General features: G+C 53.5%; 58 protein-coding genes and 1 pseudogene (2 of these 59 only partly in view). 36 read left to right on the top strand and 23 right to left on the bottom strand.

Features of this window, described 5'->3' with window-relative positions; all coding sequences use genetic code 11:
* A protein-coding gene (locus HV352_RS04690) for an MFS transporter (RefSeq protein WP_103284164.1) crosses the window boundary here: on the bottom strand, positions 1–1052 show its 5' portion. It extends 247 nt beyond the left edge of the window; 1052 of the gene's 1299 nt are visible here — the first part of the coding sequence; it begins with the start codon at positions 1050–1052; its stop codon lies off the left edge, out of view.
* 318 nt (positions 1053–1370) lie between these two features.
* Between HV352_RS04690 and HV352_RS04695 the strand changes: the two genes are divergently transcribed.
* From HV352_RS04695 to HV352_RS04715, 5 genes and pseudogenes are all read left to right on the top strand, one after another.
* On the top strand, positions 1371–2156 hold the full coding sequence (locus tag HV352_RS04695) for an SDR family oxidoreductase (protein WP_016154226.1): 786 nt from the start codon (positions 1371–1373) through the stop codon (positions 2154–2156).
* A gap of 59 nt (positions 2157–2215) precedes the next feature.
* Positions 2216–3670, top strand: a complete 1455-nt coding sequence (locus HV352_RS04700) for an FAD-binding oxidoreductase (RefSeq protein ID WP_103847978.1) — start codon at positions 2216–2218, stop codon at positions 3668–3670.
* A 45-nt stretch (positions 3671–3715) separates the two neighbouring features.
* Positions 3716–5074: pseudogene (locus tag HV352_RS04705) on the top strand (MFS transporter); the annotation flags it as partial.
* Positions 5052–5834, top strand: coding sequence for an electron transfer flavoprotein subunit beta/FixA family protein (locus HV352_RS04710; protein WP_181635234.1), 783 nt, complete (start codon positions 5052–5054; stop codon positions 5832–5834). The pseudogene HV352_RS04705 and the gene HV352_RS04710, both read left to right, overlap by 23 nt.
* Positions 5831–6685, top strand: a complete 855-nt coding sequence (locus HV352_RS04715) for an electron transfer flavoprotein subunit alpha/FixB family protein (RefSeq protein ID WP_181635235.1) — start codon at positions 5831–5833, stop codon at positions 6683–6685. The genes HV352_RS04710 and HV352_RS04715 overlap by 4 nt, the downstream gene beginning before the upstream one ends.
* Positions 6686–6735: 50 nt before the next feature.
* Here the strand turns inward: HV352_RS04715 and HV352_RS04720 are convergent, their stop codons facing one another.
* From HV352_RS04720 to queD, 4 genes are all read right to left on the bottom strand, one after another.
* Positions 6736–7311, bottom strand: coding sequence for a glycerol-3-phosphate responsive antiterminator (locus tag HV352_RS04720; RefSeq protein ID WP_049268515.1), 576 nt, complete (start codon positions 7309–7311; stop codon positions 6736–6738).
* 16 nt (positions 7312–7327) lie between these two features.
* Positions 7328–7588 (bottom strand): ferredoxin family protein, encoded by a 261-nt coding sequence (locus HV352_RS04725; protein WP_131379969.1) that lies wholly within the window; start codon positions 7586–7588, stop codon positions 7328–7330.
* The gene (locus tag HV352_RS04730; protein ID WP_181635236.1) at positions 7579–8850 is read right to left on the bottom strand and encodes an FAD-dependent oxidoreductase; all 1272 of its coding nucleotides are present in this window, start codon (positions 8848–8850) and stop codon (positions 7579–7581) included. Before HV352_RS04730 ends, HV352_RS04725 begins: the two co-directional genes overlap by 10 nt.
* An 81-nt stretch (positions 8851–8931) precedes the next feature.
* Positions 8932–9294, bottom strand: a complete 363-nt coding sequence (gene queD / locus HV352_RS04735) for a 6-carboxytetrahydropterin synthase QueD (RefSeq protein WP_043017394.1) — start codon at positions 9292–9294, stop codon at positions 8932–8934.
* Positions 9295–9599: 305 nt separating this feature from the next.
* Between queD and cysJ the strand changes: the two genes are divergently transcribed.
* Genes cysJ through cysH form a run of 3 tightly spaced genes read left to right on the top strand, consistent with a single transcriptional unit; the run spans position 9600 to position 13861 of the window.
* Positions 9600–11399, top strand: coding sequence for an NADPH-dependent assimilatory sulfite reductase flavoprotein subunit (cysJ, locus tag HV352_RS04740; protein ID WP_181635237.1), 1800 nt, complete (start codon positions 9600–9602; stop codon positions 11397–11399).
* Entirely contained in the window at positions 11399–13111 is a 1713-nt protein-coding gene (cysI, locus tag HV352_RS04745; protein ID WP_016154216.1) for an assimilatory sulfite reductase (NADPH) hemoprotein subunit, read from the top strand. Before cysJ ends, cysI begins: the two co-directional genes overlap by 1 nt.
* A gap of 15 nt (positions 13112–13126) precedes the next feature.
* Positions 13127–13861 carry a phosphoadenosine phosphosulfate reductase gene (gene cysH / locus HV352_RS04750; RefSeq protein WP_049268518.1) on the top strand — a complete coding sequence of 245 codons (735 nt, stop codon included), beginning with the start codon at positions 13127–13129 and terminating at the stop codon, positions 13859–13861.
* 44 nt (positions 13862–13905) lie between these two features.
* On the opposite strand, the gene HV352_RS04755 is transcribed toward cysH, so the two are convergent.
* Complete coding sequence (locus HV352_RS04755) at positions 13906–14949, bottom strand: aminopeptidase (RefSeq protein WP_181635238.1); 1044 nt, start codon at positions 14947–14949, stop codon at positions 13906–13908.
* Between the two features lie 254 nt (positions 14950–15203).
* Between HV352_RS04755 and cysD the strand changes: the two genes are divergently transcribed.
* The 10 genes from cysD to HV352_RS04805 all read left to right on the top strand — a co-directional run bounded on the left by cysD (position 15204) and on the right by HV352_RS04805 (position 22668).
* Positions 15204–16112, top strand: a complete 909-nt coding sequence (gene cysD / locus HV352_RS04760) for a sulfate adenylyltransferase subunit CysD (RefSeq protein WP_003034152.1) — start codon at positions 15204–15206, stop codon at positions 16110–16112.
* A 9-nt stretch (positions 16113–16121) separates the two neighbouring features.
* A complete protein-coding gene (gene cysN / locus HV352_RS04765; protein WP_115190298.1) occupies positions 16122–17549 on the top strand; it encodes a sulfate adenylyltransferase subunit CysN in 1428 nt (475 codons plus the stop codon).
* Positions 17549–18154 carry an adenylyl-sulfate kinase gene (gene cysC, locus HV352_RS04770; RefSeq protein WP_019077557.1) on the top strand — a complete coding sequence of 202 codons (606 nt, stop codon included), beginning with the start codon at positions 17549–17551 and terminating at the stop codon, positions 18152–18154. The genes cysN and cysC overlap by 1 nt, the downstream gene beginning before the upstream one ends.
* A 47-nt stretch (positions 18155–18201) precedes the next feature.
* Positions 18202–18525, top strand: a complete 324-nt coding sequence (locus HV352_RS04775; protein ID WP_016154211.1) for a DUF3561 family protein — start codon at positions 18202–18204, stop codon at positions 18523–18525.
* A gap of 215 nt (positions 18526–18740) precedes the next feature.
* Complete coding sequence (ftsB, locus tag HV352_RS04780) at positions 18741–19052, top strand: cell division protein FtsB (RefSeq protein ID WP_003034163.1); 312 nt, start codon at positions 18741–18743, stop codon at positions 19050–19052.
* Between the two features lie 18 nt (positions 19053–19070).
* Complete coding sequence (gene ispD / locus HV352_RS04785; RefSeq protein WP_046274807.1) at positions 19071–19781, top strand: 2-C-methyl-D-erythritol 4-phosphate cytidylyltransferase; 711 nt, start codon at positions 19071–19073, stop codon at positions 19779–19781.
* Complete coding sequence (gene ispF, locus HV352_RS04790; RefSeq protein WP_016154209.1) at positions 19781–20260, top strand: 2-C-methyl-D-erythritol 2,4-cyclodiphosphate synthase; 480 nt, start codon at positions 19781–19783, stop codon at positions 20258–20260. The genes ispD and ispF overlap by 1 nt, the downstream gene beginning before the upstream one ends.
* Positions 20257–21306 (top strand): tRNA pseudouridine(13) synthase TruD, encoded by a 1050-nt coding sequence (gene truD / locus HV352_RS04795; protein WP_016154208.1) that lies wholly within the window; start codon positions 20257–20259, stop codon positions 21304–21306. Before ispF ends, truD begins: the two co-directional genes overlap by 4 nt.
* Positions 21287–22048, top strand: coding sequence for a 5'/3'-nucleotidase SurE (gene surE / locus HV352_RS04800; protein ID WP_181598937.1), 762 nt, complete (start codon positions 21287–21289; stop codon positions 22046–22048). The genes truD and surE overlap by 20 nt, the downstream gene beginning before the upstream one ends.
* Positions 22042–22668 carry a protein-L-isoaspartate(D-aspartate) O-methyltransferase gene (locus HV352_RS04805; RefSeq protein ID WP_003034172.1) on the top strand — a complete coding sequence of 209 codons (627 nt, stop codon included), beginning with the start codon at positions 22042–22044 and terminating at the stop codon, positions 22666–22668. Before surE ends, HV352_RS04805 begins: the two co-directional genes overlap by 7 nt.
* A 32-nt stretch (positions 22669–22700) precedes the next feature.
* Here HV352_RS04805 and HV352_RS23635 read toward each other — a convergent pair whose 3' ends face one another.
* Positions 22701–22928 (bottom strand): hypothetical protein, encoded by a 228-nt coding sequence (locus HV352_RS23635; protein ID WP_223307949.1) that lies wholly within the window; start codon positions 22926–22928, stop codon positions 22701–22703.
* Here HV352_RS23635 and nlpD point away from each other — a divergent pair.
* Both nlpD and rpoS read left to right on the top strand, forming a co-directional pair.
* Positions 22831–23913, top strand: a complete 1083-nt coding sequence (gene nlpD, locus HV352_RS04810) for a murein hydrolase activator NlpD (RefSeq protein WP_230330220.1) — start codon at positions 22831–22833, stop codon at positions 23911–23913. The genes HV352_RS23635 and nlpD overlap by 98 nt on opposite strands.
* 62 nt (positions 23914–23975) lie before the next feature.
* Positions 23976–24968, top strand: a complete 993-nt coding sequence (rpoS, locus tag HV352_RS04815; protein ID WP_000081498.1) for an RNA polymerase sigma factor RpoS — start codon at positions 23976–23978, stop codon at positions 24966–24968.
* 79 nt (positions 24969–25047) lie between these two features.
* Here rpoS and mutS read toward each other — a convergent pair whose 3' ends face one another.
* The 3 genes from mutS to HV352_RS04835 form a co-directional block, all read right to left on the bottom strand.
* Positions 25048–27615 (bottom strand): DNA mismatch repair protein MutS, encoded by a 2568-nt coding sequence (mutS, locus tag HV352_RS04820; protein ID WP_181635239.1) that lies wholly within the window; start codon positions 27613–27615, stop codon positions 25048–25050.
* Between the two features lie 203 nt (positions 27616–27818).
* Positions 27819–28331 carry a hypothetical protein gene (locus HV352_RS04830; RefSeq protein ID WP_016154204.1) on the bottom strand — a complete coding sequence of 171 codons (513 nt, stop codon included), beginning with the start codon at positions 28329–28331 and terminating at the stop codon, positions 27819–27821.
* Positions 28331–29230 (bottom strand): winged helix-turn-helix domain-containing protein, encoded by a 900-nt coding sequence (locus HV352_RS04835; protein WP_231040538.1) that lies wholly within the window; start codon positions 29228–29230, stop codon positions 28331–28333. Before HV352_RS04835 ends, HV352_RS04830 begins: the two co-directional genes overlap by 1 nt.
* A 342-nt stretch (positions 29231–29572) precedes the next feature.
* Between HV352_RS04835 and HV352_RS04840 the strand changes: the two genes are divergently transcribed.
* Positions 29573–30175 (top strand): helix-turn-helix domain-containing protein, encoded by a 603-nt coding sequence (locus HV352_RS04840; protein ID WP_016154202.1) that lies wholly within the window; start codon positions 29573–29575, stop codon positions 30173–30175.
* Positions 30176–30403: 228 nt separating this feature from the next.
* Positions 30404–31201: an EAL domain-containing protein gene (locus HV352_RS04845; protein ID WP_019077553.1), complete on the top strand. Its 798-nt coding sequence runs from the start codon at positions 30404–30406 to the stop codon at positions 31199–31201.
* A 108-nt stretch (positions 31202–31309) separates the two neighbouring features.
* Here HV352_RS04845 and sitD read toward each other — a convergent pair whose 3' ends face one another.
* The 4 genes from sitD to HV352_RS04865 are packed head-to-tail and all read right to left on the bottom strand — an operon-like array spanning position 31310 to position 34747.
* A complete protein-coding gene (gene sitD, locus HV352_RS04850; RefSeq protein ID WP_016154200.1) occupies positions 31310–32161 on the bottom strand; it encodes an iron/manganese ABC transporter permease subunit SitD in 852 nt (283 codons plus the stop codon).
* The gene (sitC, locus tag HV352_RS04855) at positions 32158–33015 is read right to left on the bottom strand and encodes an iron/manganese ABC transporter permease subunit SitC (RefSeq protein ID WP_016154199.1); all 858 of its coding nucleotides are present in this window, start codon (positions 33013–33015) and stop codon (positions 32158–32160) included. Before sitC ends, sitD begins: the two co-directional genes overlap by 4 nt.
* Positions 33016–33017: 2 nt before the next feature.
* Positions 33018–33833 (bottom strand): iron/manganese ABC transporter ATP-binding protein SitB, encoded by an 816-nt coding sequence (gene sitB / locus HV352_RS04860; protein WP_019077551.1) that lies wholly within the window; start codon positions 33831–33833, stop codon positions 33018–33020.
* On the bottom strand, positions 33830–34747 hold the full coding sequence (locus tag HV352_RS04865; RefSeq protein ID WP_019077550.1) for a metal ABC transporter substrate-binding protein: 918 nt from the start codon (positions 34745–34747) through the stop codon (positions 33830–33832). Before HV352_RS04865 ends, sitB begins: the two co-directional genes overlap by 4 nt.
* Positions 34748–34935: 188 nt before the next feature.
* Between HV352_RS04865 and HV352_RS04870 the strand changes: the two genes are divergently transcribed.
* Positions 34936–35280 (top strand): nitrous oxide-stimulated promoter family protein, encoded by a 345-nt coding sequence (locus HV352_RS04870; protein WP_003825888.1) that lies wholly within the window; start codon positions 34936–34938, stop codon positions 35278–35280.
* Positions 35281–35386: 106 nt separating this feature from the next.
* On the opposite strand, the gene flhA is transcribed toward HV352_RS04870, so the two are convergent.
* The 6 genes from flhA to hypA all read right to left on the bottom strand — a co-directional run bounded on the left by flhA (position 35387) and on the right by hypA (position 41360).
* Positions 35387–37465, bottom strand: coding sequence for a formate hydrogenlyase transcriptional activator FlhA (gene flhA, locus HV352_RS04875; protein ID WP_137352612.1), 2079 nt, complete (start codon positions 37463–37465; stop codon positions 35387–35389).
* 206 nt (positions 37466–37671) lie between these two features.
* Positions 37672–38682 carry a hydrogenase maturation carbamoyl dehydratase HypE gene (hypE, locus tag HV352_RS04880; RefSeq protein ID WP_016157324.1) on the bottom strand — a complete coding sequence of 337 codons (1011 nt, stop codon included), beginning with the start codon at positions 38680–38682 and terminating at the stop codon, positions 37672–37674.
* Positions 38679–39800, bottom strand: coding sequence for a hydrogenase formation protein HypD (gene hypD / locus HV352_RS04885; RefSeq protein ID WP_016154193.1), 1122 nt, complete (start codon positions 39798–39800; stop codon positions 38679–38681). Before hypD ends, hypE begins: the two co-directional genes overlap by 4 nt.
* Positions 39800–40072 (bottom strand): hydrogenase 3 maturation protein HypC, encoded by a 273-nt coding sequence (gene hypC, locus HV352_RS04890; RefSeq protein WP_003037411.1) that lies wholly within the window; start codon positions 40070–40072, stop codon positions 39800–39802. Before hypC ends, hypD begins: the two co-directional genes overlap by 1 nt.
* On the bottom strand, positions 40063–40935 hold the full coding sequence (hypB, locus tag HV352_RS04895) for a hydrogenase nickel incorporation protein HypB (RefSeq protein WP_053389520.1): 873 nt from the start codon (positions 40933–40935) through the stop codon (positions 40063–40065). The genes hypC and hypB overlap by 10 nt, the downstream gene beginning before the upstream one ends.
* Positions 40936–40988: 53 nt before the next feature.
* Positions 40989–41360 (bottom strand): hydrogenase maturation nickel metallochaperone HypA, encoded by a 372-nt coding sequence (gene hypA, locus HV352_RS04900; RefSeq protein WP_016154191.1) that lies wholly within the window; start codon positions 41358–41360, stop codon positions 40989–40991.
* 198 nt (positions 41361–41558) lie between these two features.
* Between hypA and hycA the strand changes: the two genes are divergently transcribed.
* From hycA to hycI, 9 genes are all read left to right on the top strand, one after another.
* Complete coding sequence (gene hycA, locus HV352_RS04905; RefSeq protein ID WP_016154190.1) at positions 41559–42017, top strand: formate hydrogenlyase regulator HycA; 459 nt, start codon at positions 41559–41561, stop codon at positions 42015–42017.
* Positions 42018–42158: 141 nt separating this feature from the next.
* The gene (hycB, locus tag HV352_RS04910; RefSeq protein WP_016154189.1) at positions 42159–42770 is read left to right on the top strand and encodes a formate hydrogenlyase subunit HycB; all 612 of its coding nucleotides are present in this window, start codon (positions 42159–42161) and stop codon (positions 42768–42770) included.
* On the top strand, positions 42767–44593 hold the full coding sequence (gene hycC / locus HV352_RS04915) for a formate hydrogenlyase subunit 3 (protein ID WP_075847533.1): 1827 nt from the start codon (positions 42767–42769) through the stop codon (positions 44591–44593). The genes hycB and hycC overlap by 4 nt, the downstream gene beginning before the upstream one ends.
* Positions 44594–44595: 2 nt before the next feature.
* Positions 44596–45519, top strand: a complete 924-nt coding sequence (locus HV352_RS04920; RefSeq protein WP_047414256.1) for a respiratory chain complex I subunit 1 family protein — start codon at positions 44596–44598, stop codon at positions 45517–45519.
* A gap of 17 nt (positions 45520–45536) precedes the next feature.
* Positions 45537–47246, top strand: a complete 1710-nt coding sequence (gene hycE, locus HV352_RS04925; RefSeq protein ID WP_016154186.1) for a formate hydrogenlyase subunit HycE — start codon at positions 45537–45539, stop codon at positions 47244–47246.
* Positions 47247–47255: 9 nt separating this feature from the next.
* Complete coding sequence (hycF, locus tag HV352_RS04930; RefSeq protein ID WP_016154185.1) at positions 47256–47798, top strand: formate hydrogenlyase subunit HycF; 543 nt, start codon at positions 47256–47258, stop codon at positions 47796–47798.
* Positions 47798–48565 carry a formate hydrogenlyase subunit HycG gene (gene hycG / locus HV352_RS04935; protein WP_003037388.1) on the top strand — a complete coding sequence of 256 codons (768 nt, stop codon included), beginning with the start codon at positions 47798–47800 and terminating at the stop codon, positions 48563–48565. The genes hycF and hycG overlap by 1 nt, the downstream gene beginning before the upstream one ends.
* Entirely contained in the window at positions 48562–48972 is a 411-nt protein-coding gene (locus HV352_RS04940) for a formate hydrogenlyase maturation HycH family protein (protein ID WP_003037385.1), read from the top strand. Before hycG ends, HV352_RS04940 begins: the two co-directional genes overlap by 4 nt.
* Entirely contained in the window at positions 48965–49435 is a 471-nt protein-coding gene (gene hycI / locus HV352_RS04945) for a hydrogenase maturation peptidase HycI (RefSeq protein WP_016154183.1), read from the top strand. The genes HV352_RS04940 and hycI overlap by 8 nt, the downstream gene beginning before the upstream one ends.
* Positions 49436–49509: 74 nt before the next feature.
* Here the strand turns inward: hycI and HV352_RS04950 are convergent, their stop codons facing one another.
* The gene (locus HV352_RS04950; protein WP_016154182.1) at positions 49510–49749 is read right to left on the bottom strand and encodes a SymE family type I addiction module toxin; all 240 of its coding nucleotides are present in this window, start codon (positions 49747–49749) and stop codon (positions 49510–49512) included.
* A gap of 271 nt (positions 49750–50020) precedes the next feature.
* Between HV352_RS04950 and HV352_RS04955 the strand changes: the two genes are divergently transcribed.
* Positions 50021–50485: an OB-fold putative lipoprotein gene (locus tag HV352_RS04955; protein ID WP_016157319.1), complete on the top strand. Its 465-nt coding sequence runs from the start codon at positions 50021–50023 to the stop codon at positions 50483–50485.
* Positions 50486–50568: 83 nt separating this feature from the next.
* Here HV352_RS04955 and HV352_RS04960 read toward each other — a convergent pair whose 3' ends face one another.
* Both HV352_RS04960 and ascF read right to left on the bottom strand, forming a co-directional pair.
* On the bottom strand, positions 50569–51993 hold the full coding sequence (locus tag HV352_RS04960) for a 6-phospho-beta-glucosidase (RefSeq protein ID WP_181635240.1): 1425 nt from the start codon (positions 51991–51993) through the stop codon (positions 50569–50571).
* Positions 51994–52015: 22 nt separating this feature from the next.
* Complete coding sequence (gene ascF, locus HV352_RS04965) at positions 52016–53470, bottom strand: PTS cellobiose/arbutin/salicin transporter subunit IIBC (RefSeq protein ID WP_046274835.1); 1455 nt, start codon at positions 53468–53470, stop codon at positions 52016–52018.
* Positions 53471–53734: 264 nt separating this feature from the next.
* On the opposite strand from ascF, the gene HV352_RS04970 reads away from it, so the two are divergent.
* The 3 genes from HV352_RS04970 to hypF all read left to right on the top strand — a co-directional run.
* The gene (locus HV352_RS04970) at positions 53735–54748 is read left to right on the top strand and encodes a LacI family DNA-binding transcriptional regulator (RefSeq protein ID WP_019077540.1); all 1014 of its coding nucleotides are present in this window, start codon (positions 53735–53737) and stop codon (positions 54746–54748) included.
* Between the two features lie 145 nt (positions 54749–54893).
* Positions 54894–55439: an electron transport protein HydN gene (gene hydN / locus HV352_RS04975; protein WP_003037366.1), complete on the top strand. Its 546-nt coding sequence runs from the start codon at positions 54894–54896 to the stop codon at positions 55437–55439.
* Between the two features lie 94 nt (positions 55440–55533).
* Positions 55534–56470, top strand: partial view of a carbamoyltransferase HypF gene (hypF, locus tag HV352_RS04980; protein ID WP_181635241.1) — the 5' end (the start) only. Its footprint extends 1304 nt past the window's final position; 937 of the gene's 2241 nt are visible here — the first part of the coding sequence; it begins with the start codon at positions 55534–55536; the stop codon falls past the right edge of the window.

Here is a 56470-nt window from a genome sequence, read left to right on the forward strand (position 1 = left end):
ATGTAAGAAGGGGTTCTGGCCTCGCCGGGACAGGCCCAGTAAAGCCCGCGCGAGGCGTAGCAGGTGAAGCCCAGCAGCAGAATCAGACCGATCCCCATAACCACGGACTGCGGATTTGAGTTCGTCACCAGCAGGGCAATCAGCGCAGCGGCGCCGACAATTGAAAGCAGTTGCACCACGCGCGTTGGCGACTTAATTTTGCTGTAGGTGGTGATGATGCCGCCCAGTGGCCCACAGATAGCCCGGAAGATCTTGTTGATGACGATCCCCATGTAGCTCGCCGCGACCAGCGACATGCCGTACATTTCAGTCAGATAGTTGGTGGAGTAGCTGAGAATGGCGTAGATCGTAAAGACGCCAAAAATAACCATGCTGCAATACCAGGTGGTGCTGATACGCAGCACGGCGATGATATCTTTGAGCTGAAACGCCTGCTTATCCTCTTTCGCACCGTGGCTGCGGCTGTTGCCATCGTTCACGAAGAACCAGCACAAAATTCCCAACAGGATGTAAACCACGCTATAAATCAGGATCACGGCCTTCAGGCTGTTGCTGTCATCCGGTGCGAAGCGAGAAAAGACCCACATGGTAAATACCGCCAGCGACATGACGCCGACACCGCGCAGGCCTTCCATCCAGCCCATGATTTTCCCTTGTTCACTGTGATCCCCCAGCAGCGAGGCGGCTTTAATTGATACCGACCACAGCATCAGGATTGTCGTGATGGCAAAGGCGACCTGAATACAGAGCATGACCCACAGCGGTGGATAGGTCATCATCAGCAGACCGAGCAAGCCGGTAATTATCATGGCTGAAGTGATCATTTTGCGATGGGAGAATTTATCGGCAATAACGCCGCTGGGCGCATACAGAATAATAGCGGCAACGCCAAAGGTACTCATTATTAATCCAATTTCGGTATTGCTAAATCCCATGAATTTTGCCATGGGAATTTGATAGATATAACGTAAATAGGCTAAATCAAAACTAACGCCACCGCTGAAACTAATAATGGCGAGTGTTATCCAACGGCGATATGAGGATTGTTGCATATCGGGCTCTCATTTTATGCAGACAAAAAAAAGAGAAAAGTAAACCGCCCTTTCAGGTGGATTACTTTTCTCAGGTCTCTAGTAATTGCGCTTAGAAATAACATGGAAGTGTGGGTTATAGTGTGAGAATAATCACGATTCTTGTTTTTAGTCATCAATACAAAATGAACAAAACATCTGTGATTTTGATCACGTTAGATATTTTCTCGTTATGCTAAAAATTCATTCCAGTTACCAGAGATAATGAGAAAGGTGACTTCCCTCTAGCGGGGGAAGTTGCCTTTCTTTTTTTTTGCCTAAAGGAATTTGGAGCCAGCTATGTCAATCGAATCTCTCAATGCATTCTCAATGAATTTTTTCTCCCTGAAAGGGAAAACGGCGATCGTAACGGGTGGCAACAGTGGTCTGGGTCAGGCTTTTGCGATGGCGCTGGCGAAAGCCGGGGCGAATCTGTTTATCCCAAGTTTTGTAAAAGATAACGGTGAAACGAAGGAAATCATTGAGAAACAGGGTGTTGAAGTTGAATTCATGCAGGTGGATATCACCGAGAAAGGTGCCCCGCAGAAGATTATTGCCGCCTGCTGCGAGCGTTTTGGCACCGTTGATATTCTGGTGAACAATGCCGGAATTTGTAAGCTGAATAAGGTACTGGACTTTGGTCGTGCGGACTGGGATCCGATGATTGACGTCAACCTGACGGCGGCGTTTGAACTGAGCTACGAAGCGGCAAAAATTATGATTCCGCAAAACAGCGGTAAAATTATAAATATCTGTTCTTTGTTCTCTTATCTTGGCGGACAGTGGTCTCCGGCTTATTCAGCGACAAAACATGCGCTTGCCGGTTTTACCAAGGCGTATTGCGATGAATTGGGGCAATATAATATTCAGGTTAACGGTATCGCACCGGGATATTATGCAACGGATATTACGCTGGCTACGCGCAGCAATCCGGAAACGAATCAGCGCGTATTGGATCATATCCCAGCTAATCGTTGGGGCGATACCCAGGATTTAATGGGGGCTGCGATATTCCTTGCCAGTCAGGCTTCTAATTATGTTAACGGTCATTTACTGGTCGTCGATGGCGGTTATTTAGTTCGCTAATATCTACCTATAGTTTCTGTATTATTAATTGTTCTGCTAATTATCAGGAAGGAATAGCTATGCCTTTATCTCGCGAAGCGATTGTTGACCAGTTAAAAGAAATTGTTGGGTCCGAACGCGTAATTACCGATGAAACGGTATTAAAGAAAAACAGTATTGACCGCTTTCGTAAATATGCCGACATTCACGGTATTTATACACTACCCATTCCGGCGGCAGTGGTAAAACTCGGTTCGACAGAGCAGGTTTCCCGCGTTCTGGCGTTTATGAATCAGCATAAAATCAATGGAGTTCCGCGTACCGGCGCATCCGCGACGGAAGGGGGGCTGGAAACGGTGGTTAAAGACTCCGTGGTGCTGGACGGGGCTGGGATGAACCAGATCCTGAGCATTGATATTGAAAATATGCAGGCGACCGCTCAATGCGGCGTTCCGCTTGAGATTCTGGAAAATGCATTGCGCGAAAAAGGATATACCACCGGGCATTCGCCGCAGTCTAAGCCGCTGGCGCAGATGGGCGGCCTGGTTGCAACCCGCAGCATCGGGCAGTTCTCCACTCTTTACGGTGCCATTGAAGATATGGTCGTGGGGCTGGAGGCGGTGCTGCCGGACGGCACGGTAACCCGCATCAAGAACGTGCCACGCCGGGCTGCCGGGCCGGACATTCGCCACATCATCATTGGGAACGAAGGCGCGCTGTGCTATATCACTGAAGTGACGGTGAAAATCTTCAAGTTCACGCCGGAAAATAACCTTTTTTACGGCTACATTCTGGACGATATGAATATCGGTTTCGACATCCTGCGTGAAGTGATGGTGGAAGGCTACCGTCCTTCGATTGCACGCCTGTATGACGCCGAGGATGGCACCCAGCACTTCACTCATTTTGCTGACGGGAAATGCGTGTTGATCTTCATGGCTGAGGGCAATCCGCGAATGGCGCAAGCCACTGGCGAGGGCATTGCGGAGATCGTCGCGCGTTATCCACAGTGTAAGCGTGTGGACAGCAAGCTGATTGAGAACTGGTTTAACCATCTGAACTGGGGCCCGGAAAAAGTGGCTGCTGAACGCGTGCAGATCCTGAAAACCGGCAATATGGGCTTTACGACGGAAGTTTCCGGCAGTTGGAGCTGCATCTATCAAATTTACGAAAACGTGATCCATCGTATCCGCACTGAGTTCCCACACGCGGATGACATCACCATGCTGGGCGGTCACTCTTCCCATAGTTATATCAACGGTACCAACATGTACTTTGTGTATGACTACAACGTGGTGGACTGCAAGCCGGAAGAGGAGATTGATAAGTACCACAACCCGCTTAACAAGATTATTTGCGAAGAGACGATCCGTCTTGGCGGCTCAATGGTGCATCACCACGGCATCGGCAAGCATCGTGTTCACTGGAGCAAGTTGGAACATGGCAGCGCGTGGCCGCTGCTGGAAGGTCTGAAACGTCAGTTTGATCCAAACGGCATTATGAACACGGGAACGATCTACCCGATTGAGAAATAAACATCAGTTGGCTTCCTGATCGGGAAGCCACAATTTTACCGGACAGGGGTAGAAATGAACACTTCACCGGTGCGAATGGACGATTTACCGCTTAACGGTTTTCACTGTCGTATTGCCGCCTTGACCTTTGGTGCTCACCTTACCGACGGCTATGTTCTTGGCGTTGTCGGCTATGCCATTATTCAGTTAACACCTGCCATGCAGCTCACACCGTTTATGGCCGGGATGATTGGCGGCTCGGCGCTGCTCGGGTTGTTTCTCGGTAGTCTGGTGTTGGGCTGGATTTCAGACCACATTGGTCGACAGAAGATCTTCACTTTCAGCTTTGTGCTGATCACTATCGCCTCTTTTTTACAGCTTTTCGCCACTTCGCCAGAGCAGCTCATTGTGTTACGTATTCTGATTGGGATTGGGCTGGGAGGCGATTATTCCGTAGGGCACACTCTGTTGGCCGAATTTTCTCCACGACGACATCGGGGAGTGTTACTGGGGGCGTTCAGCGTGGTATGGACCATCGGCTATGTGCTGGCAAGCCTGGCGGGACACTATTTTATTACCGAAAGCCCGGATGCCTGGCGCTGGCTGCTGGCGTCGGCGGCGCTGCCCGCACTATTGATTACCCTGCTTCGCTGGGGGACGCCGGAATCGCCTCGCTGGCTGCTGCGCCAGGGGCGCTTCGCGGAAGCCCATGCCATTGTTCACCGCTATCTTGGGCCGCACGTATTGCTCGGCGACGAGGTTTCTGCGGCGTCCGGGAAACATATCAAAACGCTCTTTTCCCCCCTCTACTGGCGGCGAACCGCGTTTAACAGCGTGTTTTTTGTTTGTCTGGTGATCCCGTGGTTTGTTATCTACACCTGGCTGCCTACCATTGCCGGGACCCTCGGCCTGGAGGATGCGCTCACCGCCAGCCTGCTGCTGAATGCGTTGTTAATCGTTGGCGCACTGCTGGGGCTGGTATTGACACATCTGCTGGCGCACCGCCGGTTTCTGCTTGGGAGTTTTTTTCTGTTGGCTGCCACGCTGGTGGTGATGGCTTTTCTGCCATCTGGTAGCTCGTTGACGCTGCTGCTTTTTGTCCTGTTCAGCACCACAATTTCTGCGGTCAGTAATCTGGTAGGGATCCTGCCTGCTGAAAGCTTCCCGACGGATATCCGCTCGCTGGGCGTGGGTTTTGCGACGTCGATGAGCAGACTTGGCGCGGCAATCAGCACCGGCCTGCTGCCCTGGACGCTGGCGCAATGGGGGATGCAGGTCACGTTGCTGCTGCTGGCTGGCGTGCTCCTCATTGGATTTGTGGTGACCTGGCTATGGGCACCGGAAACGAAGGCATTGCCGTTGGTGGCGGCCGGAAGCGTGGAGAAAAGACAGGGAGGAGCAAATGAACATTCTGTTCGCGTTTAAGGCCGAACCAGACTCCGGCATGTTGGCGGAAAAAGACTGGCTGGCGGCGACGGAAGATACCCGTGGCCCGGACACCGCGCTGCTGCGCTGTTCTCCTGGTGCCGATGAGCAGGCGGCTGCAGCATTACTGCTGGCGCAACGTCGTGAAGGTTGTGATATGACGTTAACCGCGCTAAGCATTAGCGATGAGCGTGCGATTCATTGGTTGCGCTATTTTGCCGCGCTGGGTTTTGATAAGCCGGTGTTGCTGGAAACGACGGCGGATCTGCGCTTTGCGCCGGAATTCATTGCCCGGCAAATAACTGACTGGCAGCGTCATCACGGCGCGGATTTGATTATCACTGGCTGTCAGAGTAGCGAAGGGCAGAACGGGCAAACGCCATTTTTGATGGCTGAAATGTTGGCCTGGCCCTGCTTTACCCAGGTGGAGCGTTTTACGCTGACGCCGCCTTTTGTTGTTGTCGAGCAACGAACGGCGACCGGGTTGCGCCGCTGCCGGGTGCCGCTTCCGGCTGTAATTGCCGTCAGGCAATGTGGTGAAGTGGCGCTTCCCGTCCCCGGAATGCGTCAGCGCCTGGCGGCGGCAAAAACGGAGATTGTGCGCCAGCCAGCCTCTCATGATGTCCCCCCGTATGTGCAATGTCAGAAGCTGGCGCGACCGGCGCAGCGGCGCAGCGCCACGATTATCGACGGCGCAACGGCGCAGGAAAAAGCGCGGATATTGTGGAATGATTATTTGCGCCAGAGGATGCAGCCATGAAGATCGTTGTGATTACGGAATCGGGTGAATGCGCTGCACTGGCAGGCTGGATTGCAGAAAACGCGCTTAATGCAGCAGAACTGGAACGCTGGACTCTAGACCCGATGCCGGACGTGGCGGAGCAGGTGCTGGACGCGCTGGCGGCGCAGTGGTTGCTGACGCCAGCCGACATCCTGATTTTTCCGGCGGGTGCGCTGGGGGATGAGCTTGCGACGCGGCTGGCCTGGCGTCTGCATGGCGGCAGCGTTTGCCAGGTGCAGACGCTGGATGCGCAACAGGGGCTGGTGACGAAATCCCACTGGGGGAATGCGCTGACGGCCCGGCTACAAATCACCGCGCGTCCCTTGTGCCTTTCACTGGCGCGACAACCGGAAACGAGCGCGTCGGGCAACGCGCTGCCAGCGATGGTGGAGCGCCGGATTGCCTCCACCACACCTCCGGGCTGGCTGGATAGCGTAGAAAGCATCGACCGTGTTACAGCTCATCCTTTGTTGCAGGCCGGGCGTGTGCTGGTGGTAGGGCAGGGAAGAAGTGACGCCGATGCCGAAAAAATTACCGCTCTTGGTAAGGAGTTTGGTGCCGAAGTGGGATACAGCCGTGCACGGGTGATGAACGGTGGTTTTGACGCTGAGCGCGTGATTGGCATCTCAGGTCATCTGCTTGCGCCGGATGTCTGCATTGTCGCGGGGGCATCCGGCGCGGCGGCGCTAATGGCCGGGGTTCGTCAGAGCCGGTTCGTCGTGGCGATAAACAGTGACGCCAGAGCGCCGGTCTTCTCACAGGCGGATGTCGGCATTGTGGATGACTGGCTGCCGGTGCTGGAGGCGTTGGCAGCCATCGCAGAAAATTAATCCAGGGGGAGGCCGGATCAGGTGTTTACACCGCTATCCGGCACCTCGGGTTAATGCAGCTTTTTCGCTAACGTCCAGACGTCGGTGTTGGTAGTTGAAAGCGCCGCCACACCGGCTTTCATCGCATTGCGGGCGTCCTCTTCATCGCAAACCAGACCACCGGCAATCAACGGCTGGCGTATTTTTTCCGTCACCCATCCCAGCACTTTCGGCATGCATCCCGGTAGTATCTCAATACAGTCCGGGTTTGACTGTGCGACCTGCTTATCAATGTTGTGAAAGGAGATGGAGTCGACGATAAACAGGCGATGAATACAGAAAAAGCCCTCTGCCCGCGCCGCTTTCAGCATCGACGCTTTGGTACTGATGATGCCGTCGGCCTCGGTGACCAGCTTCAGAAACTGGATCACCACCTCTTTATTAGACGCGCCCTCCAGCAGATCAACGTGGATAAATGCGTATTTACCGGCAGTTTTAATCTTCTTCACGATATGGCTGATGGTGCAGATATTGCCGTACAAAACAGAGATGAACTGGCATTCGGAATCGATGGCTAATTGCAGACTGGTGTTGTCTTTCACCGCGGCAATAACCGGATTCTGGCGAAGCAGGTGTAACAGGGGCATAAATTATCCTATTAAATTATCCAAATCGGTAAGTGATGCCAAAGCCGGACGCGGGGTAGCGCCACTGTTGCAGCGTTTTTTCATCACACAGCAGTCGACAGGTGCCGCACTCCAGGCAGCCGCGAAAGTTGACCCGTAGCTCACCTTCCGCCGTAAGAGAAAACAGTCCGGCGGGGCAGGATGCGATCAGCCGTTGTGCCGTTTCGCTGTCAATAACGGTCGCAGGAACAATATGTGAAATGTCGGCGGGACGCCAGACGTTACGGGCTACAGACATCGTAAGCTCCTGATGATATCGCCTGCCAGATGACGCAGGCCGTGACGACGAAACTGACGCCAGACAATCTGGCGCAGCGGGGCTACCGGGCGGTCGCCCTGATGCCAGATTTCATGGGAAATAGCCTCCATCAGCATGGGCCATTGACGATACCATCCGGGGCGCTGGAGCAACGCCGGAACATCCCGGTAACGTTGCAGAACGTCCCACAGCAGGCTGTGCTGGATGTCGTGGTGATAAGCCGGAAACAGATTTTGCGGCTCGCGTTTCCGGCAGGCGTTAATCAATGTTTGCGCCGCAGCCTGAGCACCAATGAGCGCCATATCCATGCCGCGAACGGACAAACCGGTATTCACACAGCTGCGCAGCGCATCACCCACCAGCAGCCAGCCGTCTCCGGCGTACTGTACGGGCAGGCTGTGCAGGCCGCCTTCTGGTACCAGATGTGCGCCATATTCCAGCGTTTCACTGCCCCTGAGGAGCGGATGTAACGCCGGATGCGTCTTGAGCCGCTCCAGCAGTTCAGCCGCCGGGACATCGCTCTGTGCCAAAGAGGAGAGCGGACAAACCACGCCCAGAGAGAGCGTATCTTGATTGGTATAGAGAAACGCGCCGCCGGGAAGCTCGCCACAAATATTGCCACTGAACAGCATTGCCGCGCCTTCGTCATTGGATAAGCGGAAACGTTCCTCAAGTAACGATTTATCCAGCGCCAAAGTCTCTTTAATGCCTAATGCCATTGCGGTTGTCGAGGGACGCGGCAGGAATCCGTAGCGCTCGGCCAGTACGCTGTTTGCCCCTTCCGCCAGTACCACATAACGGGCGCGCAGCGTCTCGTTATCGGCAATAACGCCGCAGACTCTGCCCTCTTCGATATGGAGCGCCTCGACCGTCACACCGCTGATAAACTGTACGCCTTCGGCCTCGGCCTGGGCGACAAACCACGGGTCGAAGCGGGCGCGCAGCAGGCTCCATGAGTCTCCATCCGGTTGCAGGCTGGAGTACGTCGTTGCGCCATCGCGAGTTAACAGCGAGAGATTTTCCTGGGTAATTCGGCGTTCAAGTGGGGCTGAATGTTGGAAGTGGGGAAGAAGTTCACCGAGCGCGTGAGTATACAGACGCCCGCCGGAAAGGTTTTTACTGCCGGGAAGCTCGCCGCGTTCAATAAGCAAAACTGACAGTCCTGCTCGCACGCAGCGTAAAGCACAAGCGGTGCCCGCTATCCCTGCACCGATAATAATAATATCGAAATCGTCAGACATGTTGTGCTCCAGATATCCAGAGCACATAACCCTAACAGAGTGTTAGTTAAGGAAAATTGACCGTTGCCACAGACGATACAATCATTCCCCGCGATACACGCAGCCTGCTGTGCAGGTCTCTTTCACCATTACGGCACTCAGCAGAGGGACAACCGGTTTAACCTGATCCCAAATCCATTTGGCCAGAACTTCACTGGTTGGGTTTTCTAAGCCGGGAATATCGTTCAGATAGTAGTGATCGAGTCTGTCGTAAGTTGGCTTAAACGCGGCTTTTAACTCAGAAAAATCCATGATCCAACCGGTATGCGGATCGACTTCACCGGTAATTTCAAGACGCACCATAAATGAGTGACCATGCAGGCGGCCACACTTATGCCCTTCCGGTACATGCGGCAGGCGGTGAGCGGCTTCGAAGGTGAAATCTTTAAACAAGGTGGTGGACATTTTTTACTCTCAAGAATGCGAAAAACCGCCGTAGGGTACCGTAAAGAGCGAATTTTATCATTAGTTAAAAGGGCGCTGAGTATCAGAACGACCTATTCATGATGGTAATATTTAATAATTATTGATATATCATATGGTTATCCAATCTGTTTTGCTGTTAATAACTATAACTAAAACAGGTTAGTTCATTTGGTTATTTGTTATTTCTATCCCTTCTTTAATTGTTACTATCCCCGCCGTTAACCTTATCTTCAGTTTGGGTTTTATTGCTGAAATCCGCTTTGCTTACTGGAACATGACAACGCATGACGACACAGGTCCCACCTTCCGCTCTGCTACCGCTAAACCCGGAGCAACTGGCACGCCTTCAGGCGGCCACGACTGATTTCACTCCCGCACAGCTTGCGTGGGTTTCTGGCTATTTTTGGGGCGTGCTGAATCAGCAGCCAGGCAGCAATGCGGCGACTCCTGCGCCTGCTGCTGAAATGCCTGGCATTACGCTTATCTCCGCCTCGCAAACCGGTAATGCGCGTCGTGTGGCGGAAGCTCTGCGCGATGATCTGATCGCTGCAAAGCTCAACGTCACTCTCATCAATGCTGGCGACTATAAATTCAAACAAATCGCCAATGAGAAATTGCTGATCGTAGTGGCGTCGACGCAAGGGGAAGGTGAACCGGCGGAAGAAGCCGTAGCGTTGCATAAATTCCTGTTCTCGAAAAAAGCGCCGAAGCTCGATAACACCGCTTTTGCCGTGTTTGGTCTTGGTGACACTTCTTACGAGTTTTTCTGTCAGTCAGGAAAAGACTTCGATGCAAAACTGGCTGAGCTGGGCGGAGAACGTTTGCTTGACCGCGTGGATGCCGACGTCGAATACCAGGGCGCGGCAGCCGAATGGCGTGCCCGTCTGGTTGATGTCCTGAAAGCGCGTGCGCCTGCGGCATCGTCTGTGCAAGTTGCTGCGAGCGGTGCGGTAAACGAAGTACACACCAGCCCGTACACCAAAGAAGCGCCGCTGACGGCGTCGCTTGCGGTGAATCAGAAAATCACCGGTCGCGACTCGGAAAAAGATGTGCGTCATATTGAAATCGATCTCGGCGATTCCGGCCTGCGCTACCAGCCGGGCGATGCCTTAGGAGTCTGGTATCAGAACGATCCGGCACTGGTCAAAGAGCTGGTTGAATTGCTGTGGCTGAAAGGAGATGAGCCGGTCACGGTTGACGGCAAAACCCTGTCGCTCACCGAAGCGCTGCAGTGGCATTTCGAGCTGACGGTTAACACCGGCAATATCGTCGAGAACTATGCCACTTTAACCCGTAGCGAATCCCTGCTGCCGCTGGTGGGTGATAAGGTACAGTTGCAGCATTACGCCGCAACCACGCCAATCGTCGATATGGTGCGTTTCTCTCCGGCGCAGCTGGATGCCCAAACGTTGGTTGATCTTCTGCGTCCACTCACGCCGCGCCTGTACTCTATTGCCTCTTCCCAGGCGGAAGTGGAAAGCGAAGTGCACGTCACCGTGGGCGTGGTGCGTTATGACATTGAAGGTCGTGCCCGTGCTGGTGGCGCGTCCAGTTTCCTCGCCGATCGCGTGGAAGAAGAGGGTGAAGTGCGCGTGTTCATCGAACACAACGATAACTTCCGCCTGCCGGCTAACCCGCAGACACCGGTGATTATGATTGGACCGGGCACGGGGATTGCGCCGTTCCGTGCATTCATGCAGCAGCGTGCGGCTGACGGAGCCGAAGGCAAAAACTGGCTGTTTTTTGGCAACCCACACTTTACCGAAGATTTCCTGTACCAGGTGGAATGGCAGCGTTACGTCAAAGAGGGCGTACTGAGCCGTATCGATCTCGCCTGGTCGCGCGATCAAAAAGAAAAAGTCTACGTACAAGATAAACTGCGCCAACAAGGTGCGGAACTGTGGCGCTGGATAAACGACGGTGCCCACATTTATGTCTGCGGCGACGCCAATCGCATGGCGAAAGACGTTGAGCAGGCTTTGTTGGAAGTGATTGCCGAATTCGGTTCTATGGATATCGAAGCGGCGGATGAATTTTTAAGTGAGCTGCGCATTGAGCGCCGTTATCAGCGAGATGTCTACTAATGAGCGAAAAATACCCAGGACCATTGGTGGTCGAAGGCAAGCTGTCCGACGCTGAGCGTATGAAGCTGGAAAGCAACTATCTGCGCGGTACGATTGCCGAAGATTTAAACGACGGCCTGACCGGCGGCTTCAAAGGCGACAACTTCCTGCTGATCCGTTTTCACGGTATGTACCAGCAGGATGACCGCGATATCCGCGCCGAACGAGCCGAGCAAAAGCTGGAGCCGCGTCACGCGATGCTGCTGCGCTGCCGTCTGCCGGGTGGGGTGATCACCACCAAACAGTGGCAGGCGATCGACACGTTCGCCCATGACAACACGATTTACGGCAGCATTCGTCTGACCAACCGTCAGACCTTCCAGTTTCACGGCATTCTGAAGAAGAACGTTAAGCCGGTACACCAGATGCTGCATTCGGTCGGGCTGGACGCGCTGGCGACCGCCAACGACATGAACCGTAACGTTCTGTGTACCTCTAACCCGTACGAGTCCGAGCTGCACGCCCAAGCCTATGAATGGGCGAAGAAGATCTCCGAACATCTGCTGCCGCGTACTCGCGCCTATGCAGAAATTTGGCTGGATCAGGAGAAGGTTGCGACCACCGACGAAGAGCCGATCCTCGGTCAAACCTATCTGCCGCGTAAGTTTAAAACCACGGTCGTAATCCCGCCGCAGAACGACATCGATCTGCACGCCAACGATATGAACTTCGTGGCGATTGCCGAAAACGGCAAGCTGGTGGGCTTTAACCTGCTGGTCGGCGGTGGTTTGTCGATTGAGCACGGCAATAAGAAAACCTACGCCCGCACCGCGAGCGAGTTCGGCTATCTGCCGCTGGAGCACACCCTGGCGGTAGCAGAAGCTGTGGTGACAACGCAGCGCGACTGGGGTAATCGTACCGATCGTAAAAACGCCAAAACCAAATACACGCTTGAACGCGTTGGTATCGACACGTTCAAAGAGGAAGTGGAGCGTCGCGCGGGTATTAAATTTGAGCCGATCCGCCCGTACGAGTTCACCGGTCGCGGCGATCGTATTGGTTGGGTAAAAGGGATCGACAATAACTGGCACCTGACGCTGTTTATTGAAAACGGCCGTATCCTGGATTATCCGGGCCGTCCGCTGAAAACCGGCCTGCTGGAGATCGCGAAGATCCACAAAGGGGATTTCCGCATCACCGCCAACCAGAACCTGATCATTGCTGGTGTGCCGGAAAGCCAAAAAGCGAAGATCGAGAAGCTGGCGCGCGATCACGGATTGATGAATGCGGTGAAGCCGCAGCGTGAAAACTCGATGGCCTGCGTGTCGTTCCCGACCTGTCCGCTGGCGATGGCGGAAGCCGAACGTTTCCTGCCATCGTTCACTGATAAAGTGGAAGCTATTCTCGAAAAACACGGCATTCCTGACGAGCATATCGTGATGCGCGTTACAGGCTGCCCGAACGGCTGCGGCCGCGCGATGCTGGCGGAACTGGGCCTGGTGGGTAAAGCGCCGGGGCGCTACAACGTACACCTTGGCGGTAACCGCATGGGCACGCGCATTCCGCGTATGTATCGCGAAAATATTACGGAATCGGAAATTCTCGACTCCGTTGACGAACTGGTTGGGCGCTGGGCGAAAGAGCGCGAAGCGGGTGAAGGCTTCGGTGATTTTACGGTGCGTGCGGGCATCATTCGCCCGGTGCTCGATCCCGCCCGGGATTTCTGGGAGTAACCACGAGAGGTAATTATGTCCGTACTCGATCTAAACGCCCTTAATGACCTGCCAAAAGTCGACCGCATTCTGGCGCTGGCGGAAACCAACGCACAGCTCGAAAAGCTGGACGCCGAAGGGCGCGTGGCGTGGGCGCTGGAAAACCTGCCTGGTGAATATGTACTGTCATCAAGCTTTGGTATCCAGGCGGCAGTAAGCCTGCACCTGGTGAATCAGGTTCACCCGGATATCCCGGTGATCCTCACCGATACCGGCTATTTGTTCCCGGAAACCTACCAGTTTATTGATGAGTTAACGGACAAGCTCAAGCTTAATCTGCAAGTCTACCGGGCGAAGGAGAGCGCGGCCTGGCAGGAAGCGCGCTACGGCAAACTGTGGGAGCAGGGCGTTGAAGGCATTGAGAAATACAATGAGATCAACAAAGTCGAGCCGATGAACCGCGCGCTTAAAGAACTCAATGCGCAAACCTGGTTTGCCGGTCTGCGCCGCGAACAGTCGGGCAGTCGGGCGCATTTGCCGGTGCTGGCTATCCAGCGCGGCGTGTTTAAAGTGCTGCCGATCATCGACTGGGACAACCGTACCCTTTACCAGTATCTGCAAAAGCACGGCCTGAAATACCATCCACTGTGGGATCAGGGCTATCTGTCAGTTGGTGATACCCATACCACCCGCAAATGGGAGCCGGGTATGGCGGAAGAAGAGACGCGGTTCTTCGGATTGAAGCGCGAGTGCGGATTGCATGAAGGGTAAAAGATAAAAGCCCGGTAATGTTTACATATTACCGGACTTCTTCTTCAGGATTTTCCCGCCTTTGCCAGTTCTTTTACCAACGGGAGCATAATGCGTACCACGTCGCGGCTACGGTGCTCTATCCTGCCCGGTAAGGCTTTATCGATATGCTGCTGGTTATCCAGTCGCACATCGTGCCAGCTGTTGCCTGCCGGGAACGAGGCGCTTTTGGCGCGCTGTTGATAGCCATCTTTCTTGCCCAGACTCCAGTTGGTTGCTTCAACGGAGAGCACGGCAATGCCTGCGTTGTCGAAGACCTCTGCGTCGTTACAACATCCAGTACCTTTCGGATAGTTTTTGTTCAGTCCCGGATTGGTGCTGGCTACGATACCGCGGCTGTGCGCGATGGCCAGTGCCCGGTCGCGCGTCAATTTTCGCACCGCTTCCGGGGTTTTCTTACCGCTATTGAAATAGAGCTTATCGCCGACGATCAGGTTATCGAGGTTGATAACCAGCAGCGTATTTTTCTTCTCGGCGGCGCTCATTCGCTTCAGGATGTTCTCCGCGCCCAGTTTGCCTTCTTCCTCGCCGCTGGTGGCGATAAATCGAATGCCGTACTGCGTCGGCACGTCTTTGAGTTTTTCCGCCAGTTCCAGCATCACGCCAAGTCCTGCGGCGTTGTCATCAATACCTTGCAGGGTCAATCCACCCAGATTGGCATCGGAATCGGCGTCGCTCTGTGCGGCGTAGGTGTCGAGGTGCGCCATGATAATAATCTGCTGTGGCGCTTTACCCTCATGTGCGGCAATAACGGTACTTCCCGTGACGTTATGCCAGTTTTTACGGTTATTTTTGGCGGTATAAACATAACGGCTATTAAACGTTCGAATATCACTGCTGTAGCCCATCTGCTGAAATTGCTGGCGAATATAATCAGCAGACAACATTTCTGCCGGAGAGCCCGTTACGCGGCCTGGGAAAAACGTTGCGATATATCGAGCCTGGGTATTTGCGATATCTCCAGGTTTGGAAGATGTTGCCTGTGCGGGAAGGGTAAAGCACGCGCCGAGCGCCAGGATTGCAAGAAGGGGGCGCGTTGCGGAAAACATAATGAGTCCTTAAATACCAAGCAGAAATTTTTAGCCGCTAGTATGAAACCGTGATCGAGGTAAAACAATTTCATTTGCTCCTAAATGCCCTAAATTCGGTAGCTTAAGCACTTTTTGATATTTGCTTTTCCGGATCGTTATTCCTTTGAGGAACTACTCATTCCAATTCGTAATTTCATTCGCCCTCTTGCCCTCCCTATAGTCAGGTTATCTGAGCATCGTTAGCAAAATAACGGCATTACATAGGAACGGTTATGGATCAAAAACGACTTACCCACCTGCGGCAACTGGAAGCGGAAAGCATCCATATTATTCGTGAGGTGGCCGCCGAGTTTTCGAATCCGGTGATGATGTATTCCATCGGCAAAGATTCCAGCGTAATGCTGCATCTGGCGCGTAAAGCGTTTTATCCTGGCACGTTGCCGTTCCCTCTGCTGCACGTTGATACCGGCTGGAAATTCAGCGAGATGTACGAGTTTCGTGACCGCACGGCGAAAGCCTACGGTTGTGAACTGCTGGTGCATAAAAACCCGGAAGGGGTGGCGATGGGCATCAACCCGTTTGTTCACGGTAGCGCCAAGCATACCGATATTATGAAAACCGAAGGGTTGAAGCAGGCGTTGAACAAATACGGTTTCGACGCCGCGTTCGGTGGCGCTCGTCGTGACGAAGAGAAATCGCGTGCCAAGGAGCGCATTTATTCTTTCCGCGATCGTTTTCATCGCTGGGACCCTAAAAATCAGCGTCCGGAACTGTGGCATAACTACAACGGACAGATTAACAAAGGCGAAAGCATTCGCGTATTCCCGCTCTCCAACTGGACTGAACAGGATATCTGGCAGTACATCTGGCTGGAAAATATCGACATCGTGCCGCTGTACCTGGCGGCGGAGCGTCCGGTGCTGGAACGCGACGGCATGCTGATGATGATTGATGACGACAGAATCGATCTGCAACCGGGGGAAGTGATTAAAAAACGCATGGTGCGTTTCCGTACGCTCGGCTGCTGGCCGTTAACAGGCGCGGTGGAGTCGAATGCGCAGACGCTGCCTGAAATCATCGAAGAGATGCTGGTCTCAACCACCAGTGAACGTCAGGGCCGCGTGATTGACCGCGACCAGGCGGGCTCCATGGAGCTGAAGAAACGTCAGGGGTATTTCTAAGGAGCCGCCATGAACACGACACTTGCACAACAAATTGCTAATGAAGGCGGCGTTGAAGCCTGGATGGTCGCCCAGCAACACAAAAGCCTGCTGCGTTTTTTAACCTGCGGTAGCGTGGATGACGGGAAAAGCACCCTGATTGGTCGCCTGCTGCACGACACGCGTCAGATTTATGAAGACCAGCTTTCATCGCTGCACAACGACAGTAAACGTCACGGTACTCAGGGCGAAAAGCTCGATCTGGCGTTATTGGTTGACGGCTTGCAAGCCGAGCGCGAGCAGGGCATCACCATCGACGTGGCTTACCGTTATTTCTCTACCGAGAAGCGTAAATTTATTATTGCGGATACTCCCGGCCATGAGCAGTACACCCGCAACATGGCGACCGGTGCGTCGACCTGCGACCTGGCGATCCTGCTGATCGATGCGCGTAAAGGCGTGCTGGATCAGACCCGTCGTCACAGCTTTATCTCCACGCTACTTGGGATCAAACACCTGGTGGTGGCGATCAACAAAATGGATCTGGTGAACTTTAGCGAAGAGACATTTAACCGCATTCGCGAAGACTATCTTACTTTTGCTGAACAGTTGCCGGGCAACCTGGATATCCGGTTTGTGCCGCTCTCTGCACTGGAAGGCGACAACGTGGCTTCACAAAGCGCCAGCATGTCGTGGTACAGCGGTCCGACGCTACTGGAAGTACTGGAAACCGTTGAGATCCAGCGCATAGTTGATACTCAGCCGATGCGCTTCCCGGTGCAGTATGTGAACCGACCTAATCTGGATTTTCGTGGTTATGCCGGGACGCTGGCCTCCGGTAGTGTGAAGGTAGGGCAACGCGTCAAAGTGCTGCCATCCGGCGTTGAGTCGAGCGTGGCGCGGATCGTAACCTTTGATGGCGATTTACAGCAAGCACATGCGGGTGAAGCGATCACCCTGGTATTGAAAGATGAGATCGATATCAGCCGTGGCGACCTGCTACTTGATGCCGGTGAAGCGTTACCTGCGGTACAAAGCGCTGCCGTTGATGTGGTGTGGATGGCGGAACAACCGTTGTCGCCTGGGCAGAGCTACGACATCAAAGTCGCCGGTAAGAAGACCCGCGCACGCGTTGATAACGTGCAGTACCAGATTGATATTAATAACCTGACCCAACGTGATGTTGAAGCGTTGCCGCTAAACGGCATCGGTCTGGTTAATCTGACTTTTGATGAGCCGCTGGTGCTGGATACCTATCAGCAGAATCCGGTTACGGGCGGGCTGATTATCATTGACCGCCTGACCAACGTTACCGTTGGCGCGGGGCTGGTACGTGAGCCAATCGTCCAGGATCACGCCGCGGCTTCTCAGTTCAGCGCGTTTGAGCTGGAGCTTAATGCGTTAGTGCGTCGCCATTTCCCGCACTGGGGCGCGCGCGATCTGCTGGGAGGAAAATAATGGCGCTGCATGACGAAAACGTCGTCTGGCATGCCCATCCTGTTACACCGCAACAGCGGGAACAACGCCACGGTCATCGTGGTGTTGTGCTGTGGTTTACCGGGCTGTCTGGTTCCGGTAAATCCACGGTCGCAGGGGCGCTGGAAGAGGCGTTGCACAAGCTGGGAGTGAGTACCTATTTGTTGGATGGCGATAACGTGCGCCACGGCCTGTGCAGCGATCTTGGGTTTAGCGATGCCGATCGTAAGGAGAATATTCGTCGGGTTGGCGAGGTGGCTAACCTGATGGTGGACGCGGGCCTTGTGGTGTTGACCGCCTTTATCTCTCCGCATCGCGCCGAACGCAAAATGGTCCGTGAACGCGTTGGTGAAGGGCGTTTTATTGAGGTTTTTGTGGATACGCCGCTGGCAACGTGCGAATTACGCGATCCAAAAGGGCTGTATAAAAAAGCGCGGGCGGGTGAGTTGCGCAATTTCACCGGAATTGATTCGGTATACGAAGCGCCTGAATCGCCAGAGATTCATCTTGATGGTGAACAATTGGTAACAAATTTGGTACCCCAATTATTAGACCTGCTGAGGCAGGAAGATATTATCAGATCCTGAGACACCCGAGCTTGTATGCCCGGTCAGTCACGGTCACAGGATTAGATATGCGTAACAGCCATAACATTACTATTACAGAGTCAGATACCTTCGCCGCCGACGATGAAACCACCTGGTCACTACCGGGTGCTGTGGTCGGCTTTATCGCGTGGCTGTTGGCGCTGGGGATTCCGTTTCTGATTTATGGCCCTAACACACTCTTTTTCTTCATTTATACCTGGCCCTTTTTCCTCGCATTGCTGCCCGTGGCGATTGTCGCGGGTATTGCGCTGCACTCCCTATTGAAGGGGCTGTTGCTGCTGAGCATTACCTGCACCCTACTGGTGGTTGGGGCGATGTTTGGCGCGCTATTTCTGTGGTTGTTGGGTTAGGCAAACGCCTTTTTTTAACAATCGCTGATGTAGTTCACTCTCTGGTCATAATTCAAACCGTAACCAACAATGAGATTATGTTCTCCTTACACGGGGTATACGTAACAACGGGCAAATGTGGTACATTTGCCCGCGTTGTCGCGGCATTCCCGACCGTTGATGTAAAGTTGTCTGCGGAAGTTATGGGATGTTAATGCCGTTTTTCAGGGGGCAGGATGGGTAAACTAACGCTGCTGTTGCTGGCTTTATTGGTCTGGCTGCAGTATTCGCTGTGGTTCGGTAAGAACGGCATACATGACTATAGTCGCGTCAACGATGATGTTGCTGCGCAGCAAGCTACGAACGCGAAACTTAAAGCACGTAACGATCAGCTCTTTGCCGAAATTGACGATCTCAATGGCGGACAAGAGGCTATTGAGGAGCGCGCGCGCAACGAACTCAGCATGACTAAGCCGGGCGAAACCTTTTATCGTCTGGTGCCTGACGCGTCTAAACGCGCTCAGACTGCAGGGCAAAACAATCGATAAACCGTCCAGGGATTTAACATGGCAGCCACTTTATTGGACGTTTGCGCCGTGGTGCCGGCTGCCGGGTTTGGCCGCCGAATGCAAACAGAGTGTCCTAAGCAGTACCTCTCTATTGGCAATAAAACCATTCTTGAACACTCGGTTGATGCGCTGCTGGCTCATCCCCGGGTGACGCGAGTCGTTATCGCTATCAGCCCAGGCGACAGCCGCTTTGCCCAACTTCCACTCGCCGCGCATCCGCAAATTACCGTAGTGGATGGCGGCAACGAGCGTGCCGATTCTGTCCTTGCCGGTTTGCAAGCCGCAGGTGAGGCCAGTTGGGTACTGGTGCATGACGCCGCGCGTCCGTGTCTGCACCAGGATGATTTAGCCCGTTTGCTGGCAATCAGTGAGACCAGCCGCACCGGCGGGATCCTGGCGGCACCAGTACGCGACACGATGAAGCGCGCGGAGCCGGGCCGAACAGACATTGCCCATACGGTCGATCGCACCGATTTATGGCACGCGTTGACGCCGCAGTTTTTCCCTCGCGAGCTGTTGCACGACTGCCTGACCCGTGCGCTCCTCGAAGGCGCAACCATTACGGATGAGGCCTCGGCGCTGGAATATTGCGGCTTACATCCTCAGCTCGTTGAAGGACGGGCTGATAATATTAAAGTAACGCGTCCAGAGGATTTGGCGTTGGCCGAATTTTATCTGACCCGGACTACCCACCAGGAGAAGACATAATGCGAATTGGACACGGTTTCGACGTACACGCTTTTGGCGGAGAAGGCCCAATTATCATTGGTGGTGTGCGCATCCCGTATGAAAAAGGATTGCTGGCGCATTCTGATGGCGATGTGGCGTTACACGCGCTAACCGATGCTCTGCTGGGCGCGGCTGCGCTGGGGGATATCGGTAAACTCTTCCCTGACACCGACCCGACCTTTAAAGGTGCCGATAGTCGTGAATTATTGCGAGAAGCCTGGCGGCGTATTCAGGCCAAAGGCTATACGCTTGGTAATGTGGATGTGACAATTATTGCTCAGGCACCGAAGATGCTGCCGCACATTCCGCAAATGCGCGTGTTTATTGCCGAAGATCTCGGCTGCCATATGGATGATGTTAACGTGAAAGCGACCACCACGGAAAAACTCGGTTTTACCGGGCGTGGGGAAGGGATTGCCTGTGAAGCAGTGGCGTTACTCATTAAGGCACCGAAATGACTGTGTTTGACGATCTGACGTATCTCCATGGCAAACCACTGGGCCATGGCGTCCTGAAAGCGAATCCGGAAGACTTTGTTGTCGTCGAAGATTTAGGCTTCGAACCGGATGGCGAAGGCGAGCATGTTTTGGTGCGCATCCTGAAAAACGGTTGTAACACCCGTTTTGTGGCTGACGCGCTGGCGAAATTCCTGAAAATTCACGCCCGTGAAGTGAGCTTTGCTGGGCAGAAAGATAAGCATGCGGTCACGGAACAGTGGCTGTGCGCGCGTGTACCGGGCAATGCAATGCCTGATCTAAGCAAATTTGAGCTCGAAGGCTGTAAAGTTCTGGAGTACGCGCGCCACAAGCGTAAGCTGCGTTTAGGGGCGCTGAAAGGCAACGAATTTACGCTGGTGTTGCGTGAAGTGAGCGAGCGAAATGACGTTGAAGCGCGTTTGCAGGCGATTAGCGAACGCGGCGTACCGAACTATTTTGGCGCTCAGCGTTTTGGTATTGGCGGTAGCAACCTGCAAGGGGCGCTGCGCTGGGCACAAAGCGATGCGCCGGTGCGCGATCGCAATAAACGCAGTTTTTGGTTGTCGGCGGCCCGTAGCGCGTTGTTTAATCAGATAGTCAGTGAACGCTTGAAAAAAACAGACTTTAATCAAGTTGTTGACGGCGATGCGCTACAATTATCCGGACGCGGAAGCTGGTTTGTCGCCACACAGGAAGAACACACTGAATTACAGCGTCGCGTCGATGAGAAAGAATTGATGATCACAGCGGCATTACCGGGCAGCGGTGAGTGGGGAACTCAGCGCGACGCACTGGCGTTTGAAAAAGCCGCTGTTGCTGATGAAACCGCGCTGCAGTCTCTGTTATTGCGCGAGAAAGTCGACGCGTCGCGTCGCGCTATGTTGCTGTATCCACAACAATTGAGCTGGAACTGGTGGGATGACGTAACCGTCGAGTTACGCTTCTGGCTACCGGCAGGTAGCTTCGCCACCAGTGTTGTAAGGGAACTTATTAACACAATGGGTGATTATGCGTATATTGCTGAGTAACGATGATGGGGTCCACGCACCCGGTATACAAACGCTGGCGAAAGCGCTGCGTGAGTTTGCTGACGTACAGGTGGTTGCCCCGGATCGTAACCGCAGTGGCGCGTCTAACTCGCTGACGCTGGAATCTTCACTTCGCACCTTTACCTATGATAACGGCGATATTTCCGTACAAATGGGTACGCCCACCGACTGCGTCTATCTGGGCGTGAACGCATTAATGCGTCCGCGTCCGGACATTGTCGTTTCTGGTATTAATGCGGGTCCTAATCTGGGTGATGATGTTATCTATTCCGGTACCGTTGCGGCGGCAATGGAAGGTCGTCATCTGGGGTTCCCGGCGCTGGCTGTCTCACTTGATGGCCATAAACACTACGATACTGCTGCCGCAGTAACCTGTCGTATCTTACGGGCGCTGGGTCGTGAACCGCTGCGCACCGGTCGCATTTTGAATATCAACGTGCCGGATTTACCGCTGGATCAGATTAAAGGTATTCGCGTCACGCGCTGCGGCAGTCGCCATCCGGCGGATCAGGTTATTCCACAGCAGGACCCACGCGGTAATACGCTGTACTGGATCGGGCCACCGGGCGAAAAGTGCGACGCCGGGCCGGATACGGATTTTGCCGCCGTCGATGAAGGCTATGTTTCTATCACGCCGCTGCATGTCGATTTAACCGCATACGGCGCGCATGAGGTGGTTTCTGACTGGTTAGACAGCGTGGGAGTCGACACGCAATGGTAAGCAGACGCGTACACACTCTTCTTGAACAATTACGTGCGCAGGGCATCAGAGATGAGCTTGTCCTCGATGCGCTCGCCGCCGTGCCGCGTGAAAAATTCATTGATGAGGCGTTTGAACATAAGGCCTGGGACAATATTGCCCTGCCGATTGGTCAGGGGCAGACGATTTCGCAGCCTTATATGGTTGCGCGAATGACCGAACTGCTTGAGCTAACGCCGCAGTCTCGGGTGCTGGAAATTGGTACTGGCTCTGGCTACCAGACGGCGATTCTGGCGCACCTGGTGCATCATGTGTGCTCCGTTGAGCGCATTAAAGGTTTGCAATGGCAGGCGCGTCGCCGCCTGAAGCAGCTTGATTTACATAATGTTTCGACCCGTCATGGTGATGGATGGCAAGGCTGGCAGGCGCGAGCTCCGTTTGACGCTATCATTGTAACGGCAGCGCCGCCCGAGATCCCAACCGCATTGATGATGCAACTGGATGAGGGCGGCATTCTCGTCTTACCCGTGGGCGATGAGCACCAGTTTCTGAAGCGGGTGCGTCGTCGGGGAGGCGAATTTATTATCGATACCGTGGAGGCCGTACGTTTCGTTCCCTTAGTGAAAGGGGAGCTTGCGTAGATAGCGCTGCTGAATACCTGGAGTTTTCCTGGTTATTCTCGAAAGAGTAAGCGTATTGTGACGGGGCCTTGCACGGTGATTACGTCACTGGTTTTAACCAATTTTCCTGGGGGATAAATGAGCGCGGGAAGCCACAAATTTACCGTTCGCCGCATTGCGGCATTGTCACTGGTTTCACTATGGTTGGCTGGTTGTTCAAACACCTCGAATCCACCAGCGCCGGTCAGCTCGGTTAACGGTAGTGCATCAACGAACACCAGTTCTGGCATGCTGATTACGCCTCCACCCAAAATGGGCTCGACGTCGACAGTACAGCAGACGCCACAGATCCAGTCGGTGCAGCAACCAACTACACAGCCAACGCAAATCCAGCCTGTTGCTCAACAGCCTGTGCAGATGGAAAACGGTCGTATTGTATACAATCGTAAGTATGGGAATATTCCGAAAGGTAGCTACACGGGCGGCAGTACCTATACTGTTAAGAAAGGCGATACCCTTTTCTATATTGCCTGGATCACCGGGAACGATTTCCGTGACCTCGCACAACGCAATAACGTTCCGGCCCCGTATGGCCTGAATGTCGGTCAAACTCTGCAAGTGGGCAACGCGTCTGGTGCACCGATTACCGGTGGCAATGCCATCACCCAGGCGGATGCAGCACAGCAAGGAGTTGTGACCAACCCTGCACAAAATTCCACCGTTGCTGTTGCTTCGAAACCAACAATTACGTATTCTGAGGATTCAGGTGAACAAAGTGCTAACAAAATGTTGCCGAACAACAAGCCTGCTGGGACTGTGGTCACAGCGCCTGTAACGGCTCCAGCAGTTAGCACAACCGAATCAACTGCAAGCTCAACGTCGACAAGCTCGCCAATCTCTACATGGCGCTGGCCGACTGACGGCAAAGTGATCGAAAACTTTGCGGCTACCGAAGGTGGCAATAAAGGGATCGACATTGCAGGCAGCAAAGGACAGGCTATTGTCGCGACCGCAGATGGACGCGTCGTCTATGCCGGTAATGCGCTGCGTGGTTACGGTAATCTTATTATCATCAAACATAACGATGATTACCTGAGCGCCTACGCCCATAACGATACAATGCTGGTCCGGGAACAACAAGAAATCAAGGCGGGGCAGAAAATAGCTACCATGGGTAGCACCGGAACCAGTTCAACACGCTTGCATTTTGAAATTCGTTACAAGGGGAAATCCGTAAACCCGCTGCGCTATTTACCGCAGCGATAATTAGGCGGAACCAGGCTTTCACGTGCTAGTTCCGTTAGGGATCACGGGTAGGAGCCACCTTTATGAGTCAGAATACGCTGAAAGTTCATGATTTAAATGAAGATGCGGAATTTGATGAGAACGGAGTAGAGGCTTTTGATGAAAAAGCCTTGAGTGAAGAGGAACCCAGTGATAACGACCTGGCTGAAGAAGAGCTGTTATCGCAGGGGGCCACACAGCGTGTGTTGGACGCGACTCAGCTTTACCTTGGTGAGATTGGTTATTCACCACTGTTAACAGCCGAAGAAGAAGTTTATTTTGCGCGTCGCGCACTGCGTGGAGATGTCGCATCTCGCCGTCGCATGATTGAAAGTAACCTGCGTCTGGTGGTGAAAATTGCTCGTCGTTATGGCAATCGTGGTCTGGCATTGCTGGACCTGATTGAAGAGGGCAATTTAGGGCTTATCCGTGCCGTCGAGAAGTTTGACCCGGAACGTGGGTTCCGCTTCTCAACATACGCAACCTGGTGGATCCGCCAGACGATCGAACGGGCGATTATGAACCAAACCCGTACGATACGACTGCCGATTCACATTGTAAAAGAGCTGAACGTCTATCTGCGTACCGCGCGTGAGTTGTCGCATAAACTGGACCACGAACCGAGTGCAGAAGAGATTGCTGAACAACTGGATAAACCGGTTGATGACGTCAGCCGTATGCTCCGACTCAACGAGCGTATTACCTCGGTAGACACCCCGCTGGGTGGCGATTCCGAAAAAGCGTTGCTGGATATTCTGGCCGATGAAAAGGAAAACGGTCCGGAAGACACCACGCAAGACGATGATATGAAACAGAGCATCGTCAAATGGCTGTTCGAACTGAACGCCAAGCAGCGTGAAGTGCTGGCACGTCGTTTTGGTCTGCTGGGGTACGAAGCTGCGACACTGGAAGATGTGGGCCGTGAAATTGGTCTCACTCGTGAACGTGTTCGCCAGATTCAGGTTGAAGGTCTGCGTCGTCTGCGTGAAATTCTGCAGACTCAGGGACTGAATATCGAAGCGCTTTTCCGCGAGTAAGCACAAGTTCTATCAAGAAAGGCCAGTCTCATTGAGACTGGCCTTTTTCTTTAGGGCTAACGCTATCGGGCTCTTTTTACTACACCAGACTTTTCAACCGGTAGATCCACTCCAGCGCCTGGCGAGGCGTTAGCGAATCCGGGTCGAGGTTTTCCAGCGCATCAACGGCGGGTGACGTTTCTTCCGGTACTGACAGCAGCGACATCTGCGTGCCGTCGACCTGGGTTGCGGCAACATTTGGCGCGATGCTTTCCAGTTCGCGCAGTTTTTGCCGCGCGCGTTTGATCACCTCTTTCGGTACGCCAGCCAGGGCAGCGACTGCCAGACCATAGCTCTTGCTCGCCGCGCCATCCTGCACGCTGTGCATGAAGGCGATGGTATCGCCGTGCTCTAACGCATCCAGATGCACATTAGCGACGCCCTCCATCTTCTCCGGTAACTGCGTCAGTTCGAAGTAGTGGGTCGCAAATAAAGTTAATGCTTTGATTTTATTCGCCAGATTTTCTGCGCATGCCCATGCCAGCGACAGGCCGTCGTAGGTGGAGGTGCCGCGTCCAATCTCATCCATCAGCACCAGACTGTTCTCGGTGGCGTTATGCAGAATGTTGGCGGTTTCGGTCATTTCTACCATGAAGGTGGAACGACCTGATGCCAGATCATCCGCCGCGCCAACGCGGGTAAAGATACGATCGATAGGCCCGATCTCGACTTTCTGTGCCGGAACGTAGCTGCCGATATAGGCCAGTAGCGCAATCAACGCAGTCTGGCGCATATAGGTACTTTTACCCCCCATGTTTGGGCCGGTGATGATCAGCATTCGTCGCTGAGGCGAGAGGTTAAGCGGGTTGGCGATAAACGGCTCGGTCAGTACCTGTTCAACCACCGGATGACGTCCCTCGGTAATACGAATGCCGGGTTTATCGGTGAAGATCGGACAGGTGTAATTCAGGGTATAAGCACGCTCCGCGAGGTTGACCAGCACGTCCAACTCCGCCAGCGCGCTGGCGCTCTGTTGCAAATCAGCCAGGTGTGGCAGCAGCATGTCGAACAGTTCGTCATACAGCTGTTTTTCCAGCGCCAGCGCTTTGCCTTTTGAGGTCAGAACTTTGTCTTCGTACTCTTTCAGTTCCGGAATAATGTAGCGTTCGGCGTTTTTCAATGTCTGGCGGCGTACGTAGTTAATTGGCGCCAGATGACTTTGCCCACGGCTGATCTGAATGTAGTAGCCGTGCACGGCGTTAAATCCTACTTTCAGCGTGTCCAGACCGGTGCGTTCGCGTTCGCGGATTTCCAGTCTGTCGAGGTAGTCCGTGGCGCCATCAGCCAGCGCTCGCCACTCATCAAGCTCTTCATTGTAGCCTGGGGCAATGACGCCGCCGTCACGTACGAGCACCGGCGGAGCTTCCACGACGGCACGTTCCAACAGTTCACGCAGCTCAGTAAACTCACCCATTTTCTCGCGCAGCATCTGCACGGGGGCACTGTCTACGTTTTCCAGTTGCGCGCGCAGTTCGGGTAATTGCTGGAAGGCATGACGCATACGGGCCAGATCGCGCGGGCGCGCAGTACGCAGGGCCAGACGCGCCAGAATACGTTCCAGATCGCCTACCTGACGCAGCACGGGTTGTAATTCGCTGGTGGTATCCTGCAGCGCGCCGATGGTCTGTTGGCGCTCGGTGAGGATTTTGGTGTCGCGGACTGGCATATGCAGCCAGCGCTTGAGCATACGGCTACCCATCGGTGTCACGGTGCAGTCGAGTACTGCAGCCAGCGTGTTTTCCACCCCGCCCGCCAGGCTCTGGGTGATTTCCAGATTGCGGCGTGTAGCGGCGTCCATGATGATGCTGTCCTGCTGACGCTCCATGGTGATGGAACGAATATGCGGCAGCGAGGTGCGTTGGGTATCTTTTACGTATTGCAGCAGACAGCCGGCAGCGCATAACCCGCGTGGGGCGTTTTCCACGCCAAAGCCAATCAGATCCCGCGTGCCGAACTGCAGATTTAACTGCTGACGGGCGGTATCAATTTCAAATTCCCACAGCGGACGACGACGCAGGCCGCGACGTCCCTCTATCAGCGAGGTTTCGGCAAAATCCTCGGCATACAGCAATTCAGCGGGGTTGGTGCGCTGCAATTCCGCGGCCATGGTTTCGCGGTCAGCGGGTTCACTGACACGAAAACGCCCGGAGCTGATATCCAGCGTAGCGTAGCCGTACCCTTTACTGTCTTGCCAGATGGCGGCCAGCAGGTTGTCCTGGCGTTCCTGCAACAACGCTTCATCACTGATGGTGCCTGGTGTGACAATACGTACCACTTTGCGCTCAACCGGGCCTTTGCTGGTCGCCGGATCGCCAATCTGTTCACAAATAGCAACGGACTCACCCTGATTGACCAGCTTGGCGAGGTAGTTTTCTACCGCATGATGAGGAATGCCTGCCATCGGGATTGGCTCGCCCGCAGATGCGCCGCGTTTGGTCAGGGAGATATCAAGCAACTGAGACGCGCGTTTCGCATCGTCATAAAACAGTTCGTAAAAGTCGCCCATGCGGTAAAACAGCAGTATTTCCGGGTGCTGAGCCTTCAGCTTGAGATACTGCTGCATCATCGGCGTGTGGTTCGTGAAGTCCGTATCAAGTGACTCTTTCATATCGTTTTTGCTCTTTTTAATCTTTTGGGTACCTGGGTCGTCTCATGCGAGCCCCTGGAAACTCACATAAACCCACAAATTTGTCATTCGAAAGCCGTCTGAAGGGCAGTAACGACGAGCTTTGGCTCGGTCAGAATGGCCTATCTTATCACCGACAACGACTGAGATTCATCCGTAGGTTTTACCGCCAGAACGCTTATTGATTATTCATTTTCCGGCAACGCATAATTCTGGCAGTACAGATAGGGGATCCCCTCTTTGGTAATCAAATACGTCTCTCTATTCAGCGCAAAAAAATCGACGTTGGATACGCTGGTGTTGGTCAGGAAGAAGTCGGGGAGGAGTTCCTGAATGAGACTGGCGGGTGCTGTTTCGCGATTGGAGATTTGGATTTTCTGCGAAATCCAAACCGGGCTTGAGCCGTAGCTGGATTGCGTAAAAAGTACCATGCGTTGCACGGTCTGCTCATTATTTTCGGCATCTTTGATAATGCCATCAATATTCACAATACCTTTGCTGCCGCCGGTTTTGATATCAATGATCCCTCGGAATGAGCTTGTATTGCGTACAATCTCGATGGCAGACCGACAGGTCAGATTATGTAACTGACCATTGTTTTTACTGTACCGGTAGACGGCGGTAACAATTAGCGCAGCAAAACAAAGCAACAGGATAATACCTGTCTGGATGCGGGGCGTTCGGGAATAAAAATTCATTAGCTATCATACCGTGGGTAATAAACCGACTGACAGGCGTTTTCCTGCCTGTTTTTCATCGGTGAGCGACATACAAGCACGGATAATTTTTTGGATTCAGGGTAGGTGGTGATATAGATAAATTTATGGCTCTGACACAGCCCAGGATTTTTGTTGATAAATGCCGTATGTCGGGAGAAGTTACTGGCATCATTATTAAAATAGTACTGACAGTCAGTGGGGGCGTTGTCTGCGGTGATATAGCCGGAGAAATAGTTATCACTGGTTTGCCACGGATACATTATAAGCACACAAATTATCAGGGTAATAGCAAGTATTACCATTTCAGCAGTGGTTATCAAAGGTTGGCGCGCTGTGTCATCTGACAGTTCTTCGATGGCGACATCCGGCACTAAGGGTTCTGCTGTAAAAGATACGCTCTCCTCCGGAGTTTCAATCACCTGAATATTGAACTCTTCCTGGATGATCAGCCCTTTGCGGGGGATCGTGGTGATAAGCGGTTGCTCCAGTTCCAGCTGCAGCAAACTTTTGCGCAAAGAGAGAATGCTTTGATAAAAGGCGTTGAAGCTCACCTGGCGGTGATTTTTACCCCAGCCGAATTCCAGTAGTTCGTTTTGGGAAACCACTTGCCCACGATGTTGAATAAGTAATAAAAGACATAATGACGCCGAGTGTTTGAGTTTTATCCGCTGATTGGGTTGATCTATCCGCGCCAGCGATTGTGTAGCTGGCGTAAATATTATTATTTTTTCAATCAGATAACTGACATTGCCAGTCTCAGACATGATGTTTCTACTCTTGCTGGTGCGCCAGGCGGTTGGCGAGTCATGATACCACTTAGCCCATAAAGACCACCAGTATGGACCCGACCCTGCAGCGAGAACCGCGAAGTGTTTCAATTTCGTATCATAATATAACAACAAGGATAACTTTTTAATGAAAATAAACCATATATAAATCAATGCATTGTGTCTTTTTGGCTACGTTGCAAAGAACAGAAAGATGAAATAACAACGACAAAGATGATTGCCATTAATTCTTTATGGACAGCGTCATATACTGCCTGGCGCCACCACGCGAAAACAGCATGAGTCTGAACGCGTCAACGGCACCAGGGAATGCCGGTGGTAGATGTAGATGGGAATAAATGTCAGCTTGTTGGTGAGCTGACATTTATTTTTCGTGTTGAGTAAAAATCCACCCTCGTTTTGACAAAGCCATAATTTGCGGTAGAGAGTCCCATGTTCCAGAAAGATATTGAAAATGCTGTAGTGCTTGTTGGTGATGAAATGAAAAAGTCAGATAATGCCTGGCTGTCCTTACGCAAAAAACGCCAGCGTATTGATCTGAAGAGTGATGGAAATATCTTGTTTCTGGAGAAAGGGGCCGTCTCTGTTCATCGTGTGGAAAATGATTTAGTGATGGTAAGTATATCTGCACCGGCCATCCTCGGCTTGCCACAAATGCGTACGGAAGTTGCCGGACACTATTTACGTTGTGATACCGATTGTGAAATGTGGGCAATGAGTGCACCCAATGCCGAACTTTTGTTCACTGCAAAGAATCTTTGGAAACATGCATTTGATATTTTAACGCTACATCTGCAACGCTATTTTCAACGAGAAAAATTGCAATCGCATCGCACTATCCGTGAATTGATTATTGAACACCTGAAATATATTTGGTCGATGGAGCCTGAGATGCGTGAAAACACATCTGTGTATACATTCATTCTCGCTCGAAATCATATCTCACGCAGTGCTATCCACAAAGTATTGCAGGAGTTAGTGAGTGACGGAAAAATAATTATGAAGCGAGGGAAACTCTCTTTTTTTGTATGTTAAAGTTAACATTAAAAGCATCTGACGTGTTTTTTTGCACTCAGCTGGAATGATAATGAAAAAACTGGGTTTGTGATTTTTGTTGATTATCAGTATGTTGGTTTTTGTCTTTTTCTTCACCGCTGATGCCAGCTACGCGGAATGTCCATTTTTATCTATAAATTAGTATTTATTTATTAATTTGATATGAATATGATGTTCCCTCCAATAATAACAAAAGTCATATCGCCAATGACCAACGGCAGGCCGGAAAACCTTGAGGCACAGCATAGCCGACTGTTTGGCAACCCTACTACCGATACAACGGATGTTCGCGCTGCACTGCAAAACGCGTTGGATCACAATACCTTTGTCCTGCTGGCCCAGCCTATCGTCAGTACTCGTGGTGATGAATCCTATCATGAGATATTGATCCGCATGCTCAATGAGCACGGGGAATTTCTTTCCCCTGACCATTTTCTGTCGGTTGCACGCGACACAGGGTTAGCACCCGATATCGATCTTTGGGTTATTGAGAACACCCTGAAGTACATGCGCTACCATCCGCTGAGTTGTTTTTCCATTAACCTGGCGCCAGTGACGCTATGTCGTTCAGGTATCGTTGCAAAGATAACTGCGTTGTTGCAGGAATATGTGGTGATACCGCAACGGATTATTTTTGAGATAACCGAGGCTGATACCCTGTCAGATAAAGAACACACGGCAGATACACTACGCTTACTACGTCAATTGGGATGTCGGATCGCGATTGATGACTTCGGTGCCGGGTTTGCAAGCTATGAACGCCTGATGAACATTGAAGCAGATATTTTGAAGATTGATGGGTCTTTCGTTCGTGGGATTATAAAATGTGAGGTTAGTCGCTATATCATCGAATCTTTCTGCCGGGTTGCGGCAATGAAAGGTATGCAGGTTGTCGCCGAGTTTGTTGAAAGTGCCGAAATCCAGATGCACCTGGAACACATGAATGTCGGGTGGTTACAGGGATACCACATTGGCAAGCCACAACCGTTGTTCACGTTAGAGTAATCTATAATCCGTTTATTTAAACGTATCATCACGATGCTGTAATCTGCCGATAATATAACCTCCTGGCGGAGGCTATATTAATATCAAGAACATTAGCTGACCAATAATTTACGGATCCTGTAGCTGAAGCTGATTCTCTAAACGCCGATCGCGCAGGGTTGCATAAATAAAGGTAATCACAAACAGCAGAGAAAATAGTACGACTATGGTGGGAGCCGGTGCGCTGTCGATGAAAAATGACAGGTACACGCCCATAAATGACGTAATGACCGACATCGCCACCGCCAGCCATAAGGCGTGGGAAAATTTCCTCGTCATTAAAATCGCGATGGCGCCAGGTGCAATCAGTAATGAAATTGACAAAATAATCCCTACCGATTTTAGCGTGGCGACAATCGTCAGGGCGATCATGCACAACAGGCCGTAATGTAGCAGCGCGGTGTTAAGCCCACTGGCCTTTGCCTGATGTGGGTCGAACGCATGCAGTAGCAAATCTTTCCATTTAAGTCCGATGATAAGCGCGATCCCCAGAGTAATAACCGCGGTTTGCATAATATCGCTTAACGATACGCCCAGCATGTCGCCGAACAGAATATGATCGAGATGGACTTCTGACTGGATAGAGACGTACAGCACCAGACCCGCACCAAACATCCCGGAGAAAACAATACCCATGATGGTGTCGCGCTTAATGCGGCTGTTATCGTCGAGGTATCCGGTCGCCACCGCGCAGAACAGACCGGCGATAAACGCGCCAATTGCCAGCGGGATGCCCGCAATCCACGCCAGTACAATCCCTGGGAAAACGGCATGACTCATGGCATCGCCCATCAACGCCCAGCCTTTGAGTACTAAAAATACCGACAACAGCGCGCAGGGCACAGCGACGATGGTAGAGATGACCAGCGCATTAACCATAAAGCTAAACTGAAAAGGTTCCAGCAGCGTTGTTAAGATCATACTTGCTCCTTGTTCACCAGACGGGCGCGGCGGCGATTTGCCAGCAGACCGTGTTTTGGTGCGAAGACAAATGCCAGCAGGAACAGCAGCGTTTGCAGAACGACGATAATTCCGCCGGTTGCACCGTCCAGCCAGTAGCTTAGCCAGGCGCCGAAAAAGCTGGTCAGGCTGCCGAGCGCCACGGCGATGGTGAGCAGGCGAGGAAAACGATCGGTCAGCAGCCAGGCCGTCGCACCGGGCGTAACCACCAGGCAAATCACCAGAAAGGCGCCGACGGTTTGCAGTGCGGCGATCGTGGAAACGGAGAGCAACGTAAAAAACAACAGCTTCAGCCGACCCGGATTCAGACCGATAGACCGCGCGTGGTTTTCATCAAAAAAGACCACCATCAGATCTTTCCACTTCAAAAACAAAATGGTCAGCGAAACCACGCCGATGATCGCCAGTTGCAGAATATCTTCCGGCGCAATCGCCAGGATGTTACCCAGAATAATGGTCTGAATGTTCACCGACATCGGATTAAGCGACACCATAAATAGCCCGATACCGAAAAAGGACGAAAAAATCAGCCCGATAATGGCATCTTCCTTCAGGCGTGAACGCTGATTGAGAAACAGCATGCTGCCCGCCGCCAGTCCACCGGAAAGAAATGCGCCCAGCGCGAAGGGAAGCCCTAACATATAGGCTCCGGCTACGCCTGGAACGATCGAGTGCGACAGCGCATCGCCAATCAGCGACCAGCCTTTGAGCATCAGATAGCAGGAGAGAAATGCGCACAGGCCGCCGACCATCGCCGAAACCCACATGGCGTTGAGCATGTACTGGTAGCCAAACGGCTCCGTCAGCCAGTTCATGATTACTCCCCCTCGCTTGCCGCGCGTCGCGAAATAAACGGACGTTCATCATCGGTAATCACGTGTTGTTCACCGCCGCTCAGCGCGACGTGACGCAGAACGCCGCTGAATGCCAGCTCGAGATTCTCGTGGGTAAAGGTGGTTTCGGTTGGTCCACTTGCCAGCACCGTGCCCTTAATCATCACCGTGTAATCGCAAAATTCGGTGACGGATCCCAGATTATGGGTAGAGACCAGCATAGTCCGGCCTTCATCACGCAGTTCACGCAGCAGATCGATGATCCGGGCCTCGGTTTTCACATCCACGCCGGTGAAGGGTTCATCCAGTAAAATAACCTGCCCGTCCTGTGCGATGGCTCTTGCCAGAAAAACGCGTTTTTTCTGCCCGCCGGACAGTTCACCTATCTGGCGATGGCGATAGTCCAGCATATCTACCCGCGCCAGCGCCGCATCCACGCAGTCGTGGTCGATCTGTTTTGGTCGACGCAGCCACCCCATATGGCCAAAGCGGCCCATCATCACAACATCTTCCACCAGTACCGGAAACGACCAGTCCACCTCTTCTGACTGGGGGACATAGGCGATCAGATTCTGTTTGAGCGCCTTATTAACCGGTTGTTGCAGAATAGATATTTCCCCTTTCGCCAACCGGACAAAACCCATCAGCGCTTTAAAAAGCGTTGATTTTCCCGAACCGTTTACGCCGACCAGAGCGGCAATTGAGCCGCCCGGAACCTGAAAAGTGGCATCCCGCAGCGCGGTGTGGCCGTTGCGATACGTCACCGTAACCTGATTCACGGTAATCGCAGATTGACTCATTTTTGGCTCCTTAACCCGTCGTTGATGCCGCTGACGATGGTTTCTGTCGTCACGCGCAGTAAATCCAGATAGGTCGGTACCGGACCATCGGCAGCGCTGAGCGAATCGACATACAGCACGCCGCCGTAATACGCGCCAGACTCGCGGGCGACCTGACGCGCAGGTTTGTCGGACACGGTGCTTTCGCTAAATACTGTAGGGATTTGATGTTTTCTGATCGCATCGATCACTTTGCGTACCTGCTTGGGCGTGCCTTGCTGATCGGCATTGATCGGCCACAGATACAGTTCTTTCAGGCCGTTATCACGCGCGAGGTAAGAGAATGCGCCTTCGCTGGTGACCAGCCAGCGTTTATCAGCAGGGAGCTTCGCCAGTTCTGCATGCAGTGGCGCCAGAGTCTGCTGGATTTTCGCTTTATAATTCTCCGCATTTTTCTGGTAGGTTGCGGCATGGTCGGGATCGTATTTCATCAGCGCATCGCGAATGTTATCCACGTAGATAAGCGCGTTCTCCGCTGACATCCAGGCATGCGGATTCGGTTTGCCGTTGTATGGCCCTTCGCTGATACCCATTGGCTGCACGCCATTTGAGACCATGACCTCCGGTACGCCGGACAAATTTTGGTAGAAGCGGGCAAACCATAGTTCGAGGTTAAGGCCGTTGGAGAGAATAAGCTGTGCGCCTTGCGCCCGTTTAATATCCCCCGGTGTGGGTTGATATTCGTGAATTTCTGCCCCGGGTTTGGTGATGGAACTGACGTCCGCCGCGTCACCTGCCACGTTGCTTGCCATATCGGCAATCACCGTAAAGGTGGTTATCACTTTGAACTTTTCTTTCGCCCAGGCAGGTGACAGCGTAAGCGCCGTTAACACGCTGGCAAGGAGAAATGACTTCAGATGGGGCAGATGCGGCATAGTATCCCTCACAACAAAGTGGTTAATTTATCATCGAATATAGCCTTTGCTATGTTATATAGCACATGGCATAAACAAATGAAAATAATTCTTATTTGCGTAGGGTGCTAAGGAATGTATCACCGCCAGGTAATAGTCCTGCGCTTAGTTAAGGTGTATTATTTATGCAACTTAATTGTGGAGGCATCATGTCCGGCAAACGTATTGCACGTGAGAAAATGACGATCCAGAGAATGATCTCGCTGTATGAGAGCCAGTGTCCGCAGGCTTCAGATGAACCGGGGCATTACGATGCGTTGTTTGCCTATGCGCAAAAGCGCCTGGATAAATGCGTATTTGGTGAGGAAAAACCGGCCTGCAAACAGTGTCCGGTGCACTGTTACCAGCCCGCTAAACGCGAAGAGATGAAGCAAATTATGCGTTGGGCTGGACCCAGAATGCTCTGGCGTCATCCGATCCTGACCGTGCGTCATCTGATTGATGACAAACGTCCGGTGCCGGAGTTACCCGAGAAATACCAGCGGAAGAAGTGATTTAGCAATTCTATGCCGGATGGCGGCTGCGCCTTATCCGGCCGACAAAGACAAACGCACCAGTGGCGTAGGCCCGATAAGCGTAGCGCTATCGGGCAATAATCCGTTAAACCAGAGCGTCCTTATCAATGCCCAGGCGCTTCATGCGCGAGAGTAACGTTGTGCGTTTCAACCCCAGTCTTTGTGCCGCGCCTTTAGGACCGGCGACAACGCCATTGGTTTCTTTCAGAACGCGCATTATCAGCTGGTATTCATCTTCGCCATCCTGCGCGACTTCGGTCGCCACCGGCGGCGTAGACGGCGCCATAGCGATTACATCCGGCAGGGACAGTTGCAGCACGTTGCCTCGGGTAAGCAGAACCGCGCGTTCTACGACGTTTTCCAGCTCGCGCACGTTACCCGGCCATTCCATGCTGCTCAGCGTACGCAGGGCTTCGGCGGGAATGCTGTCGATATTGCGCCCCATCCGGCGGGCAATTTTGAAGGTGAAGGCTTTCACCAGCAGCGGAATATCTTCCGGGCGCTCGCGCAGCGGCGGCAGATGGATCGGGAAGACGTTCAGTCGATAGTAGAGATCGTTACGAAACTCGCGATCGGCGACCATCTTTTTCAGATCGCGGTTAGTGGCAGCGATCAAGCGAACGTCGGTCTGGATCAGTTTATTGCTGCCCAGACGTTCAAACTCCTGCTCCTGCAGAACGCGCAGCAGCTTGGGCTGAAGCTCCAGCGGCATGTCGCCAACTTCATCGAGAAATAACGAACTTTTGTCCGCCAGTTCAAAGCGTCCAATCCGCTGTGTGCTGGCCCCGGTAAATGCGCCACGCTCATGGCCAAACAGATCGCTTTCCAGCAATCCGGCAGGCATTGCCGCGCAGTTCATTTTCACCATCCGACGGGCGTTACGTCCGCTCAGGTTGTGAATTGCTCGTGCAATCAGCTCCTTACCCGTCCCGGTTTCACCAAGAATCAGGACAGTGCTGTCGCTTTGCGCCACCATTTCGACCTGTTTGAGTACGCTGTACATCGCTTCGCTGCGGCCAATGATTTCTCCGAACTCACTTTCTACGTTGTTGAGTTGTTCAGTCAGCGCCAGGTTTTCATCGACCAGCCGCTCCTTCAGGCGGTGGATTTCCTGGTAGGCGAGAGCGTTATCCACGGCGATCGCCACACGTTCTGCGATTTGGCGCAGCAGTTTGAGATTGGCGGTGGTGAATACTTTCTCTTCACATTGCGCCAGCTTAAGTACGCCGAGCATATTATTGCCGGACATCAGCGGCAGCAGGCACAGAGTCTGTAGCTGGTTGCCCCAAGTTTCGAACAACATTCTTTCGTAAGGGGCCAGGGTATCGCGTTCGCTCAGGTTAATCAGCAGCATCTCTTTGCTTTTGAAGACCCGTTCAGAGAGCGTACCGGCTTCGTCCACTTCACTTTGTTCGTGTGCCGGATGATGTTCATCCAGATAGTGAGTGGAATAAATGCTGAGCTTGTTTTTGCGATCGCTGCGTAACACGATGCTGATGGCATCAATGTCGAAGTAGTGATGGATCTCTTTAGCGACTTCGCTGACCAGCTCATCAATATCCAGGCGGGAGAGCACAGCATTGGTGATGGCGACCAGGATGCGAAAGTTATCACGCTCACGGCACAGGAGATCGTAATCGACATTGTTGCTGACCCGGCTTTGAATTTGTTCAGCAACGACGCCGACTATTTGGGTGAAGGTCTGCAGCCGGTTGTACTCTTTTTCACTCCACGGTTGGTCTTCGTTACGGATAAATTCGCAACCGCCAAAGATTCGTCCATCTGCTGCCAGCGGTAGCAGGCAGTAGTGACCAAATTTAGAATACAGCCCGCCAGAGGCCAGCTGTGGCCAGGTTTCGCTAAACTCGTGATAGTTGCAGTGCAGCGCATCGGGGCGAGACAAAATACGGCGTACCGGGCCATGCGCCAGCACCGTTTCGTCTTCATAATCGATGGGGTTACCATTTTCGCGCGTCGCAAAATAACGCGCACGCTGCGTTTGTGCCTGCCATAAGACAATAGCCGCGCAGTCGGCCAGCGCTGAACGCTTGACCAGTTGCGAAAGCGCCTCGCTGAGAGACGGCAGGTCGGGCTGCTGTAATAATGTACGAGTAATATCGAACAGGCCTTGCTGTCCGAGGTCACTCATCGGTGTATACGACATATTGCTTTTCCAGGAAAAGCACCGCAGAACGGTGCGAAAACGGTAAATGAATTATAGGTATAAGTCGTAAATTATTGCCGGACTGGTCCAGCTACACGAACCGTAGACCCGATCGGCAAAACGCCATCAGGTGATATTGCAGCGTTAAGGCCGGATGTCGACGCAAATGCGTCTTACCCGGCCTACAGCTTGCTGCCAACCGGCTGTTAGCATATACGAGGTAATGGTTCGGCGTGTGGTAAATCGAGAGTGCGTTTCACGCCGTAGAGTCCGGCAAGACGCACACCTTTGCGTTCTACCACTTCACCAATCATTGCGGCATCGCGTCCTAACGGATGTGCGCGCAGCGCGGCAAGCACCGTTTCAGCAGCCTGACGCTCAACGGCAATCACCAGCTTGCCTTCGTTAGCAAAGTTAAGCGCATCCAGACCCAGCAGTTCGCAAACGCCACGCACCGCGGGCTTCACGGGCAGGGCCGCTTCAGACAGCTCAATACCAAACCCGCATGAGGCGGCAAATTCATGCGTTACCGCATTTACGCCGCCACGGGTCGCGTCACGCAGCGCCTTCACGCCGGGAATATCACGCAGCGTCTGGATAAGCGGTGTCAATACCGCGCAGTCGCTGACCAGTTCGCCATCAAGACCCAGCTGTTCACGCAGGTTAAGGATAGTTGCGCCGTGATCGCCAAGCGTACCGCTGACCAGCAGCACATCGCCTGGGCCGAGGGTCTGTGCGCCCCAGTGAATGTTGGCGGGGATCGCCCCCATTCCGGCCGTGTTGATGAACAGCTTGTCTGCAGCGCCGCGCTGCACGACTTTGGTATCGCCGGTCACGATGGCGATGCCCGCTTCACGCGCGGTCGCCGCCATACTGTTGACGACGGTTTTCAACGTCTCCATCGGCAAACCCTCTTCGAGGATAAAACCGCAGGAGAGGTAGCGAGGGATCGCGCCGCTGACCGCCACGTCGTTAGCCGTACCGCAGATGGCCAGCTTGCCGATATTGCCACCCGGGAAGAACAACGGATCGATAACATAGCTGTCGGTTGAAAACGCCAGACGATCGCCTTCTGCAACCAGTTGCGCCAGGTCCAGACGGGCCTGATCTTCTTGTTCCGCCAGCCACGGATTAGCAAAAGCCTCCATAAACAGACTGTTGATCAACTGCTGCATAGCCTGACCGCCGCTACCGTGGGCGAGTTGTACGCTGTTCATGCTTCACACTCCTGCTGACGATACTGATACCAGGCGGCACATGCGCCTTCTGAGGAGACCATCAGGGCGCCAAACGCGGTCTCCGGGTTACAGGTTTTGCCAAATAGCGGGCACTGATGCGGTTTGCATCTGCCGGTCAATACCTCGCCGCAACGCGCGCGCGGATCGTCATACACCTGCTGCGGCGCTGGCTGGAAATGCGCTTCGGCATCAAAGCGCTGATAGTCTGGCGTCAGGTGAACGCCAGAGGATTCAATGACGCCCAGACCTCGCCATTCGCTATCGCCATTGACGCAGAACACTTCGGCGATGGCCTGTTGCGCTAGCAGGTTACCGGCGTCCGGCACCACGCGGCGATACTGGTTTTCAACCTGGCTATGCGCGGCAATCTTCTGTTCAATCAACATCACCACGCCCTGCAACAGATCGAGCGGTTCGAAACCGGCGACCACCAACGGACGATGGAAATCTGCAGCAATGAAATTATAGGCATCGGTGCCAATCACCATGCTGACATGGCCCGGGGCTAAGAAGGCGTCGATGCCGTTGTCCGGCTGTTCCAGCAGGCTGCGCAGCGTAGGGATAAGCGTGATGTGTTGGCAGAAAAAGTAAAAGTTCTGCACGTCACGCTGTTTTGCCTGCTGAAGAGTGATGGCGGTGGTTGGCATTGTGGTTTCAAAACCCAGGCCAAAGAACACAACCTTACGCGTTGGGTTTTCCTGCGCCAGCTTCAGCGCATCCATCGGTGAATAGACGATGCGGATATCCGCGCCGCGCGCTTTGGCTTGTAGCAAAGAACCTTGTTTACCCGGAACGCGCATCGCATCGCCAAAGGTGCAAAAAATCACTTCCGGATGGCTGGCGATTTCCACACAGCTGTCGATTCTGCCCATCGGCAGAACGCAAACCGGGCAGCCCGGGCCATGAATAAACTCGACGTTGTCGGGCAACAATTGGTCGAGACCGAACTTGAAGATAGCGTGGGTATGACCACCACACACTTCCATGATGCGCAGCGGACGTTCAGCAGTGTAGGGGAGGTGTGCGGCACGTTCACACAGGTGCTCTATCAACTGCATCACCTGTTCTGGTGCGCGGTATTCGTCAACAAAACGCATTATTTTTCCTCGCCATACAACAACGCGCCGACATCCGGCTCAACGTCAAACATGTTTTGTAGCGCGTCGAGCGTGTCGCGCGCTTCAGCTTCATTAATGATGCTCATGGCAAAGCCGACGTGGACCAGTACCCACTGGCCCAGACGGGGTTGACCGTGTTCATCGCAGCTTCCGACCAGCGTCAGGTCGACGTCGCGCTGAATACCGCAAACGTCGACTTTGGCCTGGTTGCCATCAATGGTGCGGATTTGACCCGGAACACCTATGCACATCGCTGCGTCTCCAGCCAGGAGAGCCATTGGTCCATGCCTTCGCCACTGGTGGCGGAAATCAGGATAATCTCAATTTCCGGGTTCACTTCCCGGGCGCTGGCGATGCACTTTTCTACGTCAAAATTGAGGTACGGCAACAGGTCTACTTTGTTGAGCAGCATCAGCGACGCGGCGGCAAACATATGCGGGTATTTCAGCGGCTTGTCTTCGCCTTCGGTGACGGAAAGCACCGCCACTTTATGGCGTTCGCCGAGATCGAAGCTAGCCGGGCAAACCAGGTTCCCGACGTTTTCAATGAACAGGATGCCGTTGTCTTCAAGCGGCAAACGTGGCGCGGCGTCAGCAATCATTTGTGCGTCAAGGTGGCAACCTTTACCGGTGTTGACCTGGATGGCGGGCGTACCTGTGGCGCGAATACGGGCGGCATCGTTAACTGTCTGCTGGTCGCCTTCAATGACGGCGCAAGGCACGCTGTCTTTGAGCTTCATCAGCGTTTCGGTCAGCAGCGTGGTTTTACCGGAGCCTGGGCTTGAGACAAGGTTTAATACCAGATGTTGACGGGTAGCAAAGCGTGCGCGGTTGCGCTCGGCCAGACGGTTGTTTTTATCCAGCACGTCAATTTCCACTTCCAGCATCCGGCGCTGACTCATGCCAGGCGCGTGGGTGCCTGCTTCACCGTGACCGTAATGCAAATCGCCTTCTTCGGTCTGGCTCGGTGTGAAACTGGAGGTCTTCACCCCGGTAATATTCAGCGCCGGACGAGCCGCCGGGGCAAATGGCGCGCTGCGAAACGCCGAGTGGGGATTATGCTCATCACCCTCTATATAAAGGTTGCCTTCAGCGCAACCACATGTCGTACACATCGCTCACTCCTGATCTTATTACTTGCGATACTTCAGTTGCCGGATGATGACGCTTAGGCGTCGGCATCCGGCGCTGGAGTTTCATCTATTTCAATACGTCGAATCTGTAAGCCGTCATCGGCCACAATTCTCAGCATATCGCTGTTGCATTGCGGACATCTGCGCACGCGTTGCGTCAGTAAGGTGACGTATTGCTGACAAGATTCGCACCAACATTCGGCTTCTTGTTCTTCGAGGTGGAGTTTACAACCTTCTGCAAGGGTCCCGCGGCATACCAGATCAAAACAAAAGGCGAGAGCGCTGGTTTCTACGCAAGAAAATGCGCCAATTTTGAGCCAGACCCCAGTTACTCGCTGTGCACCGTATTGCGTGGCCTGTTGTTCAATCAATTCCAGTGCCCGTTGGCAGAGGGTTATTTCGTGCATACCGCCTCCTATGAAGTTGCCGTATTAAAAGCAATAAACATGCCAGCTTGAATTTTTTCTATCGTGACAATGACGACGATGACGAAATGACATGTCGTCACCGCTTTTTGATTTTTTATCTATATGAAAATTAAGGTTTTTAATTTTGGCATGAAATGTGCTTAAAGCTGTTCATCTCTGCTAAACGGGTAACCTGACATGACTATTTGGGAAATAAGCGAAAAAGCCGATTACATCGCTGAACGGCATCGTCGCCTACAGGACCAGTGGCGTATTTACTGCAACTCGCTGGTTCAGGGGATCACCCTGTCAAAAGCGCGTTTGCATCATGCAATGAGCTGCGCACCGGACAAGGATCTCTGCTTCGTCCTTTTTGAACACTTCACTATCTACGTCACGCTGGCGGACGGCTTTAACAGCCACACCATCGAGTACTACGTTGAAACGAAAGACGGTGATGATAAGCAACTGATTGCACAGGCTGAGTTGACCATCGACGGTAAGGTTGATGAGCGTATCAGCAACCGCGATCGCGAGCAGGTGCTGGAGCACTATCTCGAAAAAATCGCCACCGTCTACGACAGCCTCTATACCGCGGTTGAAAACAATATGCCGGTGAATTTAAGCCAGCTGATTGAGGGACATAGCCCGGCTTAAGCCTTGGGTGTGCCCACTTTTGTCATGATGCACTTTCATACTGCGTCACGACGTTTAGGGAATGGGCATGTCGAAAAATGTCGAAATGACATTTTCCAGACATGTTTTCGTCAAAAATGACTATCACCTGAGGAATGCCTGGTGAATCGTTTTGTAATTGCTGACTCCACTCTTTGCATCGGCTGCCACACCTGTGAAGCCGCCTGCTCAGAGACACATCGCCAGCATGGCCTGCAGTCAATGCCGCGCCTGAAAGTGATGTTAAATGAAAAAGAATCCGCCCCGCAGCTTTGCCATCATTGCGAAGATGCGCCTTGCGCCACCGTTTGTCCGGTTAATGCGATTAATCGCGTTGATGGTGCCGTGCAGCTGAATGAAAGCCTGTGTGTAAGCTGCAAACTGTGCGGGATCGCCTGTCCGTTTGGCGCGATTGAGTTTTCCGGTAGCCGTCCGCTGCATATCCCGGCAAACGCCAATACGCCAAAAGCGCCTCCGGCTCCGCCAGCGCCTGCCCGCGTGAGCACGTTGCTGGACTGGGTTCCGGGTATTCGTGCCATCGCGGTGAAATGCGATCTGTGCAGTTTTGACGAGCTTGGTCCGGCCTGCGTACGCATGTGCCCGACCAAAGCCCTGCACCTGGTGAGTAACGTGGATATTGCCCGCGCCAGCAAACGTAAGCGTGAGCTGACTTTTAATACCGACTTCGGCGATCTCACCTTGTTTCAGCAGGCTCAGAGTGGGGATGCAAAATGAGCGCAATTTCACTGATTAACAGCGGCGTAGCCTGGTTTACGGCGGCTGCGGTTCTGGCATTTCTGTTTTCATTTCACAAACCGCTGAGCGGCTGGATTGCCGGGGTTGGCGGTGCGGTTGGCAGCCTGTGTACGGCGGCTGCGGGTTTCACCGTACTGGTTAATGCACTGGCTTTAAGCGGTGTGATGCCGTTTATTGGTCACAGTGTGCAAATTACCCCGTTGAACGCTATCTGGCTGATTACGCTGGGCCTGTGCGGCCTGTTTGTCAGCCTGTACAACATTGACTGGCATCGTCATCCGCAGGTAAAAGCCAACGGGCTGCTGGTGAATCTGCTGATGGCCGCGGCGGTATGTGCGGTGGTTGCCAGCAACCTCGGAACGCTGGTGGTGATGGCGGAAATCATGGCGCTGTGTGCCGTGTTCCTCACCGGCTGCAGCAAAGAGGGCAAACTGTGGTTTGCGCTGGGCCGCGTCGGCACGCTGCTGCTGGCTATTGCCTGCTACCTGGTGTGGCAACGCTACGGCACCCTGGAGCTGCGCCTGCTTGACCTGCGCGCACAGGAGCTGCCGCTCGGGTCTGATATCTGGCTGCTGGGCGTGGCGGGTTTTGGCCTGCTGGCCGGGATTATTCCGCTGCACGGATGGGTGCCACAGGCACACGCCAACGCCAGCGCACCGGCGGCGGCGCTGTTCTCTACCGTCGTCATGAAAGTGGGGCTGCTGGGTATTCTCTCCCTGTCGCTGCTGGGCGGTAATGCGCCGCTGTGGTGGGGCATTACGCTGCTGGTGCTGGGAATGATCACCGCGTTTGTCGGCGGTCTGTATGCGCTGATGGAACACAACATTCAGCGTCTGCTGGCATATCACACGCTGGAAAACATCGGCATTATTCTGCTGGGTCTGGGCGCAGGCGTAACCGGAATTTCCCTGAATCAACCTGCACTGATTGCGCTGGGTTTGACCGGCGGTCTGTACCACCTGGTAAACCACAGCCTGTTCAAAAGCGTTCTGTTCCTGGGCGCAGGCAGCATCTGGTTCCGTACCGGTCATCGTGATATCGAAAAACTGGGCGGTATCGGTAAACGTATGCCGGTTATCTCTCTGGCGATGCTGGTTGGCCTGATGGCGATGGCCGCACTGCCGCCGCTGAACGGTTTTGCCGGTGAGTGGGTTATCTACCAGTCCTTCTTTAAGCTTGGCAACAGCGGCGCGTTTGTCGGTCGTCTGTTAGGACCGTTGCTGGCGGTAGGACTGGCGATTACCGGCGCGCTGGCGGTGATGTGTATGGCGAAAGTCTATGGGGTTACGTTCCTTGGTGCACCGCGCACGAAGGAAGCTGAAAATGCCTGCTGCGCGCCAATCCTGATGGGCGTTAGCGTAGTCGCGTTGGCTATCTGCTGCGTGATTGGGGGCGTTGCTGCGCCGTGGCTGCTGCCGATGATCTCCGCTGCCGTTCCGCTGCCGCTGGAAACCGCGAACACCACCGTTTCTCAGCCAATGATCACGCTGCTGCTGATCGCATGTCCGCTGCTGCCGTTCATCATCATGGCTATTTTCAAAGGCAACCGTCTGCCATCGCGTTCACGCGGTGCGGCATGGGTGTGTGGTTACGATCACGAGCAGTCAATGGTCATTACCGCACACGGTTTTGCCATGCCGGTGAAAGAAGCCTTTGCGCCGGTACTCAAACTGCGCAAATGGCTGAATCCGGTATCACTGGTTCCGGGCTGGCAGAATGCGGCTGCACCGGTGCTGTTCCGTCGCCTGGCGCTGATTGAGCTGGCGGTACTGGTGGTGATTGTGGTTTCACGAGGAGCCTGAGAATGAGTGTTTTATATCCGTTAATTCAGGCGCTGGTGCTGTTTGCCGTTGCGCCGCTGCTGTCCGGTATTACCCGCGTGGCACGTGCGCGTTTGCACAATCGCCGCGGTCCGGGCGTTTTGCAGGAATACCGCGACATCATCAAACTGCTGGGCCGTCAGAGCATTGCGCCTGCGGATTCCAGTTGGGTTTTCCGCCTGACGCCGTTTGTGATGGTGGGTGTGATGCTGACTATCGCCACCGCGTTGCCGGTAGTGACCGTTGGCTCACCACTGCCGCAACTGGGCGATCTGATCACCTTAATTTACCTGTTCGCCATCGCCCGCTTCTTCTTCTCTATCGCGGGCCTGGATACCGGTAGCCCGTTTACCGCTATTGGCGCCAGCCGCGAAGCGATGCTCGGCGTGCTGGTTGAACCTATCCTGCTGCTGGGTCTGTGGGTTGCGGCGCAGGTTGCTGGCTCAACGCATATCAGCAATATCGCCGATACCATTTATCACTGGCCAGCTGCACGCAGCATTCCGTTGATTCTGGCGCTGTGCGCCTGTGCTTTCGCCACCTTTATCGAAATGGGCAAACTGCCGTTCGATCTGGCAGAGGCAGAGCAGGAGCTGCAGGAAGGTCCATTGACCGAATACAGCGGCAGCGGTTTTGCGGTGCTGAAATGGGGCATTAGCCTTAAGCAACTGGTCGTTCTGCAAATGTTCGTTGGCGTGTTCCTGCCGTGGGGACAGATGGAAACCTTCGCCTCGGGTGGGCTGCTGCTGGCGCTGGTGATTGCCGTCGTCAAACTGGTTCTCGGCGTGCTGGTCATCGCCCTGTTCGAAAACAGCATGGCGCGTCTGCGTTTTTGCGCCACTTCACGCGTGACCTGGGCCGGTTTTGGGTTTGCGTTTTTAGCGTTCGTCTCCTTGCTGGTGGCGTGATTTAAGAGAGTTTGAGCATGTCTGAAGAAAAATTAGGTCAACAATATCTCGCGGCGCTGCACCAGGCCTTCCCGGGCGTCGTGCTGGATGAAGCCTGGCAGACCAAAGATCAGCTGACGATCACCGTCAAGGTGAACTACCTGCCGGAAGTGGTGGAGTTCCTGTACTACAAACAGGGCGGCTGGTTGTCCGTGCTGTTTGGTAACGACGAACGTCAGCTGTGCGGTCATTATGCCGTTTACTATGTGCTGTCGATGGAGCAGGGAACCAAGTGCTGGATTACCGTGCGCGTTGAGGTCGATGCCAATAAGCTGGAGTTCCCGTCCGTCACGCCGCGCGTGCCTGCTGCGGTCTGGGGCGAGCGCGAAGTGCGCGATATGTACGGTTTGATCCCGGTTGGTTTGCCCGATGAGCGTCGTCTGGTACTGCCGGATGACTGGCCGGACGAACTCTACCCGCTGCGTAAAGACAGCATGGATTATCGCCAGCGCCCCGCGCCGACTACCGATGCTGAAACCTACGAGTTCATCAACGAACTGGGAGACAAGAAAAATAATGTAGTGCCGATTGGCCCACTGCACGTCACCTCTGATGAACCCGGTCACTTCCGTCTGTTTGTTGACGGCGAGAACATCATCGACGCCGACTACCGTCTGTTCTATGTCCACCGCGGCATGGAGAAGCTGGCGGAAACCCGCATGGGTTACAACGAAGTGACCTTCTTGTCCGACCGCGTGTGCGGCATTTGCGGCTTTGCGCACAGCACCGCCTATACCACCTCCGTCGAGAACGCGATGGGCATCGTCGTGCCGGAACGTGCGCAGATGATCCGCGCCATTCTGCTGGAAGTTGAACGTTTGCACTCGCACCTGCTGAACCTCGGCCTGGCCTGTCACTTTACCGGTTTTGACTCCGGCTTTATGCAGTTCTTCCGCGTGCGTGAAACCTCCATGAAGATGGCGGAGATCCTCACCGGGGCACGTAAAACTTACGGTCTGAACCTGATCGGCGGTATTCGTCGTGATCTGCTGAAAGAGGATATGATCCAGACCCGTCAACTGGCGCAGCAGATGCGTCGTGACGTGCAGGAACTGGTCGATATGCTGCTCAGCACGCCGAACATGGAACAGCGTACCGTAGGTATTGGTCGTCTGGATCCGGAAATTGCCCGTGACTTCAGTAACGTCGGCCCGATGGTACGCGCCAGCGGCCATGCGCGTGACACCCGCGCCGATCACCCGTTTGTGGGCTATGGCCTGCTGCCGATGGAAGTTCACAGTGAGCAGGGTTGCGACGTTATTTCTCGTCTGAAAGTCCGTATCAATGAAGTCTACACCGCACTGAATATGATCGACTTTGGTCTGGACAACCTGCCAGGCGGCCCGCTGGCTGTGGAAGGTTTCACCTACATTCCACACCGCTTTGCGCTGGGCTTTGCTGAAGCGCCGCGCGGGGATGACATCCACTGGAGTATGACTGGCGACAACCAGAAACTGTATCGCTGGCGCTGTCGCGCGGCGACTTACGCCAACTGGCCGACGCTGCGCTACATGCTGCGTGGCAACACCGTTTCCGATGCCCCGCTGATTATCGGTAGCCTCGATCCTTGCTACTCCTGTACCGACCGTATGACCGTGGTCGATGTGCGTAAGAAGAAGAGCAAAGTCGTGCCGTACAAAGAACTTGAGCGCTACAGCATCGAGCGTAAAAACTCGCCGCTGAAATAAGGAATCGCCATGTTTACCTTTATCAAAAAAGTCATCAAAACCGGGGCGCCGACATCGTCGTATCCGCTGGAGCCGATTGCGGTCGATAAAAACTTCCGTGGCAAACCGGAACACAATCCGCAGCAGTGCATTGGCTGTGCGGCCTGTGTGAATGCGTGCCCGTCGAACGCACTGACGGTAGAAACCGATCTGGTTACCCATGAGCTGGCGTGGCAGTTCAATCTCGGTCGTTGCATCTTCTGCGCCCGCTGCGAAGAAGTCTGCCCGACGGCGGCAATCAAGCTGTCGCAGGAGTATGAACTGGCGGTGTGGAAGAAAGAGGATTTCCTGCAGCAGTCCCGCTTTGCGCTGTGTAATTGTCGCGTATGTAACCGCCCGTTTGCGGTACAAAAAGAGATCGATTACGCCATTGCGCTGCTTAAGCACAACGGCGACAGCCGTGCGGAAAACCACCGTGAAAGCTTTGAGACCTGCCCGGATTGTAAGCGCCAGAAATGCCTGGTGCCGTCTGACCGTATTGAACTGACTCGCCATATGAAAGAGGCCAGCTGATGAGCAATTTATTAGGCCCACGTGACGCCAACGGTATTCCGGTACCGATGACGGTGGATGAATCCATTGCCAGCATGAAAGCGTCGCTGCTTAAAAGCATCAAGCGTTCAGCGTACGTTTACCGTGTGGACTGCGGCGGCTGCAACGGTTGTGAAATCGAAATCTTCGCTACGCTTTCTCCGCTGTTTGATGCCGAACGTTTTGGTATCAAAGTTGTACCGTCACCGCGCCATGCGGATATCCTGCTGTTTACCGGCGCGGTAACGCGTGCCATGCGCTCTCCGGCGCTGCGCGCCTGGCAGTCTGCGCCAGATCCGAAAATTTGTATCTCTTACGGTGCCTGCGGTAACAGCGGCGGTATCTTCCACGACTTATACTGCGTATGGGGCGGCACGGATAAAATCGTACCGGTGGATGTGTATATTCCTGGCTGTCCGCCAACGCCTGCGGCTACGCTGTACGGTTTTGCAATGGCGCTGGGTCTGCTGGAACAAAAAATTCACGCGCGTGCGCCAGGTGAACTGGACGAACAGCCGGCTGAAATTCTGCATCCGGATATGGTTCAGCCGCTGCGCGTGAAGGTGGATCGTGAAGCACGCCGTCTGGCGGGCTACCGCTACGGTCGCCAGATTGCTGATGACTATATGACGCAGTTAGGGCAGGGCGAGCATCAGGTGGCGCGCTGGCTGGAAGCGGAAAACGATCCGCGTCTGACCGAGATCGTCACGCATCTTAATCATGTTGTTGAAGAGGCGCGTATCCGATGAGTGAAACGGTGGTGTTCAGTCAACTGAGCCGTAAGTTTATTGATGAGAACGATGCAACGCCCGCTGAGGCGCAGCAGGTTGTCTATTACAGCCTGGCGATTGGTCACCACCTTGGGATCATCGATTGCCTGGAAGCGGCGTTAACCTGTCCGTGGGATGAATATCTGGCGTGGATTGCCACGCTTGCCGAAGGCAGTGAAGCCCGCCGGAAAATGGAGGGCGTGCCGAAGTACGGCGAGATCGTCATCGATTTCAACCATGTGCAAATGCTGGCGCGCGCGTTCGATGATGCGCGTGCCGTGCAGACCCCGCAGCAGCAGGAGTGGAGCAAGCTGATGCTCAGCATGCTTCACGATATCCACCAGGAAAGCGCCATCTATCTGATGGTGAGGAGACATCGTGACTGACGTTTTATTATGTGTGGGTAACAGTATGATGGGCGATGACGGCGCGGGGCCGCTGTTGGCCGAAATGTGCGCTGCAAATCCTCAAGGTCAATGGGTTGTCATCGACGGCGGAAGCGCGCCGGAAAACGACATCGTCGCCATCCGCGAGTTGCGCCCGCAGCGTCTGTTGATTGTGGATGCCACCGATATGGGGCTAAATCCTGGTGAAATCCGCATTATCGATCCTGATGATATTGCCGAGATGTTCATGATGACCACCCACAACATGCCGCTGAACTACCTGGTCGATCAGCTGAAAGACGACGTTGGCGAGGTGATTTTCCTTGGTATCCAGCCGGATATTGTCGGTTTTTACTACCCGATGACACAGCCGATCAAAGATGCGGTAGATACCGTCTATCAGCGATTAGCCGGGTGGGAAGGACACGGTGGGTTCGCTGAATTAGAGGCACCGGAAGCCTGAGCCTGAGGGCACTGAATACCAGATGGTGTGTCGCATTACCACCATCCGGATAACGTCGACACCCTCGAAACAGACTATTCACCTGCTTGTTCAATAATTAATTTCCCCTGCGTAACCGATACTTTTACCGACGTGCCCGTTGGGAACCCCGCCTGTTCCAGCCAGTCTCCGTTCATCGTGAGTGAAGCATGGCGGCTTATACGTCGTGTAAAACCGGTTTTGCGATCTTCATGCCGTACTCTGACATAGCTGACTTTAAAATGACGTAATGGCTTGTTGATAACCGCTTCGGCATTGCCATTTTTACCAGACATAAACACTCCCTTGTTACAAATAAAGAGATGGAAAACTACTGAATAAAATGCCAGTAAAAAGGCGGGAGGGCAAACCCGAAACTGGAAGGCAGATCCAGAAAATAGAATGCAAATAATGAAAAAGATGAGAAGTTGATAATAGTTGGGGGGGAATATTCTCTTCTTTTACTAATACGGGAGTTATATTATATTTCGGCGTTGTTCAGGGAGGTTATATACTCGAATTATTTAGAATTTGAATATATGGGAAATTAATATACAGGAGTTATTTATGCGTTCAGGTATTCGTTTGGTAAATTTAATTATTATTTCCTCTCTTCTTAGCGGGTGCGAGACGGCGGCTGACGCGTTCTTCTCTGCGGGAGACCGATTATTTCAACCGGGGGAGTCATCAGCTGCGTCAATGCCAACCTTGTCCGTCGCTGATTTTGTCGCGCCCTATACCTTAAATCCTGTTAAAGCCAATAAGGACTATCTTGGTGAATGGGTGAAGCTGCGGGGCGTGGTCATTGATATTCGCAAGGTTAATGGTATTTCCAATGCTTATTCTTATCTTGTCAGCCTGAAAGACGAAAATAATAAAACGAACAACGTGATTCAGTTCCAGTTTGGCTCCCATAATAGTACGAATGTTGAGTCATTACAGATTGGCCGGAGCGCGACAATTATTGGTCAGGTCCACGCGTTGGGCGAAGCACCTTTGCCGCTGCTGCAAAATCCTAAAGTTGTGCAATAAAAATGATAACAGAAAGCGGGTATATATATTCTGAATAATACGTGTTGCCGGATGGCGGCGTCATCCGTTATCCGGCAACATTGTTATTCCAGATCGGTCCCGTTGCTCGCAATCACTTTCTTATACCACCAGAACGATTTTTTGCGTTTACGCGCTAACGTGCCGTTGCCCGCGTCATCGCGGTCCACATACACAAAACCGTAGCGTTTGCTCATCTCACCGGTTGAGGCTGAAACCAGATCGATACAGCCCCAGGTGGTGTAGCCCAGCAGCGGCACGCCATCCTCAATAGCATCTGCCATGGCGCGAATGTGCTCGCGTAAATAGCTAATGCGATAGTCGTCATTGATTTCGCCGTTAGCATCGATTTCATCTTTCGCCCCCAGCCCGTTTTCCACCAGAAACAACGGCTTCTGGTAGCGGTCATACATCATATTCATGGTGATGCGCAGACCGAGTGGGTCGATGCCCCAGCCCCATTCGCTGGCGGCAATGTACGGATTACGCAGCGACTTCACCACGTTAGCGGCGCTGGTATTGCCAGTATTCATTTCAGCGGAGGCGCAGCGCGATGCGTAATAGCTAAACGAGACGAAATCGACGGTGTTTTTCAGGATATCGTCATCTCCCGCCGCTTTTTCTATCACCACGCCTTTTTCGCGAAACACACGGGCAGAGTAAGCGGGGTAAGCCCCGCGCGCCTGCACATCAATAAAGAACAGGTTTTCGCGGTCTTTTTCCAGCGCGGTCCACACATCTTCCGGTTTACAGGAATAAGGATAAAAATTACCGCCCGCCAGCATACAGCCGACCTGGTTTTGCGGATTAATTTCATGGGCAATTTTAGTTGCCAGGGCGCTGGCAATCAGTTCGTGGTGGGCGGACTGATATTTCACCTGATCCTGATTTTCACCTTCTTCAAACACCAGTCCGGCGCCAGAAAAAGGGCTGTGCAGCATAATGTTGATTTCGTTGAACGTTAGCCAGTACTTCACCAGACCGTCAAAGGCCTCGAAGCAGGTACGGGCGTAGCGGGTAAAGAACTCTACCATTTTGCGGTTACGCCAGGAGCCATACTCGCTGACCAGATGCATCGGCACATCAAAGTGACACAGCGTAACTAACGGCTCAATACCGTATTTTTTACACTCGGCAAACACGGCCCGGTAAAACGCGATACCCTCTTCATTTGGCGTTAGCTCGTCACCGTTAGGGTAGAGACGGCTCCAGGCAATGGAAGTACGAAAAACCGTAAACCCCATTTCCGCCATCAGCGCGATATCTTCTTTATAGCGATGATAAAAGTCGATTGCCTGATGGCTGGGATAAAATTCGTCATCCCGCAGCGTAAAGCGTTTTTCCTGACCCAGTTTGACGGCCATGCGGTTTGTGCCGTGGGGGATCATATCGACGGTGGTCAGCCCTTTGCCGACTTCCTGGTATGCCCCTTCTGACTGGTTGGCGGCCAGTGCGCCGCCCCATAAAAATCCTTGCGGAAAAACAGACATAGTTAACCTCAGTTCATACCAGTCAAATGCTGGCTCTATTGATATTGCCTGGTTGCGCGGCCTGGTTTTTTCTGGCCTGCGCGGCTGCATCTTCGACAGGAATATCTTCAAAGCCGAGGAGCAGTGTTAATACAAAGGAAAGCACGACCGCCAGTGCCATCACGCCAAACACCCAAACGATGGTCATCGGATTGGCTGGATCGAAAAACTGTACGCTGGTGAACAAGCCTGGAGCCGCCATGGAGTGGCTCGCCAGTCCGGCCATTCCGGCAACGGCACCGCAGATAAAGCCGCTGATAAGACTCGCAATCAGTGGGCGTTTCAGGCGGATCGCCACGCCATACAGCGCGGGTTCGGAAATGCCTGCCATGATGGCCGAGGCGGCTGCCGCTAACGCCGTCTGACGCAGTTCCGGGTTTTTGGTTTTCCATGCTACTGCCAGCGATGAACCGCCCAGCGACAAATTGGCGCCGATTTCCGACGGCATCACCATGCCTTCTTTTCCGGTTTCGGCAATGGTCTGAATAATGGTTGGCGTGAAGACGCGGTGCATACCGGTCATCACCAGCAGCGGCCACAATGCGCCCATAATGGCCACCGACAGCCAGCCGAGATAGCCGTGAATGGTATAAACCAGCGCTGAAATTGCACTACCGATCCAGATACCGATAGGGCCAATGATGACGATGGCGAGTGGGGCGGCGATCAGCACGATTAGCATCGGTTTAAGGAAGTTTTTGGTTACCGCCGGAGTGATGCGATCGACCCAGCGTTCGATGTAGGACAGACACCAGGTCATGACCAGCGCCGGGATCACCGTGTAGGTGTATTTCACCGCCGTCACCGGGATCAGGGCAAACTCAACGTGCTCACCCTGCGCGGCCTTCGCCATCAGTTCGATGAAGCTGGGATGCACCAGTACGCCTGCGATGGCGATTGCCAGCGACATGTTGGTTTTGAATTTTATGGCTGCTGAGGCGGCGACCATCAATGGCAGGAAGAAGAAGGCGCCGTCGCCGATTACGGTCAGAATAGTGAGCGTGGACGATCCTTTTACCAGCACGCCGGTCATTTCGAGGATCATTGCCAGTAGCTTGAGCATTGATCCGCCGATAATAGCCGGGATCAACGGGGACATTGTGCCGATCAGCGCGTCGAGGATCCCCGCGCCAATCCGCTTCAGCGTCAGCCGAGGTTTGGTTTGCGGCTCTGCAGGTTGCATATTGGCAGGTAACAGGCTGACTACCTCGCGATACGCCTGCGAAACGGTGTTGCCGATGATCACCTGGCACTGGTTATCGCTGCGCACCACGCCGAGCACGCCAGGGAGCGTCTTCAGCGTCGTGCTGTCGACCTGCGAGTCATCTTTGATAACGAAACGCAAACGGGTCATACAGTGGGTCACTGCTGTGATGTTGTCCACGCCTCCCAGAGCCGTCACAACCGAGCGCGCCAGCGCTGCATAATTTTTGGACATCGGATTTAATCCTGTTTTATCAGTAGAGTACGTTATGTTTTATCCGTTCACGTTGGTCGCTTTTCTGGGTTGATGAAACGCAGATAGGAAACCGGTTCCACAAAATCATGTTTAAATTACACGTAATTGGCAAGGTTTAATTTTGATCGTTTTTTATAATTGTGACTCCGATCACCAGATGTCAGCGTTTGCAATTGAGCAGCAAGGACAGCGGCGAAACGGTGCAGTACACTGCGTCACATTGAGAGAAAAGGGATGAGTAATATGACCACGATGCTGGAGGTAGCGAAGCGTGCCGGGGTGTCAAAAGCGACGGTTTCCCGGGTGCTTTCCGGGAATGGTTATGTCAGCCAGGAAACCAAAGACCGCGTGTTTCAGGCCATTGAAGAGAGTGGTTACCGCCCTAACTTGCTGGCACGCAGTCTGGCAGCGAAAACTACGCAGACGCTGGGTCTGGTGGTAACTAACACCCTTTATCACGGCGTCTATTTCAGCGAACTGCTGTTTCATACCGCGCGGATGGCGGAAGATAAGGGACGCCAGTTGTTGCTGGCTGACGGTAAGCACAGCGCAGAGGAAGAGCGTCAGGCGATCCAGTACCTGCTCGACCTGCGCTGTGACGCAATTATGATCTATCCGCGTTTTCTTAGCGTGGATGAGATAGACGATATCATCGACGCCCACGCCCAGCCGATTATGGTGCTTAATCGGCGGCTGCGGAAAAATACCAGCCACTGCGTGTGGTGCGATCAAAAGCAAACCAGTTTTAACGCCGTTACTCAGCTCATTGCCGCCGGGCACAAAGAGATTGGTTTTATTACTGGCTCGATGGATTCGCCTACCGGCGTGGAGCGACTTTCAGGCTATAAAGACGCGCTGGCACATCATGGCATTCCGCTTAATAATGATTTGATTGTTAAAGGGAAATGGACGCCAGCCTGCGGCGCGGCGGGAGTCGATACTTTGCTTTCGCATAAGGTCAATTTTACCGCGCTGGTGGCCAGCAATGATGATATGGCGATCGGTGCGATAAAGCAGTTGCACGCGCATGGCGTGAGCGTCCCTGCTCAGGTGTCGGTGATTGGCTTCGATGATATCGCCATCGCGCCATACACTATTCCGGCGCTTTCCAGCGTCAAAATCCCGGTAACGGAAATGATCCAGGAAACGATAGGCCGCCTGATCTTTATGCTGGATGACGGGGCGTTTACGCCGCCAAAAACCTTCACCGGTGAACTCATTCAACGCGACTCTGTTGCGCCGCTCGTTTTGCGCTGACGGCTGTCATTTGTCATCGTCACTAGTGACGATGACACGGCTTCTCTGCATTCATCAAAATAAAAAACCTTTAATAACAGTCAATTAAATTCTGGCACGATTTATGAATGCTTCGGCAGATAATCTGTCATTGCTGGAGAAATTGATGAACCGTTTCATCATTGCAGACGCCAATAAATGCATTGGTTGCCGTACCTGTGAAGTGGCCTGCGTGGTATCCCATCAGGATAACCAGGACTGCGCATCGCTGACCCCTGAAACCTTTTTACCCCGCATTCATGTCATCAAAGGCGTTAATGTCTCCACGGCGACGCTGTGCCGCCAGTGTGAAGACGCGCCGTGCGCTAACGTCTGTCCGAACGGTGCAATCAGCCGTGATAAAGGCTTTGTCCACGTGATGCAGGAGCGCTGCATTGGGTGTAAAACCTGCGTTGTGGCTTGCCCTTATGGCGCAATGGAAGTGGTCGTGCGTCCGGTTGTTCGTAACAGCGGGGCAGGTCTGAACGTCCGGGCAGAAAAAGCCGAAGCCAATAAGTGCGACCTGTGCCACCATCGTGAGGCCGGCCCTGCCTGTATGGAAGTCTGCCCGACTCACGCGCTGATTTATGTGGATCGCAATAAGCTTGAGCAACTGAGCGCTGAAAAACGCCGTCGCGCGGCGCTGGATTCCACGGCATCTTTGCTGTTCTGATATCTGAAAATCCGCGTAAAATACGTGCCGGATAAGGCGAAGCCGCCATCCGGCAAACGGACATTTCAGGGATACAATACCGCGGGAATTCATCATGACAATAAACAACCACTCCGGCGTACAGCTGCGTATTCGCGGTAAGGTACAGGGCGTCGGATTTCGCCCCTACGTCTGGCAACTGGCGCAGCGGTTACAGCTACATGGCGATGTGTGTAACGACGGTGACGGTGTGGTTGTGCGTATACAGGAAGATCCGGCAGAGTTTATTTCGCAGTTGCATCAACACTGCCCGCCGCTGGCGCGCATTGACAGCGTTGAGAGCGAACCGTTCGCCTGGACGCAGCCGCCTGCCGATTTCTCGATTCGGCAAAGTGCTGGCGGCACGATGAATACGCAAATCGTTCCGGATGCCGCGACCTGTCCAGAATGTCTGGTTGAAATGAACACCCCCGGCGAACGCCGCTATCGTTATCCCTTTATCAACTGTACCCACTGTGGCCCGCGCTTTACGATCATCCGCGCCATGCCCTACGATCGCCCGTTTACCGTGATGGCGTCATTCCCACTCTGTGCGCAATGCGATAAAGAGTATCGTGATCCGTACGACCGTCGCTTCCATGCCCAGCCCGTTGCCTGTCCGGCATGCGGTCCCCACCTCGAATGGTTTAGCGCGGGTGAGCGGGCGGAGAAAGAAGAGGCGTTGCAGGCGGCAGTATCGCGCCTGAAAGCAGGCGGTATTGTGGCCGTTAAAGGGATTGGTGGGTTTCATCTGGTGTGCGATGCACGAAATGATGACGCCGTAGCGCTGCTCAGGCTGCGCAAACACCGTCCGGCAAAACCTCTGGCAGTGATGCTGCCCGGTGATGACGGACTGCCTGAACCCGCTCGTCGTTTGCTGACAACCCCAGCCGCGCCGATCGTGTTGGTGCAGAAACGCTATGTCGCAGCATTGAGCGAGGGCATTGCGCCAGGGTTAACGGAAGTGGGCGTCATGCTGCCAGCGAATCCGTTGCAGCATCTGCTCTTACAAG

Source organism: Citrobacter sp. RHBSTW-01044 (assembly GCF_013781945.1).
Lineage (GTDB): Bacteria > Pseudomonadota > Gammaproteobacteria > Enterobacterales > Enterobacteriaceae > Citrobacter > Citrobacter braakii.

What these genes read in the sequence shown, in the direction of transcription:
- sitB (WP_019077551.1), bottom strand. Translation starts at nt 33,833, where the DNA reads ATGAGTCAATCTGCGATTACCGTGAATCAGGTTACGGTGACGTATCGC.
- HV352_RS04950 (WP_016154182.1), bottom strand. Translation starts at nt 49,749, where the DNA reads ATGTCTGGTAAAAATGGCAATGCCGAAGCGGTTATCAACAAGCCATTA.
- HV352_RS04960 (WP_181635240.1), bottom strand. Translation starts at nt 51,993, where the DNA reads ATGTCTGTTTTTCCGCAAGGATTTTTATGGGGCGGCGCACTGGCCGCC.
- HV352_RS04755 (WP_181635238.1), bottom strand. Translation starts at nt 14,949, where the DNA reads ATGTTTTCCGCAACGCGCCCCCTTCTTGCAATCCTGGCGCTCGGCGCG.
- HV352_RS04730 (WP_181635236.1), bottom strand. Translation starts at nt 8,850, where the DNA reads ATGTCTGACGATTTCGATATTATTATTATCGGTGCAGGGATAGCGGGC.
- hycG (WP_003037388.1), top strand. Translation starts at nt 47,798, where the DNA reads ATGAGCAATTTATTAGGCCCACGTGACGCCAACGGTATTCCGGTACCG.
- hycE (WP_016154186.1), top strand. Translation starts at nt 45,537, where the DNA reads ATGTCTGAAGAAAAATTAGGTCAACAATATCTCGCGGCGCTGCACCAG.
- cysJ (WP_181635237.1), top strand. Translation starts at nt 9,600, where the DNA reads ATGACGACACAGGTCCCACCTTCCGCTCTGCTACCGCTAAACCCGGAG.
- cysH (WP_049268518.1), top strand. Translation starts at nt 13,127, where the DNA reads ATGTCCGTACTCGATCTAAACGCCCTTAATGACCTGCCAAAAGTCGAC.
- HV352_RS04830 (WP_016154204.1), bottom strand. Translation starts at nt 28,331, where the DNA reads ATGAATTTTTATTCCCGAACGCCCCGCATCCAGACAGGTATTATCCTG.
- HV352_RS04725 (WP_131379969.1), bottom strand. Translation starts at nt 7,588, where the DNA reads ATGTCTGTAGCCCGTAACGTCTGGCGTCCCGCCGACATTTCACATATT.
- HV352_RS04840 (WP_016154202.1), top strand. Translation starts at nt 29,573, where the DNA reads ATGTTCCAGAAAGATATTGAAAATGCTGTAGTGCTTGTTGGTGATGAA.
- queD (WP_043017394.1), bottom strand. Translation starts at nt 9,294, where the DNA reads ATGTCCACCACCTTGTTTAAAGATTTCACCTTCGAAGCCGCTCACCGC.
- cysC (WP_019077557.1), top strand. Translation starts at nt 17,549, where the DNA reads ATGGCGCTGCATGACGAAAACGTCGTCTGGCATGCCCATCCTGTTACA.
- truD (WP_016154208.1), top strand. Translation starts at nt 20,257, where the DNA reads ATGACTGTGTTTGACGATCTGACGTATCTCCATGGCAAACCACTGGGC.
- cysI (WP_016154216.1), top strand. Translation starts at nt 11,399, where the DNA reads ATGAGCGAAAAATACCCAGGACCATTGGTGGTCGAAGGCAAGCTGTCC.
- HV352_RS04715 (WP_181635235.1), top strand. Translation starts at nt 5,831, where the DNA reads ATGAAGATCGTTGTGATTACGGAATCGGGTGAATGCGCTGCACTGGCA.
- ftsB (WP_003034163.1), top strand. Translation starts at nt 18,741, where the DNA reads ATGGGTAAACTAACGCTGCTGTTGCTGGCTTTATTGGTCTGGCTGCAG.
- cysD (WP_003034152.1), top strand. Translation starts at nt 15,204, where the DNA reads ATGGATCAAAAACGACTTACCCACCTGCGGCAACTGGAAGCGGAAAGC.
- HV352_RS04845 (WP_019077553.1), top strand. Translation starts at nt 30,404, where the DNA reads ATGACCAACGGCAGGCCGGAAAACCTTGAGGCACAGCATAGCCGACTG.
- ispF (WP_016154209.1), top strand. Translation starts at nt 19,781, where the DNA reads ATGCGAATTGGACACGGTTTCGACGTACACGCTTTTGGCGGAGAAGGC.
- sitD (WP_016154200.1), bottom strand. Translation starts at nt 32,161, where the DNA reads ATGATCTTAACAACGCTGCTGGAACCTTTTCAGTTTAGCTTTATGGTT.
- HV352_RS04920 (WP_047414256.1), top strand. Translation starts at nt 44,596, where the DNA reads ATGAGTGTTTTATATCCGTTAATTCAGGCGCTGGTGCTGTTTGCCGTT.
- hypD (WP_016154193.1), bottom strand. Translation starts at nt 39,800, where the DNA reads ATGCGTTTTGTTGACGAATACCGCGCACCAGAACAGGTGATGCAGTTG.
- HV352_RS04695 (WP_016154226.1), top strand. Translation starts at nt 1,371, where the DNA reads ATGTCAATCGAATCTCTCAATGCATTCTCAATGAATTTTTTCTCCCTG.
- HV352_RS04720 (WP_049268515.1), bottom strand. Translation starts at nt 7,311, where the DNA reads ATGCCCCTGTTACACCTGCTTCGCCAGAATCCGGTTATTGCCGCGGTG.
- HV352_RS04865 (WP_019077550.1), bottom strand. Translation starts at nt 34,747, where the DNA reads ATGCCGCATCTGCCCCATCTGAAGTCATTTCTCCTTGCCAGCGTGTTA.
- hycF (WP_016154185.1), top strand. Translation starts at nt 47,256, where the DNA reads ATGTTTACCTTTATCAAAAAAGTCATCAAAACCGGGGCGCCGACATCG.
- HV352_RS04970 (WP_019077540.1), top strand. Translation starts at nt 53,735, where the DNA reads ATGACCACGATGCTGGAGGTAGCGAAGCGTGCCGGGGTGTCAAAAGCG.
- rpoS (WP_000081498.1), top strand. Translation starts at nt 23,976, where the DNA reads ATGAGTCAGAATACGCTGAAAGTTCATGATTTAAATGAAGATGCGGAA.
- hycC (WP_075847533.1), top strand. Translation starts at nt 42,767, where the DNA reads ATGAGCGCAATTTCACTGATTAACAGCGGCGTAGCCTGGTTTACGGCG.
- HV352_RS04700 (WP_103847978.1), top strand. Translation starts at nt 2,216, where the DNA reads ATGCCTTTATCTCGCGAAGCGATTGTTGACCAGTTAAAAGAAATTGTT.
- HV352_RS04805 (WP_003034172.1), top strand. Translation starts at nt 22,042, where the DNA reads ATGGTAAGCAGACGCGTACACACTCTTCTTGAACAATTACGTGCGCAG.
- mutS (WP_181635239.1), bottom strand. Translation starts at nt 27,615, where the DNA reads ATGAAAGAGTCACTTGATACGGACTTCACGAACCACACGCCGATGATG.
- flhA (WP_137352612.1), bottom strand. Translation starts at nt 37,465, where the DNA reads ATGTCGTATACACCGATGAGTGACCTCGGACAGCAAGGCCTGTTCGAT.
- hypB (WP_053389520.1), bottom strand. Translation starts at nt 40,935, where the DNA reads ATGTGTACGACATGTGGTTGCGCTGAAGGCAACCTTTATATAGAGGGT.
- ispD (WP_046274807.1), top strand. Translation starts at nt 19,071, where the DNA reads ATGGCAGCCACTTTATTGGACGTTTGCGCCGTGGTGCCGGCTGCCGGG.
- surE (WP_181598937.1), top strand. Translation starts at nt 21,287, where the DNA reads ATGCGTATATTGCTGAGTAACGATGATGGGGTCCACGCACCCGGTATA.
- HV352_RS04710 (WP_181635234.1), top strand. Translation starts at nt 5,052, where the DNA reads ATGAACATTCTGTTCGCGTTTAAGGCCGAACCAGACTCCGGCATGTTG.
- hypE (WP_016157324.1), bottom strand. Translation starts at nt 38,682, where the DNA reads ATGAACAGCGTACAACTCGCCCACGGTAGCGGCGGTCAGGCTATGCAG.
- ascF (WP_046274835.1), bottom strand. Translation starts at nt 53,470, where the DNA reads ATGTCCAAAAATTATGCAGCGCTGGCGCGCTCGGTTGTGACGGCTCTG.
- HV352_RS04775 (WP_016154211.1), top strand. Translation starts at nt 18,202, where the DNA reads ATGCGTAACAGCCATAACATTACTATTACAGAGTCAGATACCTTCGCC.
- HV352_RS04955 (WP_016157319.1), top strand. Translation starts at nt 50,021, where the DNA reads ATGCGTTCAGGTATTCGTTTGGTAAATTTAATTATTATTTCCTCTCTT.
- hydN (WP_003037366.1), top strand. Translation starts at nt 54,894, where the DNA reads ATGAACCGTTTCATCATTGCAGACGCCAATAAATGCATTGGTTGCCGT.
- HV352_RS04870 (WP_003825888.1), top strand. Translation starts at nt 34,936, where the DNA reads ATGTCCGGCAAACGTATTGCACGTGAGAAAATGACGATCCAGAGAATG.
- sitC (WP_016154199.1), bottom strand. Translation starts at nt 33,015, where the DNA reads ATGAACTGGCTGACGGAGCCGTTTGGCTACCAGTACATGCTCAACGCC.
- HV352_RS04940 (WP_003037385.1), top strand. Translation starts at nt 48,562, where the DNA reads ATGAGTGAAACGGTGGTGTTCAGTCAACTGAGCCGTAAGTTTATTGAT.
- cysN (WP_115190298.1), top strand. Translation starts at nt 16,122, where the DNA reads ATGAACACGACACTTGCACAACAAATTGCTAATGAAGGCGGCGTTGAA.
- hycA (WP_016154190.1), top strand. Translation starts at nt 41,559, where the DNA reads ATGACTATTTGGGAAATAAGCGAAAAAGCCGATTACATCGCTGAACGG.
- hypA (WP_016154191.1), bottom strand. Translation starts at nt 41,360, where the DNA reads ATGCACGAAATAACCCTCTGCCAACGGGCACTGGAATTGATTGAACAA.
- hypC (WP_003037411.1), bottom strand. Translation starts at nt 40,072, where the DNA reads ATGTGCATAGGTGTTCCGGGTCAAATCCGCACCATTGATGGCAACCAG.